The 57671-nt window shown below is 66.8% G+C and carries 44 protein-coding genes and 1 pseudogene (1 of these 45 running past the window's edge); 24 read left to right on the forward strand and 21 right to left on the reverse strand.

Going from position 1 to position 57671, the window contains the following annotated elements; translation table 11 throughout:
* Positions 1 to 78: 78 nt before the first annotated feature.
* The 3 genes from A5724_RS09550 to A5724_RS09560 all read right to left on the reverse strand — a co-directional run bounded on the left by A5724_RS09550 (position 79) and on the right by A5724_RS09560 (position 2930).
* Positions 79 to 1227, reverse strand: coding sequence for an LCP family protein (locus A5724_RS09550; protein ID WP_197518604.1), 1149 nt, complete (start codon positions 1225 to 1227; stop codon positions 79 to 81).
* A 43-nt stretch (positions 1228 to 1270) separates the two neighbouring features.
* A complete protein-coding gene (locus tag A5724_RS09555) occupies positions 1271 to 2038 on the reverse strand; it encodes a CPBP family intramembrane glutamic endopeptidase (protein ID WP_067799896.1) in 768 nt (255 codons plus the stop codon).
* Between the two features lie 130 nt (positions 2039 to 2168).
* The gene (locus A5724_RS09560; protein WP_067799899.1) at positions 2169 to 2930 is read right to left on the reverse strand and encodes a DUF2470 domain-containing protein; all 762 of its coding nucleotides are present in this window, start codon (positions 2928 to 2930) and stop codon (positions 2169 to 2171) included.
* 113 nt (positions 2931 to 3043) lie between these two features.
* On the opposite strand from A5724_RS09560, the gene pheA reads away from it, so the two are divergent.
* Both pheA and A5724_RS09570 read left to right on the forward strand, forming a co-directional pair.
* Complete coding sequence (pheA, locus tag A5724_RS09565) at positions 3044 to 3955, forward strand: prephenate dehydratase (protein WP_067799902.1); 912 nt, start codon at positions 3044 to 3046, stop codon at positions 3953 to 3955.
* Positions 3952 to 4638: a histidine phosphatase family protein gene (locus A5724_RS09570; protein WP_067799904.1), complete on the forward strand. Its 687-nt coding sequence runs from the start codon at positions 3952 to 3954 to the stop codon at positions 4636 to 4638. Before pheA ends, A5724_RS09570 begins: the two co-directional genes overlap by 4 nt.
* Here A5724_RS09570 and A5724_RS09575 read toward each other — a convergent pair.
* From A5724_RS09575 to A5724_RS09585, 3 genes are all read right to left on the reverse strand, one after another.
* Positions 4618 to 4812 carry a hypothetical protein gene (locus tag A5724_RS09575; protein ID WP_067800100.1) on the reverse strand — a complete coding sequence of 65 codons (195 nt, stop codon included), beginning with the start codon at positions 4810 to 4812 and terminating at the stop codon, positions 4618 to 4620. The two genes, A5724_RS09570 and A5724_RS09575, sit on opposite strands and share 21 nt — an antisense overlap.
* Positions 4813 to 4894: 82 nt before the next feature.
* On the reverse strand, positions 4895 to 5245 hold the full coding sequence (locus tag A5724_RS09580; RefSeq protein ID WP_067799907.1) for a metallopeptidase family protein: 351 nt from the start codon (positions 5243 to 5245) through the stop codon (positions 4895 to 4897).
* A gap of 4 nt (positions 5246 to 5249) precedes the next feature.
* On the reverse strand, positions 5250 to 6710 hold the full coding sequence (locus A5724_RS09585) for a septum formation family protein (protein WP_067799910.1): 1461 nt from the start codon (positions 6708 to 6710) through the stop codon (positions 5250 to 5252).
* A 112-nt stretch (positions 6711 to 6822) separates the two neighbouring features.
* Between A5724_RS09585 and serS the strand changes: the two genes are divergently transcribed.
* The 4 genes and pseudogenes from serS to A5724_RS09600 all read left to right on the forward strand — a co-directional run bounded on the left by serS (position 6823) and on the right by A5724_RS09600 (position 9024).
* Positions 6823 to 8088 carry a serine--tRNA ligase gene (gene serS / locus A5724_RS09590; protein WP_067799913.1) on the forward strand — a complete coding sequence of 422 codons (1266 nt, stop codon included), beginning with the start codon at positions 6823 to 6825 and terminating at the stop codon, positions 8086 to 8088.
* Between the two features lie 42 nt (positions 8089 to 8130).
* On the forward strand, positions 8131 to 8259 hold the full coding sequence (locus tag A5724_RS34915) for a hypothetical protein (protein ID WP_255397223.1): 129 nt from the start codon (positions 8131 to 8133) through the stop codon (positions 8257 to 8259).
* Positions 8244 to 8441: pseudogene (locus A5724_RS09595) on the forward strand (glutathione-dependent formaldehyde dehydrogenase); the annotation flags it as partial. The gene A5724_RS34915 and the pseudogene A5724_RS09595, both read left to right, overlap by 16 nt.
* 16 nt (positions 8442 to 8457) lie before the next feature.
* Positions 8458 to 9024 carry a hypothetical protein gene (locus A5724_RS09600; protein ID WP_067799919.1) on the forward strand — a complete coding sequence of 189 codons (567 nt, stop codon included), beginning with the start codon at positions 8458 to 8460 and terminating at the stop codon, positions 9022 to 9024.
* Here A5724_RS09600 and A5724_RS09605 read toward each other — a convergent pair.
* Together A5724_RS09605 and A5724_RS09610 are read right to left on the reverse strand one after the other, a co-directional pair.
* Complete coding sequence (locus A5724_RS09605; RefSeq protein WP_067799922.1) at positions 9021 to 9356, reverse strand: hypothetical protein; 336 nt, start codon at positions 9354 to 9356, stop codon at positions 9021 to 9023. The genes A5724_RS09600 and A5724_RS09605 overlap by 4 nt on opposite strands.
* Positions 9353 to 10909, reverse strand: coding sequence for an MBL fold metallo-hydrolase (locus A5724_RS09610; RefSeq protein ID WP_067799925.1), 1557 nt, complete (start codon positions 10907 to 10909; stop codon positions 9353 to 9355). The genes A5724_RS09605 and A5724_RS09610 overlap by 4 nt, the downstream gene beginning before the upstream one ends.
* 401 nt (positions 10910 to 11310) lie before the next feature.
* On the opposite strand from A5724_RS09610, the gene A5724_RS09615 reads away from it, so the two are divergent.
* Genes A5724_RS09615 through A5724_RS09625 form a run of 3 tightly spaced genes read left to right on the forward strand, consistent with a single transcriptional unit; the run spans position 11311 to position 13666 of the window.
* The gene (locus A5724_RS09615; protein ID WP_067799928.1) at positions 11311 to 12087 is read left to right on the forward strand and encodes a 1-acyl-sn-glycerol-3-phosphate acyltransferase; all 777 of its coding nucleotides are present in this window, start codon (positions 11311 to 11313) and stop codon (positions 12085 to 12087) included.
* Positions 12088 to 12092: 5 nt separating this feature from the next.
* The gene (locus tag A5724_RS09620; protein WP_067799931.1) at positions 12093 to 12857 is read left to right on the forward strand and encodes a 1-acyl-sn-glycerol-3-phosphate acyltransferase; all 765 of its coding nucleotides are present in this window, start codon (positions 12093 to 12095) and stop codon (positions 12855 to 12857) included.
* Positions 12854 to 13666, forward strand: coding sequence for a Cof-type HAD-IIB family hydrolase (locus tag A5724_RS09625; protein ID WP_067799935.1), 813 nt, complete (start codon positions 12854 to 12856; stop codon positions 13664 to 13666). The genes A5724_RS09620 and A5724_RS09625 overlap by 4 nt, the downstream gene beginning before the upstream one ends.
* A 3-nt stretch (positions 13667 to 13669) precedes the next feature.
* Here A5724_RS09625 and A5724_RS09630 read toward each other — a convergent pair whose 3' ends face one another.
* Together A5724_RS09630 and A5724_RS09635 are read right to left on the reverse strand one after the other, a co-directional pair.
* Positions 13670 to 15286 (reverse strand): N-acetylmuramoyl-L-alanine amidase, encoded by a 1617-nt coding sequence (locus tag A5724_RS09630; protein WP_156752209.1) that lies wholly within the window; start codon positions 15284 to 15286, stop codon positions 13670 to 13672.
* 143 nt (positions 15287 to 15429) lie between these two features.
* Complete coding sequence (locus tag A5724_RS09635) at positions 15430 to 16377, reverse strand: hypothetical protein (protein ID WP_067799942.1); 948 nt, start codon at positions 16375 to 16377, stop codon at positions 15430 to 15432.
* A 189-nt stretch (positions 16378 to 16566) separates the two neighbouring features.
* Here A5724_RS09635 and glf point away from each other — a divergent pair, with 189 nt between their 5' ends.
* From glf to A5724_RS09705, 14 genes are all read left to right on the forward strand, one after another.
* Positions 16567 to 17811 carry a UDP-galactopyranose mutase gene (glf, locus tag A5724_RS09640; protein WP_067799945.1) on the forward strand — a complete coding sequence of 415 codons (1245 nt, stop codon included), beginning with the start codon at positions 16567 to 16569 and terminating at the stop codon, positions 17809 to 17811.
* Positions 17808 to 19745 carry a glycosyltransferase gene (locus tag A5724_RS09645; RefSeq protein WP_067799949.1) on the forward strand — a complete coding sequence of 646 codons (1938 nt, stop codon included), beginning with the start codon at positions 17808 to 17810 and terminating at the stop codon, positions 19743 to 19745. Before glf ends, A5724_RS09645 begins: the two co-directional genes overlap by 4 nt.
* Positions 19738 to 20262: a phosphatase PAP2 family protein gene (locus A5724_RS09650; protein ID WP_067799952.1), complete on the forward strand. Its 525-nt coding sequence runs from the start codon at positions 19738 to 19740 to the stop codon at positions 20260 to 20262. Before A5724_RS09645 ends, A5724_RS09650 begins: the two co-directional genes overlap by 8 nt.
* 38 nt (positions 20263 to 20300) lie before the next feature.
* A complete protein-coding gene (locus A5724_RS09655; protein WP_067800105.1) occupies positions 20301 to 21215 on the forward strand; it encodes a decaprenyl-phosphate phosphoribosyltransferase in 915 nt (304 codons plus the stop codon).
* Positions 21216 to 21273: 58 nt separating this feature from the next.
* Positions 21274 to 23232 carry a flagellar motor control protein ZomB gene (gene zomB, locus A5724_RS09660; protein WP_156752210.1) on the forward strand — a complete coding sequence of 653 codons (1959 nt, stop codon included), beginning with the start codon at positions 21274 to 21276 and terminating at the stop codon, positions 23230 to 23232.
* Positions 23233 to 23362: 130 nt separating this feature from the next.
* Complete coding sequence (locus A5724_RS09665) at positions 23363 to 24367, forward strand: alpha/beta hydrolase family protein (RefSeq protein ID WP_082964942.1); 1005 nt, start codon at positions 23363 to 23365, stop codon at positions 24365 to 24367.
* 116 nt (positions 24368 to 24483) lie between these two features.
* Complete coding sequence (locus A5724_RS09670) at positions 24484 to 25536, forward strand: esterase family protein (protein WP_067799961.1); 1053 nt, start codon at positions 24484 to 24486, stop codon at positions 25534 to 25536.
* 136 nt (positions 25537 to 25672) lie between these two features.
* Positions 25673 to 26560 carry an alpha/beta hydrolase-fold protein gene (locus tag A5724_RS09675; RefSeq protein WP_067799964.1) on the forward strand — a complete coding sequence of 296 codons (888 nt, stop codon included), beginning with the start codon at positions 25673 to 25675 and terminating at the stop codon, positions 26558 to 26560.
* Positions 26561 to 26621: 61 nt separating this feature from the next.
* A complete protein-coding gene (locus tag A5724_RS09680; protein ID WP_082964943.1) occupies positions 26622 to 27086 on the forward strand; it encodes a DUF732 domain-containing protein in 465 nt (154 codons plus the stop codon).
* A 9-nt stretch (positions 27087 to 27095) separates the two neighbouring features.
* Complete coding sequence (locus A5724_RS09685; protein WP_067799967.1) at positions 27096 to 28106, forward strand: cutinase family protein; 1011 nt, start codon at positions 27096 to 27098, stop codon at positions 28104 to 28106.
* Positions 28107 to 28348: 242 nt separating this feature from the next.
* Positions 28349 to 30238 carry a long-chain-fatty-acid--AMP ligase FadD32 gene (gene fadD32 / locus A5724_RS09690; protein WP_067799970.1) on the forward strand — a complete coding sequence of 630 codons (1890 nt, stop codon included), beginning with the start codon at positions 28349 to 28351 and terminating at the stop codon, positions 30236 to 30238.
* Between the two features lie 110 nt (positions 30239 to 30348).
* Positions 30349 to 35646, forward strand: coding sequence for a polyketide synthase Pks13 (pks13, locus tag A5724_RS09695; protein WP_067800110.1), 5298 nt, complete (start codon positions 30349 to 30351; stop codon positions 35644 to 35646).
* A gap of 14 nt (positions 35647 to 35660) precedes the next feature.
* On the forward strand, positions 35661 to 37214 hold the full coding sequence (locus A5724_RS09700; RefSeq protein WP_067799973.1) for an acyl-CoA carboxylase subunit beta: 1554 nt from the start codon (positions 35661 to 35663) through the stop codon (positions 37212 to 37214).
* A 375-nt stretch (positions 37215 to 37589) separates the two neighbouring features.
* A complete protein-coding gene (locus A5724_RS09705; RefSeq protein WP_067799975.1) occupies positions 37590 to 38963 on the forward strand; it encodes a serine/threonine-protein kinase in 1374 nt (457 codons plus the stop codon).
* Between the two features lie 4 nt (positions 38964 to 38967).
* Here A5724_RS09705 and A5724_RS09710 read toward each other — a convergent pair whose 3' ends face one another.
* Genes A5724_RS09710 through folE form a run of 3 tightly spaced genes read right to left on the reverse strand, consistent with a single transcriptional unit; the run spans position 38968 to position 41718 of the window.
* The gene (locus tag A5724_RS09710) at positions 38968 to 39720 is read right to left on the reverse strand and encodes a dihydrofolate reductase family protein (RefSeq protein ID WP_082964945.1); all 753 of its coding nucleotides are present in this window, start codon (positions 39718 to 39720) and stop codon (positions 38968 to 38970) included.
* The gene (locus tag A5724_RS09715) at positions 39717 to 41111 is read right to left on the reverse strand and encodes a DHA2 family efflux MFS transporter permease subunit (protein WP_232004762.1); all 1395 of its coding nucleotides are present in this window, start codon (positions 41109 to 41111) and stop codon (positions 39717 to 39719) included. The genes A5724_RS09710 and A5724_RS09715 overlap by 4 nt, the downstream gene beginning before the upstream one ends.
* A 4-nt stretch (positions 41112 to 41115) precedes the next feature.
* The gene (gene folE / locus A5724_RS09720) at positions 41116 to 41718 is read right to left on the reverse strand and encodes a GTP cyclohydrolase I FolE (RefSeq protein WP_067799984.1); all 603 of its coding nucleotides are present in this window, start codon (positions 41716 to 41718) and stop codon (positions 41116 to 41118) included.
* 191 nt (positions 41719 to 41909) lie between these two features.
* Here folE and A5724_RS09725 point away from each other — a divergent pair, with 191 nt between their 5' ends.
* Positions 41910 to 42515, forward strand: coding sequence for a dihydrofolate reductase family protein (locus tag A5724_RS09725; protein ID WP_067799988.1), 606 nt, complete (start codon positions 41910 to 41912; stop codon positions 42513 to 42515).
* A 6-nt stretch (positions 42516 to 42521) separates the two neighbouring features.
* On the opposite strand, the gene A5724_RS09730 is transcribed toward A5724_RS09725, so the two are convergent.
* From A5724_RS09730 to A5724_RS09765, 8 genes are all read right to left on the reverse strand, one after another.
* Complete coding sequence (locus tag A5724_RS09730) at positions 42522 to 43424, reverse strand: MBL fold metallo-hydrolase (protein ID WP_067799991.1); 903 nt, start codon at positions 43422 to 43424, stop codon at positions 42522 to 42524.
* Complete coding sequence (locus A5724_RS09735; RefSeq protein ID WP_067799994.1) at positions 43425 to 46631, reverse strand: arabinosyltransferase domain-containing protein; 3207 nt, start codon at positions 46629 to 46631, stop codon at positions 43425 to 43427.
* Entirely contained in the window at positions 46628 to 49912 is a 3285-nt protein-coding gene (locus A5724_RS09740; RefSeq protein ID WP_067799999.1) for an arabinosyltransferase domain-containing protein, read from the reverse strand. The genes A5724_RS09735 and A5724_RS09740 overlap by 4 nt, the downstream gene beginning before the upstream one ends.
* Before the next feature lie 24 nt (positions 49913 to 49936).
* Positions 49937 to 53206: an arabinosyltransferase domain-containing protein gene (locus tag A5724_RS09745; protein WP_197518603.1), complete on the reverse strand. Its 3270-nt coding sequence runs from the start codon at positions 53204 to 53206 to the stop codon at positions 49937 to 49939.
* Positions 53207 to 53285: 79 nt separating this feature from the next.
* Positions 53286 to 55178, reverse strand: a complete 1893-nt coding sequence (locus A5724_RS09750; protein ID WP_067800005.1) for a galactan 5-O-arabinofuranosyltransferase — start codon at positions 55176 to 55178, stop codon at positions 53286 to 53288.
* Entirely contained in the window at positions 55178 to 55960 is a 783-nt protein-coding gene (locus A5724_RS09755) for a decaprenylphospho-beta-D-erythro-pentofuranosid-2-ulose 2-reductase (RefSeq protein ID WP_067800007.1), read from the reverse strand. The genes A5724_RS09750 and A5724_RS09755 overlap by 1 nt, the downstream gene beginning before the upstream one ends.
* Positions 55961 to 57322 carry an FAD-binding oxidoreductase gene (locus tag A5724_RS09760; protein WP_067800010.1) on the reverse strand — a complete coding sequence of 454 codons (1362 nt, stop codon included), beginning with the start codon at positions 57320 to 57322 and terminating at the stop codon, positions 55961 to 55963.
* A gap of 31 nt (positions 57323 to 57353) precedes the next feature.
* On the reverse strand, positions 57354 to 57671 hold the 3' portion of the coding sequence (locus A5724_RS09765; protein ID WP_067800012.1) for a GtrA family protein. The gene runs 81 nt beyond the window's last position; only the last 318 of its 399 coding nucleotides appear in the window; the start codon falls outside the window, past its right edge; its stop codon occupies positions 57354 to 57356.

Genomic DNA, 57671 nt, shown 5'->3' on the forward strand with positions numbered 1-57671 from the left:
CGACAAGCCACACCCCACTCGGGGGTTCTCCTCACTTCAAGCCGACACGCCTGCTACCAACCTCATGGCCAGGTACAACTAGCCGGGCTCGGCGGCGTCGAGGATGTCTGGGGGGATCGGCGAGTCCGAGTTCAGCGCCGAGAACAGCCTGCCGGCGTTGTCGCTGTCCCAGACCACGACGGAACCCGAGTCGCTGCCGGTGAATTCGCCGATCGGCACGGTCGTCGTCGTGACGTCGCCGCGCAACGCCCACGCCAGCCGGGCCAGATCCCAGATGTGGTCGCCCTCGTTGACGGTCAGCGCGCCGCTGGCCGCATGCGCCATCGGATACCAGAGCAGCGGGTTGAGCAGCACCGCGGGACTGGCCGCGCGATGCAGCAGCGCCGACATGAACTCGCGCTGGTGAATCATCCGGTCCAGGTCGGCCCGTGGTGTGGCCCGGGAGCGGACGAAACCGAGTGCGTAGCGCCCGTCGAGCTTCTGACAACCCGCGGGCAGATCGATACCGGCGAGCGGATCGTTGATCGGTTCGGTGGGGCACATCGTCACGCCGCCTACCGCGTCGACCATCGTCGCGAAACCCTCGAAGCCGATCTCGGCGTAGTGCTCGACGCGGACGCCGGTGGCCTGCTCGACGGTCTGCGTCAACAGGGTGGCGCCACCCTCGGAGAATGCCGCGTTGATCTTGTCCTGGCCGTAGCCGGGGATCGGCACGTAGGAATCGCGCGGAATCGACACCATGGTGGTGGGCGTGCTCGACCCGATGCCGGGGATGTGGACGAGCAGGATCGTGTCGGTGCGGCCGTTGCCCATATCGTCGCCGGTGGTCAGTTCGGCCTGCTCGGCAGGGGTCAGGCCCTGGCGGCTGTCCGAGCCAACCAGCAGCCACGTGGTGCCGCTGCCTGCGGCGGGTCGCTCCCGGTAGTCGGTGAGCGCGGCGATGCGGTGCAGTGAGGTGTCCATCCACCAGCCGCCTGCGACCACCGCCACGAGGAACACGAGCAGCAAGGCCACCACGATCCGGCCCCAATGTCGTTTGCGCCGACGCTTTTTCGGCCTCGGTCGGGGCGGTGGCTGCTGGGCGACCGGGGGCGGCCGGTGTGGTGGCCTCGGCCGCGGTGGCGGCGGAGGAAGTGGTGGTGGAGGGGGTGGCGGCGTGGGACGCCGTTGGGGCGGCGGTCGGTAGTTCGGATCGCGGCGGATCACATGTGGCGGCTCCCGGCGCATCCTGGGGTCGAATGGCGGCCGGTAGTCGTTCACAGCTTCGAACTTACGACAGCCAGCTCAGATGTCCCTGCGCAAGCGCGTATCCGACGTATGCCACCGAGTCGATGATCCCGTGCGCGATGATCAGCGGCCACAGCCTGCCGGTGCGCCGCCACACGTAGGCGAAGACGAGGCCCATCACCACATTGCCAAGGCCCGCGCTGAAACCCTGGTAAAGGTGGTAGGTGCCGCGCAGCAGGCTGGAGGCCAGCATGGCCGCCACGGGGTTGACCCCGAGTTGGCGCAGTCGGATGAGCAGGAACGCGATTATGACGACTTCCTCTGCCCAGCCGTTGGCGAACGCGGTGAGCAGCAGCACCGGAATCCGCCACCAGGTGTCGTTGAGTTCCGCTGGTTCGACGTGCGCGCTGAGGCCAAGCGCCCGCGCGGCCAGATACAGGCCCAGTCCCGGCACGCCGATCAGCGCCGCCAAACCCATGCCGCCGAGTACGTCGGGGCGCCAGCGCAGCTTGTCGATGCCGATCTTCGAGGGACCAAAACCGCTGCGCCACAACAGGTATACCGCAAGCCAACCCCATGCGACGAGCTGGAATGTGACGGCTAGGTTGAGGCCGAGGTCGATCAGGTCGAAGGGGGAGCGGCGTGGGTTGAGCGCCACCCGCTGGCCGGCGAGGCCGAGCAGCACCGCCTCGATCAGTTGAAGGAACGCGGTATAGGCCGACAGCCCGAACGTCACCGCCAGCACGACGGCGATCTCGATGCGCACGCCGCGCCGCTGCGGTTCGGTCAGTTCGTCGGGCGGCCTTGTCACCGGAGATACGGTAGCGGCCACAGGTGTCTAGACGATGGTCGGTTCTGGCCTCGCTGGGTCCCCTGCCCTACGGGCGTGGGCCCACCTCGGCGCCCTTAGGCGCCTGCGATGCGCACTCGGCCGCCACCTCCTAGAGTCGACGGGCGCGCAACCCGTTGAGGAACGGGCAACCCATCAGGATGCGAATGGCCTGGCTGAGACCGGTCACGTCGTCCACCGGTCGGGGGAACGGCAGCCGGACGTCGTGGTCGCCGTCGTCGCCTTCGACCCGCAGTTGCACCCCGTACCGGTCGAGGCCGAGCGGCCGTACCCGGCCGCGGCGCAGCGGCATCGGCAACCTGCTGGCCAACCGGTCGACGACCTCGCGGTGCGCTGACTCCATGTGCTTGAGCCAGCACGACTCCATCGCACAGAACGGATCGGGTTTGGCGTTGAGCAGCGCCCCGACGCCGACCGCCTCGGCGCCGGTGGCATCGGCGACCACCACCGACTCGATCTCGAGCCGCATCAGCGAGTAGTCGGAATTCACCTGCAGCAGAGCAGGACTCGGGTCTTCGGAGGCGATCAGGTCGAGCAGGGCGGCGACTTCACCGTCGGGGACGCCGTGCAGTCGGCCTCGGATCCACACCAGCGATCGCACAGGTTCGCGCAGTGGCAGTGGGGCGTAGTCGGTCATCTCGAGCACCGCCTGCACGCCGGCGGCGCCTGCCGCCACCACCATTGGAGCCACGATGCCGTCGACCGGTGCCGTGATCGCGAACGACCCGTCGTCGAGCAGGTGGTGCACGGGGGAGCAGATGGGCTCGAGACCCTCGACGGCGAGCATCGCGTCGCCGGCCCGCGTACATGCGCTGCGGATTCGTTCCGCCGTCGTGGGTGCTGCTGCTGCCATCGCCCCGCCTTCCGTAGTGAGGTAAGCCTTACTTAACAAGATCGGCGGCGAGGCCGCAAGACCTACCGCCGCGGCGCCAGGGGCGGTCACCGCACACCGGATAGTGTGGAAATGTGCCGCGCATCGCCTATCTCGGACCCGAAGGGACGTTCACCGAGGCGGCGTTGCTGAAGATGGCCGTCGACGGTCTGGTCCCCGGCGGTTCCGGCATCACACCGGACGCGGCCGCGAGCCCGCAGGTCGCGCTGGAGATGGTTCGGTCAGGTGACGCGGACTACGCGTGCGTGCCGATCGAGAACTCCATCGACGGGTCGGTGCTCCCGACACTGGACAACCTCGCCACCGGTGTGCCGGTGCAGATCTTCGCCGAGACGACGTTGGACGTCGCGTTCACCATCGCGGTGCGAGCCGGTGTCACCGAGCCCGTGTCTATCGCCGCGTATCCGGTGGCGCGCGCCCAGGTGCAGCGCTGGGCGGCCGAGCACCTGAGCGAGGCGAAGTTCCAGGCGGCCGACTCCAACGCCGCGGCAGCCGTCGACGTGGTCGAGGGCCGGGCGGACGCTGCCGTCACCACCGCCTTGGCCGCCGACCGTCACGGGCTGACCGCGCTGGCCACCAACGTCGTCGACGAGCCCAACGCGCGCACCCGGTTCGTGTTGGTCGGCAGGCCGGCCCCGCCGCCGCAGCGCACCGGATCCGACCGCACCTCGGTGGTGCTGCGCCTGGACAACGTTCCCGGCGCACTGGTCTCCGCATTGACCGAATTAGCGATCCGCGACATCGACCTCACCCGCATCGAATCCCGGCCCACCCGAAAGGAGTTGGGCACCTACTTCTTCTTCCTCGACTGCGTCGGCCACATCGCCGACGAAGCGGTCGCCGAGGCACTTAAAGCGCTGCACCGTCGTTGTGCAGACGTGAGATTCTTGGGTTCTTGGCCGACAGGGTCGGATGCAGGGGCGGCACCGCCGAAACTCGACGAGGCATCGGAGTGGTTGGCGCAGCTTCGTGAGGGCAAGCCGTGAGCGGTCGGCTGGTCCTTGTCCGGCACGGACAGTCACACGCCAACGTCGACCGTCGGCTCGACACCCGCCCTCCTGGCGCCGAACTGACCGACGTCGGTCGCAATCAGGCGCGCGCGTTCGCCCGCGGCCTGCCGCACACCCCGGCGATGATCGCTCACTCCGTCGCGGTGCGCGCCGCACAGACCGCAGCGGAGATCAGCACCGAACTCGGCCTCGAGCCGTTGGATTTCGAAGGCCTTCACGAAGTGCAGGTCGGTGAACTCGAAGACCGCAACGACGACGAGGCGATAACCGAATTCGAGACGGTGTACCAGCGTTGGCACGAGGGCGAATTGAACGTCCCGATGCCAGGTGGCGAGACGGGCAACGAGGTGCTCGACCGGTATGTCCCCGTGCTCACCCAACTGCGGATGCGCTATCTCGACGACGACGCATGGCACGGCGACATCATTGTGGTCAGTCACGGCGCGGCCATCCGGTTGGTGTCGGCCGTGCTGGCCGGTGTGGAAAGCAGCTTCGCGCTCGACCATCACCTGGCCAACACCGAATCCGTTGTGTTGTCGCCGATTACCGACGGACGCTGGAGCTGTGTGCAGTGGTCGACGCTGACGCCGCCGTTCTACCCGGAACCGGATGTGCACCCGGTGGAGGATGCGCTGTCGTCAGCCGACCCGATGGGCTGAGATCCGGACACCGCACGTGCATCCGACCGCGTCGCAGTCGACGCTGAACGCGTGCATCACCTCGGGGGTGAGGCAGCCGTCCTCCGTGCACTCAGCCCGGTGCCAGGCGTGGTGGATGACGGTGCCGTGACAATGCTCGAGCCCCGCCAGACACTCGCGGCACTCCGTACTCATGTGGGCCAGTGTCTCGCGCGAGCAGACGCAAACGGCCCCAAATCCGCGGCGTGTCGGAGCTTTTTGCGTCTGTGCGCGCACACTAGCCCCAGCCCAGTTCGTGCAGTCGCTCGTCGTCGATGCCGAAATGGTGGGCGATCTCGTGAATCACCGTGATCGCGACCTCGTCGACCACCTGGTGTTCGTCATCGCACACGTCGAGTAGCGCGTCGCGGTAGATGGTGATCGTGTCGGGTAGCGAGCCCGCGTAGTAGGAATCGCGTTCGGTCAAGGCCACACCCTGGTACAGGCCGAGCAGGTCGGGCTCGTCCGGATGGCGGTCTTCGACCAGCACCACGACGTTGTCGATCGCCGCGGCGAGCTCGGGCGGGATCAGATCGAGTGCGTCGGAGACCAGTTCTTCAAACCGCTGCGGGCTCATCCGCACCACCATGCCGCTACGGCGCCGGCGGTGGCGGAAGCAGCGCCGCCGGGTCGCCTGGCGGTGGTGGCGGTGGCGGTGCAGCCTCCGGGGGCGGAGGCGGACCAGGCGGCGCACCCGGAGGCGGAGCGCCTGGAGGCGGAGGAGCATCCGGTGGCGGCGGTCCGTCCAGCGGCGCACCCGGCGGCGGAGGCGGACCGTTGAGGAACGTGTTGCCATCAGGTGGCGGCGCGGCGGCGGACGACGCGGTGCTCGTCGTGGACTGGCTGCCGCTGGAGGACTGCTGGCCCGGCATGTGCTGGGTCTGCTGGCTGCTGTCGTCGCTCTGGCTGGTGCTGTACTGCGACTGCGACTGCGACTGCGACGGTGACGACGTGTCCTGCGGCGGTTCGATCGCGGGGATCGGCGGCAGGTTCAGCCGATCCACCGGGATGTCGGGCGGGGCGACCGGCGGCTGCCCGTTGATCATCAGCGGGCCCTTGGCGCTGTTGAGCAGCGTCGACCACCCGCCGTTGCCCAGCGTCGCGCCGATGCTGCACGACACCTGGTGGCTGCCCGCCGCCCAACTCGGCAGCGAGATGGTGCTGTAGATGAGCGTCAGAGTGGTGCTGCGCAACTGGATCGGCGCCAGGTAGGCGTCGGTCATCCGGGTGCACGCGTCCTTGATGAAGCTGTCCTGGTCGGGTTCCGGCGGCAGCCCCTGGGGGAACTTCTCGGCCAGATTGACCGCTCCGGTGACCTCCATCGCGTGCGGGGCGGCGCAGTCGACCGGGATGTCGGTGGGTTGGTTGGTGCCGGGGTCGATGCCGAGGCAGGTGCCCGCGGGCCACACCTTCGACTGGTCGACGTCGGCGACCTTGCCCTTGAACGCCAACTGCTGGTTGTTCGGCCCTGGCAACTGCAGACCGCACAACATGCGACGCTCACCCTGTTGACGCCACGCCTTGTCGCCCGACCACAGCATGCTGACGGTGAACCGGCTGTTCGGGTCGAAGCGGGCGCCGAGGTAGTTCTTGACGGCCGCCGAGCACTGTTCCTGGCTGATCTGCTGGATCCTGGCCGGCGACGGCGGCGCCGCGTCTGGGCCGTACTCGCTGCCGGGGAACGTGCGCATGTCCACCGACTCGGCGACCTCGAAGCGATGCTCGTCCTTGCAGTCGACGATCTGCGCCGCGTCGGGGGTGCGGTCCGGCCAGTTGAGGCAGTCACCCGCCTTGGCATGGTTGAACGTGTCGTTTCCGTGCGGGCCCAGGGAGATGGTGCTGGCGGTCAGACCGCTGGGGTCACTGGTCGGCAGCGCGGTGATCAGTCCCGCTATGAGCAGACCACCGAGCGCGGTCAACAGCAGCGCACGGCGCGTCGGCGTAGCTTGCAGACTCTGCCACCACGCCATCCGCTCCGACGGCTGTCCGACCTCGCTGTCTTGCGAGTCCACGAGGGTTCCCTCGCGCTCGGGTGCCTCCAACATCCGCTCCATTGTGACAGGCGTGTCAGGGGCTGTGACAAGTGATGCGGATGTAACGTTACGAGGTTGTGGCTGCCCGGGGGTCAGGGCGCCGCGCTCGCCACGCAAAAGTAGGGTTGCGGCCGTGATCGACGTCAAGCTACTGCGCGAAAATCCGGACGTGGTGCGCGCATCTCAGCGGGCCCGCGGCGAAGACCCTGGCCTAGTCGATGCGCTCGTCGAAGCCGACGCCGCCCGCCGGTCGGCGGTGTCGGCCGCGGACACCCTGCGCGCCGAGCAGAAGGCCGTGAGCAAGAAGGTCGGCAAGGCGTCGCCCGCTGAGCGGCCAGCGCTGCTGGAACAGGCCAAGGCGTTCGCCGAGAAGGTGAAGAACGCCGAGGCCGCCCAGGCCGAGGCCGAAAAGGCTTTCACCGCAGCGCATATGACGATCTCCAACGTGATCATCGACGGGGTGCCTGCGGGCGGCGAGGACGACTTCGCGGTGCTCGACATCGTCGGCGAGCCGCGCGCCATCGACAACCCCAAGGATCACCAGGAACTCGGGGAATCGCTCGGCCTGCTCGACATGGAGCGCGGCGCCAAGGTGTCGGGGTCGCGGTTCTACTTCCTGACGGGTGCAGGCGCGCTGCTTCAGCTCGGCCTGCTGCAACTCGCGGTGCGACTGGCCACCGAGAACGGCTTCACGCTGGTCATCCCGCCGGTGCTGGTACGTCCCGAGGTGATGGCGGGCACCGGCTTCCTCGGTGCACATGCCGAGGAGGTCTACCGGCTCGAGGCCGACGACCTCTATCTGGTCGGCACCTCCGAGGTGCCGCTGGCCGGCTACCACGCCGACGAGATCATCGATCTGTCCGACGGGCCGTTGCGCTACGCGGGCTGGTCATCGTGCTTCCGCCGCGAGGCAGGCAGCTACGGCAAGGACACCCGCGGCATCATCCGGGTGCACCAGTTCGACAAGGTCGAGGGCTTCATCTACTGCAAGCCCGAAGACGCGGAGGCCGAGCACCAGCGGCTCCTCGGCTGGCAGCGTCAGATGCTCGCGCAGATCGAGGTGCCGTATCGGGTAATCGACGTCGCCGCAGGCGATTTGGGGTCATCCGCGGCGCGCAAGTTCGACTGCGAGGCGTGGGTCCCCACGCAGGGCACCTACCGCGAGCTGACGTCGACGTCGAACTGCACCACCTTCCAGGCCCGCAGGCTTTCGGTGCGTTACCGCGACGAGAACGGCAAGCCGCAGACCGCGGCCACCCTCAACGGCACTCTGGCCACCACACGGTGGTTGGTCGCGATCCTCGAAAACCATCAGCAACCCGACGGCAGTGTGCGGGTGCCCGACGCGCTCGTGCCGTATGTCGGGACCGAACTGCTCGAGCCGAAGGTTTCGCGCTAGCGGCGCGGGGTATCGCCTCGGGAACCACCGAGGAGGAAACCCATGCGCGCGATGGTGTACCGCGGCCCGTACAAGGTGCGGGTGGAGGAGAAGGCTCCTCCGAAGATCGAGCACCCCAACGATGCGATCGTGCGCGTGCAGCGCGCGGCGATCTGCTCACGCTGCGGATGAACCAATGCCCGGTGAAACGCCAGTGGCCGCGGCTGCTGTCGCACATCCAGAACGGTTATCTCAAGCCGAGTGACATTGTCACGCACCGCATTCCGCTCGAACACATCGCCGACGCCTACCACATCTTCTCGGCCAAACTCGACGGCTGCATCAAGCCGGTCATCGTGCCATCGGCCGCCTGAACATCGGAGCGCACACATGCCGTACACCGCAGAACGCCCGCAACAGCCCGACATCGACGAACTCCGGACCCGCATCCCCGGCTGGGGGGTCGACCTGGATCCCAAGGACCGGCCCGCGGTGCCCAAGATGACCTACGATCCCGAATCCACCGGTGCGCATTGGCATTTCCCCGACCGGCAACCCGAGGGCTCACCGCGTGAGCGGTCCATCGAGCACAAATTCCTGACGCCGGTGTTCGGCACCTCGGCGCCGCTGCGGGGGCTGTCCGGCAAGATCCGCCGGTTCGCGTACCGGCGCTACAGCGAGGGTCGGGCGGCGCACTGGCTGCTGCTCATCGCGGCCGACCGCGTCGACGCGGCCGAAAATCATCTGCGGTCGTTCGCCACGCTGCACCCGGACAATCCCTTCACCGAGACCGGTATTCGCAGTGAATTCACCCACGGCGGCGTGCGCGCACGCGCGGCGAGCAGGCGTGCTGATCGCAACCACACATGGATGGATCCGGTGATCATCGCGGCCCCGTGGCTGCTGCCTGTGCTGCCCGCGGTGTGGGCGGCCAGGAAGTTGAAGCGGCGCGGCTAGTTTTTCAGCAGTTCGTCGAGTCTTGCGAGGAACTCCTTCGGCCGCTGCGGGGTGAAGGCGGGCTTGGGCCGGGCGCCTTCCACGTCGAGCGTCACCAGCGTCGACTTGATCGGCCGCCACACGTCCAACGGCAGCCACCGACGAAAGTCCGAGCTGCCCCAGATGCGGAACCGCTCGGTGAACAAGCCCAGCGGTTCGGCCTTGTAGCCCCGGATCGATCGCAATGGGATTATTTTCGAGGTTCCCGACGGAAAGTGGTAACGCCGCAACGTGATTGCCTCCTGATCCAGTTGGATCAGGCCGTCGTCGTAGTACTGGCGCGGACCACTCACTTACGCTCGCTCCGAAGCTGGTGGCCCTTGGTGGTCAGGCACCGTCCGGTCTCGAGGTTCCATTCCCAGCCGTGCAGATTGCACGTCAGCTTGTCGCCCTCGACCACACCGAACTTCGACAGGTCGGCTTTCAGATGCGGGCACCGCCGCTGAATCTCCCAGCCGCCCAACGTGATTGATGCGGTGTCGTCGTGTGCCTCGGCGAACCAACCGTCGGCGTAGGCGATCCGCTCATCGGTGAGGCACTTGAAAAACGTGTACAGGTACTCGTTGTAGCCACCGACCCGCCAGGCGGAGAACCGGGTGGACAAAAAGATGGTGTTCACCCAGTCCGGTTCGTTGTCGCGCAGCACGGTGCGCACCAACTCCGGCGGTATGCCGAACCCGTAGCGGAATTTCTCGTCGGGAATCGGTTCGCGCACCACCCGTTTCGGAAAGTCGAGCACGACGGTTTCCTGATGGCCTTGACCGTTCAGCCGTAGTTCGACGGGGTATCCGATGCCGTCGCAGATCTGGTCGCTCTGCAGCATGATCGGCTCGAGCACCAAACGCAGCGGCTCCAGTAGCGGTTCCCCGGCGGCGGGCGCCCAGTTTGCCTTCTCCGCGGACAGCACCGGCGCCATCCGTTCGGCGTAGTCCGCGATGTAGTCGGCCTTGCCGGTGGTGAAGATCGTCTCGGGGTCCGGCACCGGATGCGTCAGTGAATTCAGTTGCGAGCCGGCGAAATCCGCCGTCGAACCGGGGATCATCAGCAACCCGCCATCGTGTCCGTGTGACCGCATCTGGCCGAGGAACACCACCTGGTCGGGGAAGATGTTCGCCGGATCGCCGTGGTCGTCGTTGAGGTGGCGCAGGTCAGGATCGAGGAAGCACGGTGGACCTGCCGACGGCACCACCCACGTGGCGCCGACCTGGGCGATGTACTGACGGCAGCGGTCCATCTGGCGCTGGCGCTTCTGGGTGCCGAACGCCTCTTTCGCGCGCGCAGGCATGTCGTAGACCATCGGGTACCAGATCGCGCCGGAGTACTGCAGCATGTGTACGTCGACCTGACCGAAGTCGGCGTGCAGCACGTCGAGGTCGACGGGGCGTGCGTCATTCATGTTGAAGCACACCGTTTCTCCGTCGTCGACCACCAGACCGGAGTCGCCGATTGGGCCGTCGGCGGGCGCACGCAACGCGATGATCATCACGTCGAGATCGCCCTTGGGCCCACTGACACGGTGCTTGACCGAGTCCGTGGTCTCGAAGAAGCGGTGGAAGCCGACCTTCTCGAGTTCCCTCTGCAGATCGGGCACCGGGAAGTCGGGCAGCAGCACGACCGCGTCCTTGTTCACGTGCTCGCGCAGGTTCTTCGGATCGAAGTGATCGCGGTGCAGGTGCGACACGTAGAGGTAGTCGACGTCGCCCAGCGCGTCCCAGTCCAGCCCGCTGTTGTCGGGGAACGGGAACCACGACGCGAAATACGCTGGGTTGACCCACGGGTCGCACAAGATGCTTCCGGCCTTCGTGTCGATCCGGAAACCGGCATGCCCGACGCTCGTGACCTGCACAAATACCCTTTCGCTGCGATGTGTCTGCTCGCGGCGAGTCTAGCCCGCCAGCGGATCCTCCTCGTCCCACGCCAGCCGGTTTCAGGTTATCCGGTCGACGTCCGGCGCGACGCCGTAGGCATCCAGCAGCGCTTCCGCGAACCCGCCAGGCCCGTCGGTCGGGAAGTTCCAGTCCAGCGACAAGGTCGCGATGGCTCGGCTGGCGGGGCGTCGTCAGGCACCGGCGTATAGTGCCGGGTCCAGCGCAGCCGCGGCCCCTCGGCGGCCAGCAGGTGCGCAAGCGCATCGGGGTTACACCTTGACGTACTCTCGTCCGCAGCAACCTGACGCCCTGCCGCGATGTGCTCGACGATCTCCGACATCGGTTCGTCAGGAACGCTCCCACGACTAGGCTGCCTGATGTGGAACCGGTATACGGCACAGTCATCCAGCTCGCCCGCCTGGTGTGGCGCGTGCAGGGACTCAAGTTCACCATTACCGGCGTAGAGAACCTGCCGCGCACCGGCGGCGCCGTTGTCGCGATCAACCACACCAGCTATTTCGACTTCACCTTCGCCGGGCTGCCCGCCTACAAGCAGCACCTCGGCCGCAAGGTCCGTTTCATGGCGAAGAAAGAGGTCTTCGACCACAGGATCACCGGCCCGATCATGCGCAGTCTGCGGCACATCGAGGTGGACCGCGACAGTGGCGCTGCGTCGTTCGACCACGCCTGCCAGGCGCTGAAGGCCGGCGAACTGGTCGGCGTCTACCCGGAAGCCACCATCAGCCGCAGCTTCGAGATCAAGGAGTTCAAGTCGGGTGCGGCGCGCATGGCGATCGCCGCTGACGTGCCCATCGTGCCGCACATCGTCTGGGGCGCCCAGCGCATCTGGACCAAGGACCACCCCAAGAAGATGTGGCGGCCGAAGGTGCCGATCTCGGTGGCGGTGGGCGAGCCGATCATGCCGACGCTGCCCGCCGCGGAGCTCACCGCACTGCTGCACTCCCGGATGCAGCATCTGCTGGAGCGCGTGCAAGACGAATACGGTCCGCACCCCCCCGGCGAGTTCTGGGTGCCCCACCGGCTCGGCGGCGGTGCGCCGACGCTGGCCGAGGCCAACCGGATGGACGCCCAGGAAGCAGCCGAAAAAGCCGCCCGCCGCGCGCAACGGGCCGACCCCACCGGGGCGCCGGGGTAGCGCGTATGGAGCCGGTCTTCCGCACACTGGAGATTGTGGTCAGCACCGCGACCAAGGTCATCGGGACGAAGATCACCTACGAGGGTCTGGAACACATCCCCGAACGCGGCGGTGCCGTGATCGCGATCAACCACACCAGCTATGTGGACTGGTGGCCCGCGGCGCTGGCGGCATACCAGCGGCGCCGCCGAATGCGCTTCATGATCAAGGCCGAGATGCAGGACGTGAAGATCGTCAACTTTTTGATCAAGCACTCCGGCACCATCCCGGTCGACCGCACCGCAGGCGCAGGCGCCTACGGGGTGGCCGTGGAACACCTGCGGGCCGGTGAGATCGTCGGCGTCTACCCAGAAGCCACCATCAGCCGCAGCTTCGAGCTCAAGGAGTTCAAGACCGGCGCGGCCAGGATGGCCAGGGACGCCGACGTGCCGATCATCCCGATGATCGTGTGGGGCGCGCACCGCCGCTGGACCAAAGACCATCCAAAAGACATGCGGCGCAGGAGCAAAATTCCGATCACCGTCGCGGTCGGGCCGCCGTTCGGCGCCGCCGAGACCATCGACGCGACCAGCGCCGCCATTCGCGAGGCGATGACCTCGCTGCTGCACAAGGTGCAGCTCGACTACCCGCATCCCGAGGGCGCGTACTGGGTGCCCCGCAGGCTGGGCGGCTCCGCCCCGACGTTGGAGCGGGCCAAACAGCTCGACGAGGCCGAGTTGGCCGAACGCGCGCGCAAGCGGGCCGAGCGGGAAGCGAAGAGCCACCGGTGACACCTGACCTGATTGCCACCGACGTGGACGGCACGCTGCTCGACGACGACGAGAAGGTCACCGCGCGCACCCGTGACGCCGTCACCGCCGCCGTCGACGCGGGCGCCCAATTCGTGCTGGCCACCGGCAGGCCGCCACGCTGGGTGCGGCCGGTTGTCGATGCGCTCGGCTTCGCGCCAATGGCGGTGTGCGCCAACGGCGCAGTGATCTACGACCCCTCGGCTGACCGGATCGTGACTGCGCGCACGCTGTCGAGCGACGTGCTGGCCGAACTGGCCGAGATCGCCACCCGCGTCATCCCCGGCTCAGGCCTCGCCGTCGAGCGGGTCGGCACCAGCGCCCACGACGCGGCCACCCCGCAGTTCGTCAGCTCTCCGGGGTACGAACACGCCTGGCTCAACCCCGACAACACCGAGGTGTCCATCGAGGACCTGCTCAGCGCGCCCGCGGTCAAGCTGCTGATCCGCAAGGCAGGCGCGCGCAGCTCCGACATGGCCGATGTACTCGCGAAACACATTGGGCTGGAGGGCGATATCACCTACTCCACCAACAACGGGCTGATCGAGATCGTCCCGCTGGGTATCAGCAAGGCCACCGGCGTCGAGGAACTCGCGCGCCCCCTCGGCATCACCGCGGAGGGTGTGGTCGCCTTCGGCGACATGCCCAACGACGTTCCGATGCTGCACTGGGCCGGCCTCGGCGTGGCAATGGGCAACGCCCACCCGCACGCCGTCGCGGCCGCCGACGAGGTCACCGCGCCGAATACCGAAGACGGCCTCGCCCGCATCCTGGAACGGTGGTGGCCCTGACGGTCACGCCGGACTGATCGGACGGAACCGCTCGAGCTGAATCGGCTCGGCCTCGGTCGACGGCGGTGGCAATTCCAGTGGCACACCGTCGATCACCCGGGTGACTGTGCCCTTCTCGCGGTCGAAGTTCAGCGTGCCGTGCTGGAAGTTCTGCACAATCCACTGCGGCTCCTGGATCTCGCCGCTGGTGGGCAGTCCCAGCGCCCCGCGCTCGAAGCCCAGTGAGCCCCACGCCTTGTAGATCGCACCGGTGACAGGTTCGGCGCCGCTCGGCGGGGACCAGTAGATCGCACCGTGATCGAACGTGACGTAACGAGTGTCCGCCTCGCCGGACGCCTCCGGTGAGGTCGGTGCACCGAGCATGCTGTTCATTCCGCCCATCGCGTCCCAGCGCGCGAAAATTGCCCCACCACGCAGGGATTCGGCGAGTTCCTCGGGGCCCGGCGGGGCGTTGAACCGCGCCGCGATGTCACGGACCCGGTCCATCAGCGCGTACGCCGCATTGCCGGGACAATCGGTGTTGCCGACGTCGCGGTGGGTGAAAATGGTCGGCAGTGTCGGCGTCGCACCGGCCGGGAACTTGGTGAAAGACCCTCCCGCGGAAGGCAATACGACGGTGCCGCGGGGATCGATGTGGTCGAGGCTCAGCCGCCAGCCGATCAACCGGGCGGTGTTGCGCAGTTGGATCGGGGTGGGCGGGACGACGTCGAAGTCGCCCAGCATCGCCACGCCCCAGGTGTTGCGGTTGAAGCCGCCGGTGTGCGAGCCCTCGACCGGCTTGTCCATGCCGCCCGCGCGGCCCTCGAAGACCTGGCCGTACTTGTCCACCAGCGCGTTGTAGGCGATGTCGCACCAGCCCAGTGTGCGGGTGTGGTACTCGTAGATCGACCGGACGATGCCAGCCGAATCCTCGGGGGCGTAGTCGTTGCTACCCGCGGTGTGGTGCACGATCGCAGCCCGAATGCCGTTGTCGTACACCGTATTTCCGCACCGCATCCCCTCATCGGCGCCCCACTGCGCGCGGCTGATGATGTGCGGCGGCTGCCCGGGGACGGTGGCGGCCGACGGCAGCGGCAGCGTGTCCACCGGGGCCTGCGGCGGGCTGATCAGCACCGCGTTGATGTTCTGAGCGAACGGCTGCTCGACGTTTGCGGGCACATAGCCCAGCGTCGGCTTCGCAGGCACCGCCTTCAGCGCTGGTGCGGTCGGCGCCGCTCCGGCCGGGCGGGTGACCGAGATCTGCACCGTGGTGGTGCGACCGACGAAGATCGGCTCGGTGCCGCGCGGCGTCGGCGAGTCCGGGCCGACGCCCTGAAGCGTCTCGGCCTCATACCAGGGTCCCCACGACCCATCGGCCTTCTTGGCCCGCACTTTCGCCGTGGTGCCGGTGAGGTCCTCCGCGGTCAGCGCGACCATCGAGAACGGCGTGTCCTGATGCACTTCGCGCACGGTCTCGCCGCCGCCGACCCCGGTCAGCGGTTGCTGGGTCAGTTGCGGCGCCTGGCTCGCCTGCTTGTCGTCGCGGCCGTCAGGCAACCCGTTGATTGCGAACGGCAGCATCACGACTGTCGCCGCTAGTGCGGTGAACAGCAGCGACGGCGCGGGGCGACGGCACGGCACGGACCGATGTTACGTATGTGTCAGTTGTTACCGGTGTTTCGACACGGTGGTTACGTCGACTAATGCACGCCGCAACCTGCAACGGCACCGCAGAGCTCGGGGGCTGGTCTGCGGTGCCGTCTGGTTGCAGGACTATTGCCGAACTACACGCCCGGAATCGGGATGGCTCCCGGACCAGGGACTTCCGGTACGGCCGCTGCGGCAGCCGCCGGAACGGCCGAGGTGGCGGCCGCGGCCGCATCCGCGGCAGGCGCGCCCGCGGGCTTGATGGCCGACATGATGGCCGGCATCAGCACACCCTTGAGCAGGTCGATCGCCTGGCCGGCGCCGAGCTGGTTGGCGGCGCTGGACAGGTCGCCGAGCAGGCCCGGGCTGCCACCGGTGGCAACGGGTGCGGCCAGCGACGGATCACCGAGGATCGGATAGGTGCCCGCCGCCGGATCCAGCCCGACCGGCGCCGAGATCGGCACCTCGCCAGGTGCAGGCAGCGCGCCCGTGTTGGAAATCGGCGACGCCAGTGCGGGATCGGTCGCGCCTGCCGGTGGGGTGGTCAGACCCGGCGTCGCCAGTCCGGGAACTTGCCCTGTCGGACTGGTCAGCGCCGGGTTCGTCAATGCCGGGTTGCTCAGCGCCGGGTCGGTCAGCGCGGGACCCGTCGCGGTCGTCGGCGAGAGGCTGGCGCTCGGCGTGGTCAGGCCCGGCGTGGTCAGCCCCGGGGTGGTCAACCCTGGCGTCGTCAACCCCGGTGTGGTCAGACCGGGTGTGGTCAGCGACGGTGACGTCAGGCCGGGCGTCGTCAGGCTGGGGCTGGTCAAGGTCGTCGGGGTGCTGGCGCCTGAACCGGTGAGCAGACCGGTCGGCATCGGGGGCAGGTTGATCCCGAACTGCGACAGCCCCTGCGAGAGCGCCGACATCAGTTCGTTGGGCAGGTCGGTGATCATCGCGGCCTGGACGAACTGGCGGTGCTGCGTCGGGGGTTTTGTGCTGTCGGACAGGTCGGACACGGCGATCACTGCTGCTGGACTCGCGACTGCCAGGGCGGCGACCGCGCTCATGGCTGTGGAAAGCCTGCGTCGACGTCGGTTCGGCACGGAAGTCTCCTCAATATATGGACTACGTCTGGTACGTGCGCTTGGCTGCCTCGCCAAGAAGTAACGTGATCGACGGTACTGGTGTGACTAGTGGGGTAGAAGTGGCGATGCGGAATTGTGAGCCGATCGCAACCTTGTGCCCTCCGTGGATTCGGGCCGCGCAGCGACGGTCGGATACCCTTGCTGCCGATGACTTCGCCTGATTCCCGGGACCCTTCGCTCCAGCCATCTGGAGCCCAATTCGACCTTTTCGTCGTCGGTTCAGGATTTTTCGGCCTGACCATTGCCGAGCGCGTGGCAACCCAGTTGAACAAACGCGTTCTGGTCGTCGACCGGCGCCCGCACATCGGCGGCAACGCCTACTCCGAACCCGAACCGCAAACCGGCATCGAGGTGCACAAGTACGGGGCACACCTGTTCCACACGTCCAACCAGCGGGTGTGGGACTACGTGCGTCAGTTCACCGACTTCACCGCCTATCAGCACCGGGTGTTCGCGATGCACAACGGGCAGGCCTACCAGTTCCCGATGGGCCTCGGCCTGGTGTCGCAGTTCTTCGGCAAGTACTACTCGCCGGACGCGGCTCGCCGGCTGATCAAGGAGCAGGCGGCCGAGATCAAGACCGAGGACGCGCAGAACTTCGAGGAAAAGGCCATCTCGCTGGTCGGCCGACCGCTGTACGAGGCGTTCCTCAAGCACTACACCGCCAAGCAGTGGCAGACCGACCCGAAGGAACTGCCCGCGTCCACCATCACCCGGCTGCCGGTGCGATACACCTTCGACAACCGCTACTTCAACGACACCTACGAAGGCCTGCCCGCCGAGGGGTACACCGCGTGGCTGAAGAACATGGCCGCCGACGACCGCATCGAGGTGCGACTGAACACCGACTGGTTCGACGTCGGCGACTCGCTGCGCCAAGAGGCGCCGGCGGCCCCAGTTGTTTATACCGGGCCCTTAGACCGCTACTTCGACTACACCGAGGGTCGGTTGGGTTGGCGCACATTGGATTTCGAGGTTGAAGTGCTCGAAACGGGTGACTTCCAGGGCACCCCGGTGATGAACTACAACGACGCCGACGTGCCATATACGCGGATCCACGAGTTCCGCCACTTCCACCCCGAGCGGGCTTACCCGACCGACAAGACGGTGATCATGCGGGAGTTCAGCAGGTTCGCGGGCGACGACGACGAGCCGTACTACCCGATCAACACCGAAACCGACCGCGCGGTGCTAGCCGCCTACCGTGCGCGGGCAAAGGCCGAGACGGCATCATCGAAGGTGTTGTTCGGTGGCCGGTTGGGCACCTACCAATACCTCGACATGCACATGGCCATCGCCAGCGCGCTGAACATGTACGACAACACGCTCGCGCCGCACCTGCGTGACGGCGCGCCACTGACCGACAATGGCACAGAAAGCAACAGCGCATGAGTGACATCCCGTCCGGCGCGCTCGAGGCCGGGGCATCGAAGGCGGTCAGCCTGATCGCCCGCGTCATCCTGCCGCGCCCGGGTGAGCCGTTGGACGTCCGCAAGCTCTATATAGAGGAATCGGACACCAATGCCAGGCGCGCGCACGCGCCAACGCGGACCACCCTGGAAATCGGTGCGGAGTCCGAGGTCTCGTTCGCGACGTATTTCAACGCCTTGCCCGCCAGTTACTGGCGCCGGTGGTCGGTACTGGAGTCGGTGGTGCTGCGTGTCGAGTTGACCGGCAGTGCACGCATCGACGTGTACCGGTCCAAGGCCACCGGAGCGCGGATCACCGTGGGCGGTGCGCCGGTGTCGAGCGGTGACTCCGATGAGCCTGCCGTGGTGGAGTTCGAAGTCGGTCTCGACCCGTTCGAGGACGGCGGCTGGATCTGGTTCGACGTCACCACCAATTCGAAGGTCACCGTGCACAGCGCCGGCTGGTACGCGCCGGTGCCCGCACCGGGCCGAGCCAACGTCGCGGTCGGCATCCCGACGTTCAACCGCCCGGCGGACTGCGTCAACGCGTTAGCGGCATTGACCTCGGATCCGTTGGTAGACAAGGTGATCGGCGCTGTCATCGTATCGGATCAGGGCACCAAGAAGGCAGTCGATCACCCGGGGTTCGCCGACGCGGCCGCCGCGCTGGGCAACCGGCTGTCGATTCACAACCAGCCGAACCTGGGCGGCTCGGGTGGCTACAGCCGGGTGATGTACGAGGCGCTGAAAAACACTGACTGCGAACAGATTCTGTTCATGGACGACGATATCCGGATCGAGCCGGATTCGATCCTGCGCGCGTTGGCGATGAACCGGTTCGCCAAGGTGCCGACGCTGGTCGGCGGACAGATGCTCAACCTGCAGGAGCCCTCGCATCTGCACGTGATGGGCGAGATGGTCGCGCAAGAGAACTTCATGTGGACCAACGCGATCAACACCGAATACGACCACAACTTCGCCAAGTATCCGCTCAACGACGAAGAGGAATACCGAAGCAGGCTGCTGCACCGCCGCATCGACGTCGACTACAACGGCTGGTGGATGTGCATGATCCCGCGGCAGGTGGCAGAAGAACTCGGCCAGCCGCTGCCGCTGTTCATCAAGTGGGACGACGCGGACTACGGCTTGCGCGCCGGTGAGCACGGCTACCCGACGGTCACTCTGCCCGGTGCCGCCATCTGGCACATGGCCTGGAGCGACAAGGACGACGCGATCGACTGGCAGGCGTACTTCCACCTGCGCAACCGGCTGGTGGTCGCCGCCTTGCACTGGGACGGCAACATCCGCGGACTGCTCGCCAGTCATCTCAAGGCGACGTTCAAACATCTTCTGTGCCTTGAGTATTCGACCGTCGCTATCCAGAACAGGGCGATGGACGACTTCCTGGCGGGTCCCGAGCATATCTTCTCGATCCTCGAGTCCGCGCTGCCCGAGATCCGCGCGATGCGCCAGCACTATTCCGATGCGGTGGTCCTGCCGGGCGCCCCCGCCCTGCCACCACCGTCGGACAAGCGGTGGCGCAAGAAGGTGACCATCCCGACCAACCCGCTGGCGATCTCGGTACGACTGGCGCGTGGCGTCATCCACCAACTCAAGCCGCACGACCCCCAACACCATCGCCGCCCGCAGGTCAACGTCGCGACGCAGGACGCCAGGTGGTTCTCGCTGTGCAAGGTCGACGGGGTGACGGTGACCACCGCCGACGGGCGCGGCGTGGTCTACCGGCAACGGGATCGTGCCAAAATGTTTGCGCTGCTTCGGGAGTCGTTGCGCCGCCAGCTCATCCTGGCCCGCAAGTTCAACAAGATGCGCAGGGTCTACCGCGAGGCGCTGCCGGTGCTGTCCAGCAAGCAGAAGTGGGAAACGGTCTTGTTAGAGGCCTCCCCGCATGGCTGAGGGGTTGCGGGGCGAAGAAGCCGCGCTGGTGGCCGTACAGTCGGCGCTCGCCGACCGGCCGGGGGTGCTGGCGGGGGCGCGCGCACTCTCCCACTTCGGCGAGCACAGCCTCGGCTGGCTGGCGATCTCCGCGCTGGGTGCGCTGCTGCAGCCGTCGCGGCGGCGGGCCTGGTTGGCCGCGGGTGCAGGCGCATTTCTCGCCCATGCCGCAGCGGTGCTGATCAAGCGGGTCGTCAAGCGCGAGCGCCCACATCACCCCGCGGTCGCGGTCAACGTCGGCACACCGAGCCGACTGAGCTTTCCCTCGGCGCACGCCACCTCGACGACCGCGGCGTCGATCCTGCTGGCGCGCACCACCGGCTTCCCGCTGCCCGCGGTGTTGGTACCGCCGATGGCATTGTCCCGCTTGGTTCTTGGCGTGCATTACCCCAGCGACGTGCTCACCGGCGTCGCGGTGGGGGCGGTGGTCGCGAAGACCGTGGGAGCCGTCGCCGACCGGGTTGGAGGAGATGGATGAGCATCTCGAGTGAGAGCAGTGCAGAGAGCGCGCAGAAGATGAGTGAAGAACCGGCACCGGTCAAAGGCCCACCGAGCAACGTCGTGACCGGGCTCATCAAGGCGATCCGGCCCCGGCAATGGGTGAAGAACCTGCTCGTCTTGATCGCGCCGGTGGCCGCGTTCGGCAGCGACGTCAAGTTCAGCGTCGAAGCCGTCGCAGTCAACGTGGCGATCGCATTCGTGGCGTTCAGCCTCGCGGCGTCGTGCGTGTACCTGATCAACGATGCCCGCGACGTCGAGGCCGACCGGCAGCATCCGACGAAGCGCTTCCGCCCGATCGCCGCGGGTGTGGTGCCCGAGTGGCTCGCCTACGGCGTCGCAGTGCTGCTCGGCATCGCCGCGCTGGCGGTCTCACTGTTGGCCAGCCCTAACCTGGCCGTGGTGATCGCCATCTACATCGCGATGCAGATGGCCTACTGCTTCGGACTCAAACACCAACCGGTGCTTGACATCTGCATCGTCGCCTCGGCGTATCTGATCCGCGCCATCGCGGGCGGCGCCGCCGCAGCGATCCCGCTGTCGCAGTGGTTCCTGCTCGGCATGACGTTCGCCTCGTTGTTCATGGTGGGCGGCAAGCGCTACGCCGAACTGCAACTCGCCGAGCGGACCGGCGCCAAGATCCGCAAATCGCTGGAGAGCTACACGGCGTCCTATCTGCGCTTCGTGTGGACGCTGTCGGCCACCGCGACCGTCCTCTGCTACGGGTTGTGGGCCTTCGAGCGGGACGGTAACTACGCGTCGTGGTACGCGGTGACGATCATTCCGTTCACGATCGCGATCCTGCGATACGCCGTCGACGTGGACGGCGGGCTAGCAGGCGAACCGGAGGAGATCGCGCTCAAGGACCGTGTGCTCCAACTGCTCGCCGTGGCGTGGATCGGGACCATCGGTGCCGCCCTTTTCCTCAGCTGAACGATACAGAGCCGCAGCCGCGGCTCGGCTGGCCCGCTGGCCGGCGTTCCCGTACGACATGACCACCAGGGTCAGCCTGTGGATCGGCGTGATCGCCGTGTCCGCGCTCTACGGGTGGGGCGCATGGCAGCGGCGCTGGATCGCAGACGACGGGCTGATCGTGCTGCGCACCGTGCGAAACCTGTTGGCTGGCAACGGCCCGGTGTTCAACGCGGGCGAGCGCGTCGAGGCAAACACCTCGACCATCTGGACCTACCTGATCACGCTGTTCAGCTGGGTCGGCGGCGAAGTGCAACTGGAGTACGTGGCGCTGTTCCTCGCGCTGGTGCTCAGCGTCGCGGGCGTGGCGCTGTTGATGCTTGGCGCGGGCCGGTTGTACGCGCCTGGGCTGCGCGGCCGACGCGCGCTGCTGCTGCCCGCGGGTGCGCTGGTGTACATCGCGGTGCCGCCAGCACGGGACTTCGCCACCTCGGGGCTCGAAAACGGTTTGGTACTGGCCTATCTGGGTCTGCTGTGGTGGATGATGGTGGCCTGGTCGCAGGCTCTGCGTGCCTATCCCGGCGCGCAGCAACCGCCGCCACGCCGCGGTGCACCGCAGCCGACGACCAATGCGGTAAGCGGATTATTCGACGGCACATTGGCTTTCGTCGCCGGATTGAGCGTGCTGGTGCGCCCCGAACTGGCGCTGATCGGCGCGCTGGCGTTGATCATGATGCTCGTCGCGGCCCGCGGTTGGCGCCGTCGACTGCTGATCGTTGTCGTCGGCGGGCTCCTGCCGGTCGGCTATCAGATCTTCCGGATGGGCTATTACGGCCTGCTCTATCCCAGCACCGCGATCGCCAAGGACGCGACGGGGTCCAAATGGGCGCAGGGCTTTGTGTACCTGACCAACTTCAACCGGCCCTATCTGCTGTGGGCACCCGCCATCCTGCTCGTCGGCCTCGGCCTGGTCACCCTGGCGACCAGGGGCAGGCCGTGGTGGATCCGCCGGGGCACGCCGCCCGGCTACAGCTGGTTGGCCCGCAGGGTGCAAAGCCCCTCGGCGGTAGTCATTTTCATCCTCGTCAGTGGGCTCCTGCAGGGCATCTACTGGATCCGCCAGGGCGGTGACTTCATGCACGGCAGGGTGCTGCTCACCCCGATCTTCTGCCTGCTGGCACCGGTGGCGGTGATTCCGATGGCATTGCCCGACGGCGCCCAAATGCCGCGTGGCCCAGCCTATTTGTTCGCCGGCGCGACCGGTGTGCTGTGGCTGGCCGTCGCCGTGTGGTCGCTGTGGGCGGCCAACTCCCCTGGACTGGGCGCCGACGCCACCCGGGTCACCTACACCGGCATCGTCGACGAGCGACGGTTCTACTCCCAGGCCACCGGCAACCCACACCCGTTGACCGCCGCCGACTATCTGGACTATCCACGGATGCGGGCCGTTCTCACCGCGCTGGACAACACCCCCGACGGCGCGCTGCTGCTGCCGTCGGGCAACTATGACCAGTGGGACGTGGTGCCCGCCGTCCCGCCGCCGCCCGACATGCCTCCCGAGCTCCGCAAGAAGTACAAGGGCCCGCACACAGTGTTTTTCACCAACCTCGGCATGCTCGGCATGAACGTGGGGTTGGACGTGCGGGTGATCGACCAGATCGGTTTGGCAAATCCGTTGGCGGCACACACGGCGCGCCTGCTCGACGGTCGCATCGGGCACGACAAGAACTTGTTCCCGGACTGGGCGGTGGCTGAAGGGCCGTTCCTGCCGATGCCGCCGTTCATCCCGTCCTACCTCGACCAGGACTGGATCGCGCAGGCCAAGGCTGCCTTGAAATGCCCGGCCACCGACTCGATGCTCACCGCGATTCGCGGTCCGATGAGCTTGCGCCGGTTCGTATCGAATTTGCTGCACGCTGCGGAGTTCAGCAGCTACCGGATCGACCGGGTGCCGCTTTACGAGCTGAAACGCTGCGGGCTGCCTGTGCCTCCACCGTCCGCGCCGCCGTACACCGGCATGCCGGCCACCGGTCCGTGAGCTGTCGCCGATTTGTTAGCTGGCGGGGTTTTCTGGGAGTTTGGTAACACCGCAGCCGTATTGGCGCGATAGCTACTTCGAGACCGCCGGCCATACGGCGTGCACACCTGAACGGACGGTAGACCAGCAGATGCGCAGGCAATCGGTGAACAGCGCTGTGCCGAATCGGCTTCGGCGCATGCTGGTCGTCGCCGCCGCGGTGCTGATGCTTCCCGCGCTCGGCGCGGCGCCGGTCGCCAACGCGTTCTCCCGTGAAGGCCTGCCCGTCGAGTACCTCGACGTGTACTCGACGGCGATGGGCCGCAACGTCCGGGTTCAGTTCCAGCCCGCGTCGGAAGCCGCACCCGCCCCTGCCGCGGCGAGCAAGGCCGTCTATCTGCTCGACGGCATGCGGGCACGCGACGACTACAACGGTTGGGATATCGAAACGCCCGCCTTCGAGTGGTTCAACAACTCCGGTGTCGCCACGGTGATGCCGGTCGGCGGGCAGTCCAGCTTCTACACGGACTGGTATTCGCCGTCGAGCTTCAACAACCAGACCTTCACCTACAAGTGGGAGACGTTCCTCACCAGCGAACTCCCCGCGTGGCTGGCGACCAACAAGCAGATCTCGATGACAGGCAATGGCGTTGTCGGACTGTCGATGTCGGGAAGTGCGGCGCTGATCCTCTCGGCGTATCACCCGTCACAGTTCTCGTACGCCGCATCGTTGTCGGGCTTTTTGAATCCGTCCGCGCTGTTGATGCAGCAAGCCATTCGCGTCGCGATGCTCGACGCAGGCGGCTACAACGTCGACAACATGTGGGGCGCCCCATGGGATTCCGCCTGGAAGCGCAACGACCCCATCAAGCAGGTGTCGCGCATCGTCGCGAATGGAACTCGGCTGTGGATCTACTGCGCACCTGGTGGGAACACTCCGGTGAATCCCAATCCAGATCCGAATCAACAGTTCAACGCCGACAGCCTTGAAGGCATGGCGATCAAGAGCAACAAGGACTTTCAAGAGGCCTACGCGAAGGCCGGCGGCAACAACGCGACCTTTGTGTTTCCGGCGGCTGGCAACCATGCCTGGGCATATTGGGCGCAGCAATTGACGGCGCTGAAACCAGACCTGATCGCGACCCTCAACGGCTGAGGAGCGACCAGGGACGATACACGCTGAGAAGAGGAATCACGCGCAGGTGTGGTTGACTACACGAGCACGCCGCGGGTTCGGCTGTGCGGCTTACGACAGATGGGATAGGTAGAAGCATGAAGTTCGTTGGGAAGATGCGCGGCGCCTGGGTGCGTCGGCTCACGATTGCGGCCGTGGCCGCTGCCGTGTTGCCCGGCCTCGTGGGGTTCGTCGGCGGCTCGGCGACTGCGGGGGCTTTCTCTCGTCCGGGTCTGCCGGTCGAGTACCTCATGGTTCCGTCAGCGGGGATGGGACGCGACATCAAGGTTCAGTTCCAGAGCGGCGGGCCGAACACACCGGCCGTGTACCTGCTTGACGGCCTGCGTGCGCAAGACGACTTCAACGGTTGGGACATCAACACGGCGGCGTTTGAGTGGTACCTCAACTCCGGCCTGTCGGTTGTCATGCCGGTCGGTGGTCAGTCCAGCTTCTACAGCGACTGGTACTCACCGGCGTGCAGCAAGAAGACCGGAACATGCCAGACCTATAAGTGGGAGACGTTCCTTACGCAGGAGCTGCCCGCATACCTGGCTTCTCAGAAGCAGGTCAAGCCGACCGGCAGCGCCGTGGTTGGTCTTTCGATGGCCGGTTCGGCAGCGCTGACCCTGGCGATCTACCACCCGGAGCAGTTCCCGTATGCGGCCTCGCTGTCGGGCTTCCTGAACCTGTCCGAGGGCTGGTGGCCGATGCTGGTCAACATCTCGATGGGTGACGCAGGCGGCTACAAGGCCGACGACATGTGGGGTAAGACCGAGGACGCGAACAGCGCCTGGAAGCGCAACGACCCGATGGTCAACATGTCGAAGCTGGTCGCGAACAACACCCGGATCTGGGTCTACTGCGGTAACGGCACTCCTTCGGACCTGAGTGCGGGTCTGTCGGCAGGCAACCTGTTCAACGCCAAGTTCCTGGAGGGCTTCACGCTCCGCACGAACAAGACGTTCCAGGAGAACTACATCGCCGCGGGCGGCAAGAACGGCGTGTTCAACTTCCCGTCCAATGGTGTGCACGACTGGCCGTACTGGGGTTCGCAGCTGCAGCAGATGAAGCCTGACATCCAGCGGGTGCTCGGCGCGACGCCGCAGGAAGTTCCCACGGCGCAGCCGACCGCCAACACCTCCGGCGGCTAATCGCTGACGACAACACGATCGACGGCGGCGACTCTTTCAAGGGTCGCCGCCGTCATCGTTTCCGAAGCGCCCCGCAACGGTGGTGTGGTTCACTACCTCCGGCGGGGACCAAGCGGATGCGACGTGAGGTGGGTTTATGCGTGGGTTGATACGAGGGTTCTTGACCGTGGCGCTGGCCGCAGGACTGTGGTCGCTCGGCACGTCGGTGGCGCCGGTCGCCAAGGCCGACGTCGAAATGCTGATGGTGCCGTCGGCCGCGATGGGCCGCGATATCCCCGTCGCATTCCAGGGCGGCGGCCCGCACATGGTGGTGCTGCTCGACGCGTTCAACGCGGCACCCGACGTGAGCAACTGGGTCACAGCGGGCAACGCGATGAACACGCTCGCCGGTAAAGGCATCTCGGTGGCCGCACCCGCGGGTGGAGCGTGGAGCCTCTACACCAACTGGGAGCAGGACGGCAGCAGGCAGTGGGAGACGTTCCTGGCCGACGAGCTGCCCAACTGGATGGCCGCCAACAAGGGCCTGGCGCCGAGCGGACACGGCATCGTCGGGGCCGCGCAGGGCGGCACCGGAGCGGTGACCATCGCCACCTTCCATCCCGATCGCTACCGCTTCGCAGGCTCGCTGTCCGGATTTCTGAACCCGTCCAACACCTACACCAACGGAGCGATCACCGCCGGACTGGCGCAGTACGGCGGGGTCGACACCCGCAACATGTGGGGCTTGCCGCAGCTGGGCCGGTGGAAGTGGCATGACCCCGATGTGCACGTGCAGTTGCTCGCGGACAACAACACGCGGCTGTGGATCTTCAGTCCGTCGACGCTCGGATGCGCCGATCCGGCCGCGATGATCGGCTACTGCGATCAGGCCCAGGGCAGCAACCGTTCGTTCTACCAGCACTACCGCTCGGTCGGCGGGCACAACGGGCACTTCGATTTCCCCGACGGCCCGCAACACGACTGGGGTACCTGGGCGGGTCAGCTTGGCGCGATGTCAGGGGAACTCGTCGCCACGATCAGGTAGCCGCGACCAGCCACGGCCTCGGTCACCGGGTTCCCGCTCCACTAGCCGGTACCTTGGAGGAGTGCAGCAGCCCGAACGACGCCCGACCGGCTTGGCAAACCTGTCCCGGTGGTCGGCAACCTCGTTTCTGGTCGCATCGTCCGCGGCCCTGCTGACCGGGTGCTCCGTCGCCGACGACGTGATGGCCAGCGTCGGACTGTCGACCTCAGAGAGTGCGCCGGCGCCGTCTCAGCCGAACAGCGACGGCAACGCGATGGTCGTGACCGAACAGCAGCGCGCGTATCTCGATGCGCTCAACGCTGCCGGGGTCAGACCGTCGAGCGATTTGATGGCGCTGCGCATCGGGTCATACGTGTGCCAGGCGCGTGCCGCCAAACAGAGTGATCAAGCTGTCTGGGACGTTGTGGTGCCGCTGGTGCGCGGCGACGTGCGGACCGCGCATCTGAGTTCGTCGGCGCCTGCGGCGGGTGACGTGGACGCGGCGACGGCTGATTACATTCGGATCGCAACCGACAAACTCTGCTAGCAGGAGCACATGTCCAAGACCAATCGGCGGAAACGCCACCGTATCCTCGCGCTTGTCGCAGCCGGGGCGATGGCCCTCGTCGTCGTGTTGATCGTCGCGATCGTGATCGTGGTGCTGCGCAAGCCGGAAACCCCGACGACCGCGCTGCCGCCGGGCGCGGTGCCGCCCACCGCGGTCCCGCCCACCGCCAAGAAGCCGCGCCCGGATTTCCAGTCCGCCGACTGCCCGGACGTCGAGATGATCTCCATCCCGGGCACCTGGGAGTCCTCGCCGCAGTTGGACCCGCACAACCCGGTTCAGTTCCCGGCGGCGCTTCTGCTCAACGTGACCAACCCGCTTCGCGCGCAGTTCGGCAACGATCGGCTGGAGATCTTCACCGTCCCGTACACCGCGCAGTTCCACAATCCGCTGTCGGCCGACAAGCAGATGTCGTACAACGACAGCCGGGCGGAGGGCACCCGCAACGCGGTCGACGAGATGAAGCGGATGAACGATCAGTGCCCGTTGACCAGTTACGTGCTCGTCGGCTTCTCGCAGGGCGCGGTGATCGCCGGTGACATCGCCAGCGACATCGGCAACGGACGCGGACCGGTCGACGAGGATCTGGTGCTCGGTGTCACGGTGATCGCCGACGGCCGCCGCCAGGACAACATCGGTCAGGACATCGGCCCCAACCCTGACGGTCAGGGTGCGGAGATCACGCTGCAGGAAGTCCCGACGCTGTCGGCGATGGGGCTGACGATGACGGGCCCGCGGCCCGGCGGATTCGGCTCGCTCAACGACCGCACCAACGAGATTTGCGCGCGTGGCGACCTGATCTGCGCGGCGCCGGAGTCGGCGTTCAACGTCACCCAACTCCCACGCACACTCGAGGTGCTGGCAGGCAACGGCGGACAACCGATCCACGCGATGTACGCCACGCCGCAGTTCTGGAATCTAGACGGTGCCTCGGCTACACAGTGGACACTGGGATGGGCGCAGAACGTGATCGATAACGCTCCGCACCCAAAACATGGCTGACATGTGACCCAAGCGATTTGGCGAGTGCCAACAGGTCGCCTAACATTAAGAAAAAACTAAGAGCGGTGCGCGGAAGTCGGGCTGAATACGCAGGTCAGAGCCTATAAACGCGGACAACGCCTACTCCCGGTACGATTTCCGGGGTTTGGGTTCGCGCGGTTCGCCTCGAGTGACTGCGGCGTCCCGCCGACAAGAGCTGAAGTGGCTACGCGATGTGCGTGTGGCTTTGACAGGAGAGTGCGATGGCGTTCCACAACCCGTTTCTCAAGAACGGACAAATTGTGTTTCCCGACAACGGGAACCTGGTCCGTCACGTCGAGAAGTGGGCGAAGGTGCGCGGCGACAAGCTCGCCTACCGCTTCCTTGATTTCTCCACCGAACGCGACGGCGTCGCGCGGGACTTGAACTGGGCAGACTTCGGTGCGCGCAACCGCGCCATCGGCGCCCGGCTGCAGCAGGTCACCCAGCCCGGTGACCGCGTCGCGATCCTGTGCCCGCAGAACCTCCACTACCTCGTCGCGTTCTTCGGCACTCTCTATTCGGGTCGCATCGCCGTGCCGCTGTTCGATCCGTCGGAGCCCGGCCACGTCGGCCGCCTGCACGCGGTGCTCGACGACTGCCATCCCTCTGCGATCCTGACCACCACCGAAGCGGCCGAGGGCGTGCGCAAGTTCTTCCGGACCCGCCCCGCCAAGGAGCGCCCGCGCGTCATCGCCGTCGATGCGGTGCCCAACGACGTCGGTACGACGTGGGAGTCCGTCGACATCGCCAGGGACACCATCGCCTATCTGCAGTACACCTCCGGCTCAACCCGCATCCCGACCGGTGTGCAGATCACCTACCTGAACCTCGCGACCAACGTGGTGCAGGTGATCGAGGCGCTCGAGGGTGAAGAAGGCGACCGCGGTGTGTCCTGGCTGCCGTTCTTCCACGACATGGGTCTGATCACCGTGCTGCTGTCACCGATGATCGGCCATTACGTGACGTTCATGACGCCGGCCGCGTTCGTGCGTCGGCCCGGCCGGTGGATCCGCGAGCTTGCCCGCAGGGAGGGCGACACCGGCGGCACCATCTCGGTCGCGCCGAACTTCGCGTTCGACCACGCCGCGGCGCGCGGGGTGCCCAAGGACGGCGAGCCGCCGATGGACCTGTCGAACGTCAAGTGCATCCTCAACGGCAGTGAGCCGATCTCGGCGGCCACGGTGCGCCGGTTCAACGAAGCCTTCGGCCCCTTCGGTTTTCAGCCGAAGGCGATCAAGCCGTCCTACGGCCTCGCCGAGGCGACGCTGTTCGTGTCGACCACTCCGATGAACGCCGAACCGACGATCATCAGCGTCGACCGCGACGAACTCAACGAGGGCCGTTTCGTGCCGGTGCCCGACGATTCGCCGAAGGCCGTCGCGCAGGCGGGCGCGGGCAAGATCGGCATCGCCGAGTGGGCGGTGATCGTCGACAACGACACCGCCACCGAACTGCCCGACGGTCAGATCGGCGAGGTCTGGATCAGCGGCCAGAACATGGGTACCGGCTACTGGGGTAAAGAGGTCGCGACCGCTGAGACTTTTCATAACATCCTCAAATCGCGCACCAACCCGTCGCACGCCGAGGGCGCAGCAGACGACGCGACGTGGGTGCGCACCGGCGACCTTGGCGCCTACCACGACGGCGAGCTCTACATCACGGGCCGCACAAAGGATCTGGTGATCATCGACGGCCGCAACCACTACCCGCAGGACCTCGAATACTCCGCGCAGGAGGCATCGAAGGCGCTTCGCACCGGGTTCGTCGCCGCGTTCTCGGTGCCTGCGAACCAGTTGCCCGACGAGGTGTTCGAGAACGCGCACGCGGGTCTCAAGCGTGATCCGGACGACACCTCCGAGCAGTTGGTGATCGTCGGGGAGAGGGCGCCCGGCGCACACAAGCTCGACATGGGCCCGATCGCCGACGACATCCGCGCTGCGATCGCGGTGCGCCACGGCGTCACCGTGCGTGACGTGCTGCTGACCGCCGCGGGTGCGATTCCGCGCACGTCGAGCGGCAAGATCGGCCGACGTGCCTGCCGCGCCGCCTATCTCGACGGCAGCCTGCGCAGCGGGCGCGTGGCCAACGCGTTCCCCGACGAGACCGACTAGAACCTTCGAAAATGGCTGACACACAAGACGATTCGCAACACCCCGACCTGCCGTCCGGCGACGAAGTGCAGTTGGCGCCCGAAAAGTCGCTCAACCCGCCACGCACCGACATGACGGTCGCCGAGATGCGCGAATGGCTGCGCAACTGGGTCGCCAACGCCACGGGCCAATCGCCCGACAACATCAACGAATCCGCGCCGCTGGTCGAGCTCGGTCTGTCGTCACGTGACGCCGTCGCGATGGCCAGTGACATCGAGGATCTGACTGGTGTGACGCTGACCGCCACGGTCGCGTTCCGGCATCCCACCATCGAATCGTTGGCCACCGTCATCATCGAGGGCGAGCCCGAGGTCGAAGACACTGGGGTCGAAGAGGATTGGTCGCGGGAGGTTGATGAGGGCATCGCCAACATAGCCATTGTGGGCATCGCCACCCGCTTCCCCGGCGACATGCACACCCCCGAACAGACGTGGCAGGCGCTGCTCGAGGGCCGCGACGCGATCACCGATCTGCCGGAGGGCCGCTGGGAGGAGTTCCTCTCCGAGCCGCGGATCGCCGAGCGGGTCGCGAAGGCCCGCACCCGTGGCGGCTATCTGTCCGACATCAAGGGTTTCGACGCCGAGTTCTTCACGCTGTCCAAGATGGAGGCCGACAACCTCGATCCGCAGCAGCGGATGGCGCTCGAATTGACCTGGGAGGCCTTGGAAAACGCCCGCATCCCGGCGTCCAGCCTGCGCGGCGAGCGGGTCGGGGTCTACATCGGGTCGTCGAATACCGACTACCAGTTCCTGGCGGTATCCGATCCGACGGTCGCCCACCCGTATGCGATCACCGGGACCACCAGTTCGATCATCGCCAACCGGGTGTCCTACTTCTTCGACTTCCGCGGACCGTCGATGGCCATCGACACCGCATGTTCGTCGTCGCTGGTCGCCGCGCATCAGGGCGTGGCCGCACTGCGTGCGGGCGAGGCCGATGTGGCGGTCGTCGGCGGCGTGAACGCGTTGATCACCCCGCTGGTGACCATCGGTTTCGATGAGGTCGGCGGCGTGCTGGCCTCCGACGGCCGGATCAAGTCGTTCTCGCAGGACGCCGACGGCTACGCGCGCTCCGAGGGCGGCGGCATGCTGGTGCTCAAGCGATTGTCCGACGCCAGGCGCGATGGCGACGAGATCATCGCTGTCATTGCGGGCAGCGCGGTCAACCATGACGGCCGGTCCAACGGCATGCTCGCGCCGAATCCCGACGCGCAGGCCGAGGTGCTGCGCAAGGCGTACAAGGACGCTGGCGTCAATCCGCGCGACGTCGACTACATCGAGGCGCACGGCACCGGCACCATTCTCGGCGACCCGATCGAGGCCGACGCGCTGGGCCGCGTCGTCGGCAAGGGCCGTCCTGCGGACAAGCCCGCGCTGCTCGGCGCGGTGAAATCCAATGTGGGCCACCTTGAATCGGCCGCGGGCGCTGCCAGCCTGGCCAAGATGGCGCTGGCGCTGCGGAACGACAAGATCCCGCCGTCGATCAACTACACGGGTCCCAACCCCTACATCGACTTCGACGCCGTGCACCTGAAGGTCGCCGACACCGTGACCGACTGGCCGCGCTACAGTGGTCACGCGATCACTGGCGTGTCCGGGTTCGGGTTCGGCGGCGCCAACGCGCACATGGTGCTGCGCGAGGTGCTTCCTTCGGATCTCGTTGAGCCGGAGCCAGAACCGGAATCAGAGCCCGAGAAGCCGAAGGCTGCCGAGGCCGACGCCGTATACATCGGCGGGGTCCGGATGGACGAGTACGGCGAGTTCGTCGATGAGGACTCAGACGACGAGCCCAGCCACGCCGCGGTTACCGACGACGAGGCGGAGCTGCCGGGCCTGACCGACGAGGCGCTGCGGTTGCTCGAGACCGCACGTGAAGAGTTGGAGTCCGGCGAACAGCCGACTCCTGTTGTGCCGCTGGCGGTTTCAGGGTTCCTGACGTCGCGCAAGAAGGCCACCGCCGCCGAGTTGGCCGACTGGATGGACAGCCCAGAGGGCCGCGCATCGTCGCTGGAGTCGATCGGCCGCTCACTGTCGCGGCGCAACCACGGCCGCTCGCGCGCCGTGGTGCTGGCGCACGATCACGACGAGGCGATCAAGGGCCTGCGGGCGCTGGCCGAGGGCAAACCGAACGCAGGCGTGTTCACCGCCGACGGTCCGGTGAGCAACGGCCCGGTGTGGGTGCTGGCCGGCTTCGGCGCCCAGCACCGCAAGATGGGTAAGAACCTCTACCTGCGCGACGAGACGTTCGCCGAGTGGATCAACAAGGTCGACGCGCTGATCCAGGACGAACTGGGCTACTCCATCGTCGAACTGATCCTCGACGATTCGCAGGACTACGGCATCGAGACCACGCAGACGGTGATCTTCGCGATCCAGATCGCGCTCGGCGAACTGCTCAAGGCCCACGGCGCGAAACCCGCTGCGGTGATTGGTCAGTCGCTCGGCGAGGCGGCCGCGGCGTACTTCTCCGGCGGCCTGTCGCTGGCCGACGCCACCCGCACGATCTGCTCACGCGCCCACCTGATGGGTGAAGGCGAAGCCATGCTGTTCGGCGAGTACATCCGGTTGATGGCGCTCGTCGAGTACTCAGTCGACGAAATCGAAACGGTGTTCGCCGATTTCGACGGCCTCGAGGTGTGCGTGTACGCCGCGCCGACCCAGACGGTCATCGGCGGCCCGCCGGAGCAGGTCGACGCGATCATCGCGCGCGCGGAGTCCGAGGGCAGGTTCGCCCGCAAGTTCCAGACCAAGGGCGCCAGCCACACCTCTCAGATGGATCCGCTGCTCGGTGAACTCGCGGCCGAGTTGCAGGGCATCGCGGCGCAACCGTTGACCACCGGCTACTTCTCGACCGTGCACGAAGGCCGCTACATCCGGCCGGGCGGTGAGCCGATCCACGACGTCGAGTACTGGAAGAAGGGGCTGCGGCACAGCGTCCACTTCACTCAGGGCATCCGCAACGCGGTCGACAACGGGCACACCACGTTCCTCGAGCTGGCACCGAATCCGGTGGCGCTGATGCAGGTGGGCCTGACCACGGCGGCGGCGGGTCTGCACGACGGGCAGTTGATCGCGACGCTGGCCCGCAAGCAGGACGAGGTCGACTCGATGACGGCGGCCATGGCTCAGCTGTACGTGCACGGCCACGATCTGGACTTCCGCACCTTGTTCTCCCCGGCCGTCGACCCGCGGACTGACTACGCCAACATCCCGCCCACCCGGTTCAAGCGCAAGCCGCACTGGCTGGACGCGAAGTTCACCGGCGACAGTTCGGTGATGATGCCGGGCAACCATGTCGCGACGCCCGACGGCAAGCATGTCTGGGAGTTCGCACCCAAGGGTGAGCCGGACCTCGCTGCGTTGGTGAAAGCCGCTGCGGCGCAGGTTCTTCCTGGCGCCAAGCTGACCGCGTTCGAGCAGCGGGCGGTCCCCGGCGACGGTGCACGCCTGGTCACCACGCTGACCCGTCATCCCGGCGGTGCAACCGTGCAGGTTCACGCGCGCATCGACGAGTCGTTCACGTTGGTGTACGACGCGATCGTGAGCCGCGATGGTGCGGCCGCGGCGCTACCGTCGGCGGTTGGCGTTGGCCGGGTGGTCGATCAGGCCCTGGCGGAAGACACCGCTGAGGCTGATGTCGCCGCCGAAGCGGCTCCAGAGATCCTGCAGGACAACCTGACCCAGGGCGCGAATCTCGGTGCAGGCTTCGCCAAGTGGTCGGCGGACACCGGTGAGACGGTGCACGACCGGTTGGCCACGATCGTCGGCGGTGCAATGGGTTACGAGCCAGAGGACCTGCCGTGGGAGGTGCCGCTGATCGAGCTCGGCCTCGACTCGCTGATGGCGGTGCGCATCAAGAATCGCGTCGAGTACGACTTCGATCTGCCGCCGATTCAGCTGACCGCTGTGCGGGACGCGAACCTGTATGCGGTGGAGAAGCTGATCGAGTACGCGATCGAGCACCGCGACGAGGTGGACCAGCTCGCGGAGCACCAGAAAGCGATGACCCCGGAAGAGATCGCCGCCGAACAAGCGCAATTGATGGGCGGCGCCACGACGGTCGCCGAGCTGGAGGAGACGCTCACCAGCGCCGGGACGGCCACTGCGAGTGACATCCCGCCGCCCCCAACCGATCCCACCGGCCCAGCCGTGCCGAAGTCGGATGTCGCGGCCAGTGCCGCTCCGCCACCGCCGACGAACCCCGCCGGTCCCGACCAGCCCAGTGCGGCGTCGATCGCGGCGAACGTGCTGACGCAGGAAGCGGTCATCGAGGCGCTCGGCGCCGGCGTGCCGCCTCGCGAGGCGGCCGAGCGCGTCACGTTCGCGACGTGGGCGATCGTCACCGGCAAGTCGCCGGGTGGCATCTTCAATCCGCTGCCCGAACTCGACGACGCGACGTACGAGAAGATGGCGCAACGGCTTTCGGAACGGGCCGAGGGCACCATCACCGTCGACGACGTGAAGAACTCGCCGACCATCGAGGCGTTGGCCACCATCGTGCGTGAGCATCTGGAAGCCGGCCAGATCGACGGATTCGTCCGTACCCTGCGTGCGCCGCGAGAGGGGAGGAAACGGACCCCGGTGTTCGTGTTCCATCCGGCGGGCGGTTCGACGGTGGTGTACGAGCCGCTGCTCAAGCGGCTGCCCGCCGACACCCCCATGTACGGCTTCGAGCGGGTCGAGGGATCGATCGAGGAGCGGGCAGGGCAGTACCTGCCGAAGCTGCTCGAACTCGGTGGCGACGGGCCGTTCGTCCTGGTCGGCTGGTCACTGGGCGGTGCGCTCGCCTACGCCTGCGCCATCGGGCTGAAGCGCGCGGGCGCCGACGTCCGTTTCGTCGGGCTCATCGACATGGTCCGCCCTGGCGAGGAGATCCCGAAGACCAAGGAGGAGACCCGCGCCCGCTGGGACCGCTACGCGCGGTTCGCCGAACGCACCTTCAACGTCGAGGTGCCGCCGATCCCGTACGAGCAGCTCGAGGAACTCGACGACGAGGCACAGGTGCAGTTCGTGCTGGACGCGGTCAAGCAGAGCGGCGTGCAGATCCCCGGCGGGGTCATCGAGCACCAGCGCACGTCGTATCTGGACAACCGGCTGCTGGAGACCGTCGAGATCCAGCCGTACAACGGGCACGTCACCCTCTACATGGCCGACCGCTACCACGACGACGCGATCTTCTTCGAGCCGCGCTACGCCATCCGGCAACCCGACGGCGGCTGGGGCGAGTACGTCTCCGACCTCGAGATCGTGCACATCGGGGGCGAGCACATCCAGGCCATCGACGAGCCGTACATTGCGAAGGTCGGCGCACACATGAGCGAGGCGATCAGTCGAATCGAACGCGTCGCGTTCGACGCGATGAAGGACTAGGAGAAGCAGGCGAAGTGACCAACCGAACCACCGCGGCTCTGCTGGCCGAACTCCGTGAAAAGCTCGAGCTGGCCAAGGAACCCGGCGGTGAGAAGGCCGTCGCCAAGCGGGAGAAGAAGGGCATCCCCAGTGCCCGCGCCCGCATCAACGCCCTCGTCGATCCCGGCAGCTTCCTGGAGATCGGTGCGCTGGCCAAGACGCCGGGCGATCCCAACGCACTGTTCGGTGACGGCGTGGTGACCGGCCACGGCACCATCGACGGCAGGCCGGTCGGCGTGTTCAGTCACGACCAGACGGTGTTCCAGGGTTCGGTCGGTGAGATGTTCGGCCGCAAGGTCGCCAAGCTGATGGAGTGGGTGGCCATGGTCGGCTGCCCGATCATCGGCATCAACGACTCGGCGGGTGCCCGTATCCAAGACGCCGTGACCTCGCTGGCGTGGTACGCCGAGCTGGGTCGCCGCCATGAGATGTTGCGCGGCCTGGTGCCCGAGATCTCGCTGATCTTCGGGAAATGCGCTGGCGGAGCAGTCTATTCACCGATCCAAACCGACCTGCTGGTAGCGGTGCGCGACCAGGGCTACATGTTCATCACCGGCCCTGACGTCATCAAGGACGTCACCGGCGAGGACGTCACCTTCGACGAACTCGGCGGTGCCGACGTCCAGGCCCAGCGCGGCAACATCCACAAGGTGGTCGAGTCGGAGGCCGAGGCCTACCAGTATGTGCGCGACTACCTGAGCTTCCTGCCTGCCAATCACTTCGACGATCCGCCGATCATCAATCCCGGGCTGGAACCGGAGTTGACCCCGCACGACTACGAACTCGACTCGATCGTGCCGGACAGCGACAACATGGCCTACGACATGCACGAGATCCTGTTGCGGATCTTCGACGACGGTGACGTTTTCGAAATCGCCGACCAGCGAAGCCCTTCCATGATCACCGCGTTCGCGCGTGTCGACGGCCACCCGGTCGGCGTGATCGCCAACCAGCCGATGCACATGTCCGGCGCGGTCGGCAACGAGGCGTCCGACAAGGCCGCCGGCTTCATCCGGTTCTGTGATTCGTTCAACTTGCCGCTGGTGTTCGTCGTCGACACCCCGGGTGCGATGCCCGGTGTCGAGGAGGAAAAGGGCGGCATCATCAAGCGCGGCGGACGGTTCTTCAATGCCATCGTGGAAGCCGACGTGCCCAAGGTGACGATCATCATTCGCAAGGCCTACGGCGGCGGCTACGCGGTGATGGGTTCCAAGCAGTTGTCTGCCGATCTGAACTTCGCGTGGCCGACGGCGCGTATCGCGGTGATCGGCGCCGAGGGCGCCGCGCAGCTTCTGGTGAAGCGGTTCCCGGATCCGACAGCGCCTGAGGTGCAGAAGATTCGCGACGATTTCATCGAGGGCTACAACCTCAACATGGCGACCCCGTGGATCGCCGCGGAGCGCGGCTACATCGACGGCGTGATCCAGCCGCATGAGACCCGGTTGTTGCTTCGCAAGTCGCTGCGGTTGTTGCGGGACAAGCAGAACCTGGGCAAAGTCCAACGCAAGCACGGCCTCACGCCGCTTTAAGCGCCGACCGGCTCCGCGCGTCGGTTCTCATCGGTTGTCCGCGTGACCCTTGACTGTGCCGGAGCGCTCCGGATGCCGTTCGAGTAGGCGCGGACGCAGATGCTGCTGGTCAGCTGCGGCGCGCCTTCGAAGGCATGGGCGCGGCCCGCTGGGCCGAGAACGTTGCTGGGGTGGGGGGAGGTTCCGTCCTGTTCAGGCCTGCCCGCCGACGGTGTGGACGCCTCATTTGCGATGGTGTCGCTTGGGGCACGGGCAGACCATGTCGGTGCCTACCGACGACGTCATCTTCGCCATCTTCAGCGCGACGGCCTTCGCAAGCGCCTGACCTCATCAAGACGCACAACCGACTGGAGCGCCACCTATTAAGATTCGCCCATGCCGCTAACGGACGGCCAGGTGATCGCCGGTTACACGATTCTGCGATCGCTCGGTGCTGGCGGGATGGGCGAGGTGTATCTGGCCCAGCATCCGCGGTTGCCGCGCCGCGACGCGCTGAAGGTTCTGTCGGCCACGGTCTGTTCCGAAAGCGAGTACCGCGAGCGGTTCAACCGCGAAGCCGATGTTGCCGCCACGCTGTGGCATCCGCACATCGTCGAGGTGCACGACCGCGGCGACGTCGACGGCCAGCTGTGGATCTCGATGGACTACGTCGAGGGCACCGATGCCGGGCGGCTGCTCGCCGAGCAGTTCCCGAACGGTATGCCCGCCGACGAGGTGGTGCGCATCGTCACCGCTGTCGCCGACGCGCTCGACTACGCCCACCAGAAAGGCCTGCTGCACCGCGATGTGAAACCGGCCAACATCCTGATGGCAAATCATGACACTGACAGCGAGCGGATCATGTTGGCCGACTTCGGGATTGCCCGCTGGATCGGCGAACCGAGCGTGCTGACCGGAACGAACATGACGGTGGGCACCGTGTCGTACTCCGCACCCGAGCAACTCAAGGGCGAGGAGATCGACGGACGCGCCGACCAGTACGCGCTGGCCGCCACCGCATTCCAGTTGCTCACCGGCACACCACCTTTCCAGCACTCGAACCCAGCCGTGGTGATCAGCAAGCACCTGACGGCCGCGCCGCCGCAGATCGGCACCCGACGGCCGGAGTTGTCCAGCCTGGGACCGGTGTTCGACAAGGCGCTGTCGAAGTCACCGAAGGACCGCTACGACCGGTGCATCGACTTCGCCCGCGCGCTCGCCCACCACATCGGTAGCGAGGACCGACAGCGCATCGCCGACGAGACCCAGTTGGCGATTCCGGCGACGGGCCCCAGGCACGCCAGAGCACAGACCGACTCCCGCCACCGCATCCTGATCGGCGTCGCTGCCGCGCTTGTCGTGATCGCGGTCGCGGCAATCGGTTTCGTACTGTTCGACCACACGCGTGACCGCAGCTCAGAAGCCCGACCGCAGCCGACGTCGGCGCGGCAGGCACCTGCGCCGCCGGCCGACGTCACGCTGCCGGTGGTGGTGGTCGGCACCAACTGCGCGACGTTGGGCGCGGCCGGCATCACCGAAAGTGGCGCGCCGGCCTACTGTGCACACCTGCCGACCACGAACGGAACCATCTGGTCGCTCTATCCTGGCGAGATCTCCAGTCCGACCGCCACGGCGGGCCCGAATGACGAGGTGTACCCGTCGGAGACTGAGGGGCCGGTACTGGTTTGCATGGAGCAGACCGGCAAGTCGCGCCTCGAGTGCCACGACCAGATCGTGGAAGGCAACGCGACGGCCAACCCGACGTCATGACGTCTCAGCGGCGAACCCATCGCACAATGACGGTGCCGTCGGCGCCGAGCAGCACCGTTTTGCGCTGCATGTGAATCTCGACGTGGTCGGCCGCGGTGGCGACGCGGCGAGCGGGCCCGGCGACCATCATGGGGCTGGTGGTCAGGCACAGTTCGTCGATTTCGTTGTCGGCCACCAATTGTGAGAAGAAGGTGGGCCCGCCCTCGACGAGTACGCGGTTCAATCCGAGCTCGCTGAGCCCGTTGCGGACCGCAGCAGAACCGATCTGACCCGGTGGCATCTTCCTGACGATCGCCCCGGATGCCTCGAGTTCAAGGCGGGTGGACTCGTCGGCGCTCGCGGAGACGAACACGATGGGCGGTGTCGGATTGTCCAGCAACTGCTGCGAGATGACACCACGGCTGGACACCACCGCCACCTGCACTTCTGGCGAAAGGCCACGCGACGAACGCCAGGCTTTGGCCTCGGCGCTGAGTTGAATGTCGGTGTAGGGCTTGGCCTTCGCGGTGGTGGCGCCGACCAGTATCACGTCCGCGACCTCCCGTAGTCGGGTAAAGACCCGCCGATCGGTCGGCGTGCCCAACTTCCGGCCCGCACCGTCGAGTGTCACCGCGCCGTCGATGCTGGCGATGAAGTTCGCTCGAAGGAGAGGACGGTCGAGATCCTGCGGATAGGCCAGCAATTCGCGTAGCTCGTCATCGGTGAGTGTCTCCGCTTCGTGCGAAGTCGAACGTGACATCCCGGCAAAAGCGGTCATAGTGCGGCGCTCACATTCCTTGGTTGGGGTACCACCGTGCGCGGTGCGGGTGTCCGGTGGCCGACGAGAAAAAGTGCGGTCATCGCGCCGAGCACCGCTACGGCGGCGGGCAGGAGCATCGATCCTCGGAGCGACGTCGAAACCATCAACGGCGCGATGCAGGCGCTGCCGAGCACAGCCCCGACTTGGCGGACGGTGTTGTAGACAGCCGACCCCGCGCCTGCAAGATCAACAGGTACGGCCCGAGATGCGCTGACGGCCAACGGTTCCCACACCATCGCACCCGCCGCGCCCAGCAGCGTCAGCGGCAGCATCAACCGCCAGACCGGCGTACTCGGGGTCATCTCCGCCGCAAGCCAGAACGTGGCGATCGCCAGGATCGCGAAGCCGAACCCGACTACGGGGCGAGGCTGGACCCGGTCGACGAGTTGTCCGACCGGACGTGCCAGCACGCCGGTGGCTACGGCCATCGGTGTAGTGACAAGCGCCGCGCGCAGCGGTGACAGCCCCGTCGTGTCCTGCAGGTAGAACATCAGCGGAATACCGCATGCCATCGCCGCGAAGCTCATCATCGCGATGCCGGCGCTTGATATCCCGAAGTCGCGGTGCCGGAACAGGGTCAACGGGATCAGCGGTTCACGTTTCTGGACTGACTGCCAGACGACGAACGCGACCAGCACCGCAAGACCGCCGCCGACGACACCCCAGATCCACACCGCCCGCCCGTGGTCCTGGCCTTCCTGTAAACCGAACACCAGCAGGCATATCCCGGTGCAGGACAGCACAACGCCGAGCATGTCCAGCCGGTAGCGCCGACCAGGCAGCGCTGGGACCAGCCACAAGGCCAGGCCGAGTCCGGCGAGGCCAATCGGGACGTTGATGTAGAAGATCCACCGCCAGCCAAGGACATCCACCAGGAGGCCGCCCACCAACGGGCCGACGAACATGCCGATTCCGGCGGTGGCGCCCCACACACTCATCGCGACACCGCGCCGTTCCGGCGGGAAGGTGCGGGTGATCGCCGACAATGTCTGCGGCGTGATCAGCGCTGCGCCGACGCCCTGCGCGACGCGTCCTGCGATCAGCATTTCAATCGATCCGGCCATCCCACACCACACCGACGACGCTGTGAACAGCGCGAGGCCCACCAGGTAGACGCTCTTCGGCCCGAACCGGTCGCCGACGCGTCCGCCCACGAGCATCAGCGCCGCGAACGCCAGGAGATAAGCACTGGTCACCCAGACGACCGCGTCGTAGGTGGCGCTGAAGTGTTGTTTGACGACCGGGTTGGCCACCGTGACGACGGTCGAGTCGACGACGATGAGAAAGAAGCCGACCATCATCGCCCACATGGCCCGCAGCGGGTGACTGCCCATCGGTGATGCGGTCACGGGATCACTCCCGCAGCAGATGCAGCGCCTCAGCGCGTGACGCCGCGTCGGTGGCGAACTGGCCGCGCACCGCAGACGTGGTGGTGACCGCTCCTGGCTTTCGGACACCGCGCATCGCCATGCAGAGGTGTTCGGCCTCGATGACGACTATGACTCCGCGGGCATTCATTTTGCGCATAAAAGCGTCAGCGATTTGCCCGGTGAGTCTTTCCTGCACCTGCGGACGCCTGGCATACAAGTCGACTAATCGCGCAATCTTCGACAGACCTGTCACTCGCCCGTCTTCGCCAGGAAGATAGCCGACATGTGCGACTCCGTGGAATGAAACCAGGTGATGTTCGCATGTGGAGTACATCGGGATTTGCTTGACTAGCACGAGCTCGCCATGTTGCTCGTCGAACACCGTGCTCAGGACGTCTTCCGGATCGGTGTACAGGCCTGCGAACGTCTCGCGGTAGGCGCGCGCCACCCGGGCCGGGGTGTCCTTCAAGCCATCGCGGTGCGGATCCTCCCCGAGGGCGACCAGCAGGTCGAAAATGGCGGCCTCAACGCCTGCCTGATCGAAAGTGCGAGCCGACTTCAATTTCGCGTGAGGTGTTTGTGACACTTCCCTTGACTGCAGCACAATTACCCCTTCGCAACACCAGGGAACGCAGCAGATAATCGTTTGCTGCGCGAAACATTTACGAATAGCCGTATTAACTAGTAGCAGAGCGTTTACGGCTGCGTCATAGTTTTCAATAACTCCGCCCCAGGACGGCGCGACGAGTTTCGCACGCGCGGCATGTCTGCAACTGCATGAGGAAAATCACCGCAGGCATGTTCATTGCCCTCGACGGCGTCGTCGAAGCGCCGGATCAGTGGCACTTCCCGTATTTCAACGACGAGATGGGCGCGGCGGTGGGCGGCCAACTGGGGGCGGCGGACACCATACTGCTCGGCCGCGAGACATACGACAGTTTCGCGGGGGCGTGGCCGGCTCGGGAGGCCGACGGCAGTCAGGACGCGGAGTTCGCGAAGAAGCTGGGCGACACCCGCAAGATCGTGGTGTCGCGGCAAGACCTGAAGTTCACCTGGCGCAACTCCGAACAGCTCGAGGGCGATCTCGTCGAAGCGAGCACGGCGCTCAAGAACGAACCCGGCGGCGATATCGCGATCAGCGGGTCGGTCTCCGTGGTCCGTCAACTGCTGGCCGCCGGGTTGCTCGACGAACTGCATCTGCTGGTGCATCCGATCGTCGTCGGCAAGGGCATGCGGCTGTTCGACGACGGCCAATCGATCCCGTTGCAGTTGATGTCCTCTCAGACGTTTGACACGGGCGTGCTGTACCTCGTGTACGGCCCCGCTGAAGCGTCGGCCGCCGCAGGCTACGACGAGGCGAAAGCACACTTGCCGCAGAGGTGAGCGGCCCTAGATCTCCGGTAACTCCAGCCAGTCGTCGATCATGAACGCATCCCCGCGAGCCACCACCGTGGCACCGCCGTGGCCCGGATAGTGCGCGGGAATCACCGAAGCCCGCCGTCGGGACGCCTCGGTCAGCACCCGCTTCCGCGTCACCGCCGCCTCCGCGAAATTCTCGTCGAACGCGCACGGATCCGTGGGCCGGTGCAATTGGATCGGGCAGTGCGTCAGGTCGCCGACGAACACCGCGGGCTTACCGGCGTCCAGCCAGAGCACCGACGAACCCGGCGTGTGTCCCGGTGCGGGCCGCAACCGCAGCGACGACGACACCTCTAGATCATCGGCCCACAACTCGATCTGCTCCTGCACCGGTGAGACGCTGTCCTCGAACGCAATTCGCCAACCTGCCTGCCGGGCCGCGTCCGCTTCGGTACGCGGCGCAAGCCAGTTGCCGGCGTTGTCAGGGTGAAAGAAGCGATAGTCGGCCTCGGGCATCAAGTACCGCGCATTCGGGAACGTCGGCACCCACGCATCGCCGCGTCTGGTCGTGTTCCAGCCGACGTGATCGGAGTGGATGTGCGTGTTCACCACGACGTCCACGGCGTCGGGTTCGACACCCGCAACGCCCAGCGCGGCAAGAAAATTCGTGTCGAGGTGGTCCAGCGGCGGCATCGCGGGCCTTGCCTTTCCGTTGCCTGCGCCGGTGTCCACCAGCACGATCAGCCCGTCCACCTGCACCACCCAGGTCTGCAGTGCGATACGCCACCCGGCGTCGGTCCAGAACGTCGGCGTGAACTCCTGTGCCCACCCGTCGCGTGGCGTGGCCGGGAACAGTTCCAACGGCAATCCGTCGACCTGCCACTCGACCACGCGGGTCAGCGCCGCGTTGCCGAGCCGGATCCGGTCGGCCACTTACGGTCCGATGCGGATCTTGCCCGGCGACCACAGCCCACTGCGGGTCTCGGTGCCGAAGTCGATCTGCGCGGGCTGGGCGTCGCGGGCATCGGGCGTCATCTCGAACCTGCGCAGTGAACCCCAGTCGCGGCCCCAGTCATTGGACAGGTACGTCGCCATCACGCGTGCCCGCAACAGCAGGTCGGTGATACCGAGCAGGCCGCCATTGAGACCGTCCTCCCAGGTGTCGGTGTCCTTGCGCTTGGCGTTGTAGTCCGGTGTGATGCGGAACTTCGGAATCTCGGTGACCCCGTTGGCGTGCAGCATCGGCTGTTGGCACGGGAAGGCAAGGCCGACCGCCCAGTCCATCAACACCGGTTGTGTCGAGCCGACGTACTCCTGCACCGACCGCAACTCCGGCGCCCGCGGCGGCGTGATCGCCACCCAGTCGCCCTGCGTCAGCGACAAGTCCTCGGCAACCACCCGCACCGCGACGGCGTCCGCCGGAATCTGGGCACGCGGGAATCGCAGATTGCGCCATGACGGAATCGGCCCGAGGTCGTACGGCACCAACCTGCCCGCGGGCACAGGAGCACCGTCGGGTCCCGGCCGGGCGTACTCCAATTCGACCTTCTGGCCCTCGGTTCGACCGTTGAACACGCTGTCGCCGGTGATGGTGCCCGCCGCGGTGATCACCACGAGCGGATGCGCGGCGTCGCGTGGCGGCAGCTGATACCAGGCCGAGGTCAACCGGCTCTGCTGCTGCGGCCCCTCGACGTAGGTGCCCGCCACCGGAACCCGCGCCGGGTCGAGGCCGTACGGCAGTGGCACCGTCGACCCGTTGACTCCCGGCGTCTTCAGAGCGGTGGGCTGATCCCAGTCGTAGTCGGTGCCCGGCATCGGCAGGTTCATCCGAATGGTCTCGGCGACAATCTTTTCCGGCACTCCGTCAGGTGTGAAGCCCACCGGCTTGTCGCCGCCGAGCGGGCCAAGCGGGCCGTAGTTGCCGGCTAGCGGTTTCAAGAACCCGTCGTTGGGATCGGGCTCGACGAGCACGTCGTCGGCCAAACCGCAGCCGCCGGTGAAGGCGCGCAGATTGGCCCACGCGTTCGAGTAGGTCGGGTACTGGCGCACGATCCCCGCGGTCATCGAACCGACGAACACCAGCACCATGAAGCCGGCCGCGACCGGGATGGGTGCGGCGGTCAGTGTGCGCGCGATGCGGCCCTCGCCGTGGTCGCGGGCCACGAAGTGCAGCCACGCGGCGTAGATCGCGGTGGCGGCGAACAGCAGGAAGAAGATGAAACTGGCTGTCAGGCCTGCGATCTTGGGAGTCGCGTTGTTGAACGGCACGCCGTAGCTGGACACGTACCACCAGCCGTTGGTGGTGGCGAAACACAGCGCGAGGGTGAAGAACACCGCGGCAAGGAACGCCATCCGGTTACGTGACCACCGCATCACGGCGGGCGAGACCAGCACGGTGGCCACTGCGGCCATCGCGGCACCCACCGCGGCGAACAGACCGAAGTGGTGCACCCACTTGGTCGGGGTGAACATCAGGAAGAACATCGTGCCGAAGATGATGCCGATCAACCGCCACACCGGACCGCGCGCCACCCCGGGAACGCGCTTGCGTCGCAACAGGATGAACATCGCGGCGAACAGCGACAGCGCGGTGAAGAAGAAGCCGAATCGCCGCGACAGCGAACCGTCCACCGTCGGCAGGAACAGGTAGTAGTAGCGCAGGTTCTCCGTGTACCACGCCTGGCTCGGGCCGATCGCGGTGCGAATCCTGGTGGCCTCCAACACCGTCGCCAGCGTTTGGTCGGCGAACACCACGGTGAGGATTACGGTGCCTGCGGCCAGCAGGGGTGCGACGAGTGGCCAGGTGCCGACGGTCCGATGCCTCTTCACCAGGATCCGCAGGATCGGCCTGCCGCCCGCCAGCAGCGCAGCAACCGCGATCAGCCCGGTCGGCTGGATGCCCAACGTGAACGCAGCCGTCAGGATCGCCAGTGCCGCAGGCGTCATCCGGCTGGAGATGATCGCGCGTTCGATCAGCACGTAGGTGATCAGTGCGCCGGTCGCGATCTGCCCCTCGGGGCGCAGGCCGTTGTTGAACGGCATCCAGGCGCCGAGCAGCACCAGACCGGCGGCCCACACCGCGGGCTTGCTGGCCGCCACCGCGGGCCCGAGTCGGGGCAGCACCTCGCGCGACAGCAACAGCCAGCACACGATTCCGCAGACCAGGTCGGGCAGCCGGATCCAGATGCTGGCATCGCTGACACCGGTCATCACCGCCAGCAGGTTGTAGTACCAGCCGAACGGGTCCTCGGGACTGCCGAACCAGCGGAAGTAGTTCGACATGTAGCCGGCATGCCCTGCGACGCGGGCCATCTGCAGGATGTAGCCGTCGTCCGACGAGTTGGCGCCGATCACGTGCCAGACCACGAAGCCGCCGATCACCACGACGTCGGTGGCGGAGAAGGTGCGCCAGCGCTGCGGGATCCAGCGCTGCATCCGGCGGCCGTCGAGTCGGTCCAGCCGCCACAACGCGACCAGCGCGATCACCGTCGACACGATCGCCAGCAGCATCGCGGTCAGCTTCAAAGCCGTTGGCTTGGTGGAGAATCGGGTGTCGATCGCGGCCGACGCGGTCAATCCGGGCGGTGCCGGTCCGGTCAGGTCGCTGAAGATGCCGACGATAGACGGGCGCAGATTCGGATCGGGGAAACCGGACCGCTGATCGGAGCCTGTCTTCGGATCGGTGAGCCCGACAAACGTGGCGAACGTGCCCGCCTCCGACGAGGTGATCTCGATGCGCTGACAGCCTGCTGCCCTATCCCGCGGCACGCTGGCGATCACCACGTTGCGGTCGGTGATGTCGACTCGCTGCCGGTTGACGTTGACGAACAGCGACTGCAACGCGGCCTGTTTACCGTCCTTCGGCGCGGTGCTCAGCACCGTCCCGCCCGCGGGCGGCATCGTGCGGATCACCTCACACGGCACCGTGACGGTCATGGTCACCGGCACCTGCGAAATCAGCGGCGCGGTCACGTTGTTGAGCTGACCGTCTTGCGGCCAGTTCAGCGTCGCGGTGGTCTGCACGACCGGCAGCAGCGGCGTCGCGACCGAGAGGATGAAGCCGATCAGGCCCGCGATCGTCGCCGTCCAGCGGGCGATCTTCACGTCGCTCGTCATGGCCCTAGTCGTGGCCCCGCTCATGGCAAGGCCCTGATCGGTCCGCCTCGGCTCCAGCCGTAGACCCGCTTCGTCCCCTGGTCGATCGCCGCGTTGGGGGCCTGCGACTCCGGTACGACGCGGTTGTAGCGCTCGATCCAGCCCCAGTCGCGGTACCAGTCGTTGCGCAGATACGTCGGCACGGTCGTGGTGCCGAGCAGCGACTGAATGAACAGGAACGGGCCGCCGCCTTCAGCGGACTGCCACTGCTTCGACGACACCACCACTTGCTTGAAGTTCGGCAGGATGCGGTACTCCGGAAGTTCGGCAACGCCAAGGTGTTCGGAGAACGGGCGCTGGCATGGGAAGTTCGCCGCTGTGGCGATGTCCATCAACACGGGGGTATCCGAACCGAGCAGTTGTTGCGCGGTCTCGAGCACCGGCACCCGCGGCGGCGTGAACGCGAACCACTGATCGGTGGACAGGTTCGGATCGTCGGCGACGATGCGCGCGACGTTGGCCTCCGGCGGTGCAAAGGCGAGCGGGAAACGCAGGTTGCGCCAAGCGTTTTGGGGGAAGATGTCGATCGGCTGGACCTGGCCGAGCGCCTGATAGCTGCCGTCAGGCCGGTGCACTCCCCACTCGAGCTTGAGCGACTGGCCGTAGTTGAAGGAGCCGTCCTCCTCGTAGTACCAGATCGCGCCCGCGGCGGCGACCGTCACCAACGGCCGGTCTGAGGTGCGTGGCGGCAACTGGTACCACGCCGAAGTCACCTTCGCCGCAACGGAGTTCTCGTTGTAGCTGCCCATCACCGGCGTGCGCTTGGGGTCCAGCCCGAACGGCAGGAAGACGTTCGAGCCGTTGATGCCGACAGGCCCGTAGCCGCCGCCGGTGCCCGCCGCGTACCCGATGCCGACATTGGGCTCGTTCGGCGAACCGGGGGAGTTCACGGTGCCGGGATTCGCGGTGACCGGTTCGGCGGGTTCCAGCGTGTCGCTGACGCCGTCGGGTGTGAAGCCCACCGGGTTCTCACCCCCGAGCGGGCCGTACCGACCAAACTTCTGCCCCGGAACAGGTTGCAGCAGACCGGCGTTCGTATCCGGTTCGACGAGCACGTCGTCGGCCATCGCGCAACTGGTGTTGGACAGCCCCGACAGCAGCGCGCCGATGTTGGCCTTGGCGGTGGTGTAGGTCGGGTAGCGCTGCGCGGCGCCCTTGGCCATCGAGCCGACTTCGAGCACCACCATGATGATCGCCACGACGAGCAGCGGGGTGGACGCCAACACGCGGTTGCGGCGGGTGTCGGCGACCTGGGTGTGCCCGGTGTAGTCCATCCGGAAGTGCAGCCAGCCCGCCAGCAGGCCGGTGACGATCGCCAGACCCAGGAAGATGCCCGTCACCGGGATCCCGACGATCACCGGTTGTTTGTCGAACCACGGCACTCCGTAGTTGCCGACGTAGAACCAGCCGTTGATACCCGATGTGGCCCAAGCCAATACGAACAGCAGCGCAGTGACGTACAGCGCCAGGTTGCGTCGGCTGTGCAAGCCGACCCGCGCGAACGCGAACGCCGCCACCCCGCCAAGCGCGCCTGCCAGACCCGCGAACGCGCCGAACTGCACCGCCCACTTCGTCGGCGTGAACGTCAGCAGCAGCAGCCCGACGGCCGTCGCACCCACCAGCCGCCACACCGGTCCGGTGGCCATGCCGGGAACGCCGCGGCGGCGCAGCAGCACCGCGAGCATGCCGAACAGGCACACCAGCATCACCAGCACGGCGAAGCGACGGGTCAGCGACGAGTCGGCGCTGTCCTCGACGGTCAGGAAGTAGTAGCGCAGGAATTCCTGGTACCAGGGGATGGTCGGCCCGACCTTGTATTTGATGCGGGCGGATTCGGCGACGGTGGCCAGCGTCTGGTCGCGGAACACCACCACGAAGATCAGCGACAGCGCCGCCGCCAGTGGCGCCAACTGGGCCACCAACCCGTCCACCACGCGCCTGCTGCGCACCACCCTCGCGACGGCACGCGCACCGACCAACAGCGGCGCCACCGCGATCAGACCCTGGGGTGCCAGCGTCACGCTGAAGACCGCGACGACGATCGCGACGGCGGCGGGCCACAACCGTCGGGTGGCGATCGCGTTCTCGATCAGCGCCCACGCCGCGATCGCGCCGAACGCGATCAGCGGTTCGGGCCGAAGGCCGTTGTTGAACGGCAGCCAAGCCGCCAGGAACGTCGCGCCAGCCGTCCACACCGCGACACGGTTACGTGCCAGGCGGCCGCCGAGCCTCGGCAGCACACAGCGGCTGATGATCAGCCAGGTGCCGATGGCGGCCAGCGTCGCGGGTACCCGCATCCACACGCCCGCCGTGCTGACCGCAGCCATCTGCGCGAGCACCGACTGGTACCAGTCGAACGGCGCCTCGGTCGTGCCGAAGAAGCGGTAGTAGTTCGCGGCGTATCCGGCGTCGTCGGAGACCCGCGCGATGGTCAGGTTGTAGCCGTCGTCGGACGAAATGGCGCCGATCAGATGCCAGAGCACCAATGTGCCGACCACGCCGATGTCGAGCAGCCACGTCGAAAGGCCCACCCGCCAGAACCGTCGCCAGGCCCCCCGCACGCGGCGCCCCGCTCGCCGGTCGAGCAGCGCCAGCGCCACGATCGACGCCACCACGCAGAGCACGCCGAACACCATCACACCGAGCTTCAGCGCCGACGGCGACGTGATGAACCGGGTGTCGATGTCGATGCGGGCCGACAACCCGGGCTCAGCGGCGACCTTGAGGTCGGTGAAGACGCCGGTCACCTGTGGCTTCTTCTCTGGGGCAAGCGTGCCTGCGGCGCCGGGAATGCCGACGAACTCCGCGCCGACGCTGGCCGGGTTGGCCCAGGCGTGCACCTTGCTGCACGCGCCGGAGGCGACCGCGGCCCTCGGTGCCACCGCCGCGACCGAGTCACGGAACGCGACGACGACGGAGTTGGCGTTGGCGGTGATGAACAGGCCGTTGCGGCGCGCCTCGATGCCTGCCGCCGGGTTGGTGGACAGGACCACACCGCCGCCGGCGGGCAGGGTCGCGATCATCCGGCAGGGAATCGAGATGTCGAGAGCCTGGGGCGCGCCGGACACCAGCGGCGCGGTGATGTCGCTGACCAGCCCGTCCGGGCCGGTTCCTGATGTCGCCGCCTGAGCGGCTCCGGGAACCTGCGGCCACGCGATCGTCGCAGTGGTCTGGTTCACCGGCAGCAGCGGCGTGAGCCCGCACAGTACGACGCCCGCGATGCCCGCGATGACGGCGATCAGCCGGGCGAGGCGGTGGGCAGGCACGAGGCTCGATGGTAGGCGACGGACTTAATGACGCAGCGGCGCCGGGCTCCAGAGTCCGCTACGAGTTGCCGAACCGAGATCCAGCCGGGCCGGTTGCGCGTTCGGGTAGTACGGCGTGAGCTGCTGCAGCGCGCCCCAGTCGCGGAACCAGTCGTCCTTTAAATAGGTCGGGACGGTGGTGGGCCGCAGCAGCAGTTCGGTGATGCCGAGCGGTCCGCCGCCGAGGTTGTCCATCACCGGCGAGTTGGCCTCCGCGCCGAACCGATCCGGCAGGATGCGCCACTTGGGCACCTCGATGACGCCGTATTGGTGATCGAACGGCCGCTGGCAGGGAAACGCCATGCCGACGAGCCAGTCGAGCAGTACCGGATCCTGCGAGCCGACCACGTCCTGCAGGGTGCGCAGGTGCGGGATGCGCGGCGGCGTGACGGCGATCCAGTGCAGCGGGTTGAGGTCGTCGTCGGTGGCCACCAACCGAATCTGGGTGGCGTCGCGCGGGATGGCGGCCAGCGGTGCCCGCAGGTTGCGCCACGCAGGCGCGGAGCCGACGTCGGCGAAGCCGACGGATCCCGCGGGCTGACCCTTGCTGTCGGCCCACTGCACCACGATCTCACCGGGATCGAATCGACCAGCGGCCGATACGACCAGCAGCGGGCCCGCCTCGTCGCGGGGCGGCAGCCGGTACCACGCCGAACGCAGCGCGGCGGGCTGCTGGGTGCCCGCGCGCCAACTGCCCATCACCGGCGTGCGCGCCGGATCGAGGTTGTACGGCAGCCGGGCCTTCGAGCCGTTCACCCCGGCCGCGGCGGTGGTGCCGCCCTCGGTGCCTGCCTCGTTGGCGGTCGTGGCTCCGGTCTCGGTGTCCGCGAAGTTCGACGTGCCCGGCGACTCCATCACCGGGTCGGCGGACACGTCGGCAGGAATTCCGTTGGGGCCGAAGCCCTGTGCGGTGACCGCGCCGAGCGCCTCACCCACCGGCGTGCCGATCGGCGTCAGCCTTCCGGCGTTGGGGTCCTGTTCGACCAGCACGTCGTTGGCCAGCCCGCAGGTCTTGCCGGTGAGCGCCTCGAGGTTGGACCGGCCGACGCTCCACGCCGGGTACTGCTCCGTCACCCCCAATGTCAGGGTCAGCACCTCGAAAATCACCAGCACCCAGGTGGCGATCGCCAACGGCGACTGCACTATTCGCTGCCAGCGGTGGGTGGTGGGCGGCGAGTTGTCGCGGCCCGAGAAGTGGAACCACGCGGCCACCAGAAGCGCGAGCACCGAAAGGCCGAGCAGGAAGGTAGTGAAGCCGAAGTGCCACTCGGGGAACTGATTCGACCACGGCACACCGAAGTTGGAGACGTACCACCACCCGTTGACCGTCGCGAACGACAAAGCCATCACGAACAGCACCGCCGCGGCGAACATCGCCCGGTTGCGCCGCGACTTCATCGCCGCCGCGGTGACCGCCACCGCTGCCAGCGCACCGACCGATCCGGCCAAGCCTGCGAACACACCGAAGTGATGTGTCCACTTGGTGGGGGTGAACATCATCGCAAGGAACGAGATGATCGTGATGCCGACGATGCGCCGACTCGGCCCCAGCGCAGTGCCGGGAATCCTGCCCTTGCGCAACGACATTGCCACCGCGACAGCCAGCGCCAGCAGCAGCGTCAGCACCGCGAACCGGCGCGCGACCGACCCGTCGGGACTGGTGGTGAACAAGCGCTCGTAGCGGATGTGTTCGTCGAACCAACTCAGGCTGGGCCCGACGGCGGATTTGAACGTGCTGGCCTGGATCTCGCCGATCAGGGTCTGGTCGCGGAAGATCAGGATGATCGTCACGGTGCAGGCAGCCAGGATCGGCGCGAGCAGCGCCAGGTAGCCGAAGCGCGAGGTATGCCGCGCCACAATCGTTTTCAGCGGGCCGACCGCCACCAGCAGGGCGCCGACGGCGGCGATGCCCGTCGGCCCTGAGAACAGGGTCAGCGCACCGATGATGATCGCGATCGCCACCGGCAGCATCCGGTTGGTGGCCACCCCGCGCTCGACGGAGCACCAGGTGAGCAGGATGCCAAGGGCGATAATGGGTTCCGGCCGCAGCCCATTGTTCAGCGGCAGCCAGAATGCCAGGAACATGCCTGCCGCGGTCCATGCCGCGGCACGGCTGGACTTGACCGCGGCGCCCAGCCTGGGGATGACTTCCCTGCTGATCAGCCACCAGCACGCCAGCGCCATCACCAGTGTGGGCAGTCGCACCCACGCGCTGTTGGTGCTGACGTGTGCCCACAGCGCGAGCAGATCGTAGTACCAGCCGAACGGCGCTTCCGGCGTGCCGAACCATCGGTAGTAGTTGGCCATGTAGCCGGCGTGCTCGGACACCCTGGCCATGGTCAGGATGTAGCCGTCGTCAGATGTGTTGGCGCCGACGAAGTGCCACCACACCAGGACGGCTGCCACCAACCCGTCCAACACGGAGATGGACCACCAGCGCGGCGGCAGGAAATGCTTGATCCGTCTGCCGTCGGCGATGTCGAGGACGTGCAGCGCGCCGAGGGCGACGACCGTCATAGCGACGCCGATGATCATCGCCAGCATCTTCAGCAGCGTCGGGGAACTGCTGTACCGCGAATCGATCGTCGCCGAGAAACTCAGGCCGGGCGGCGCCGGACCGGCCAGGTCGGTGAACACCCCGACGATCTGCGGCCGGAAGTCGTACCCGCCGCGCTCGCCGCGCAACGGCTTGCCTGCGTCCTCGTCGGCGTCGGGGCCCTTCACCAGGCCGACGAACTCGCCGGCGACCTTGTCGGCGTGGGCGGTGAAGGTGAGGCGTTGACATTCGGGGCTGAGCACCTGGCTCAGCGGCGCGCTGACGACCGGGGTGTTGCGGACGATGACGAGCAGGTCGTTGTTGACGCGCTCGATCAGCAGCCCGCGGTCGACGGCTTTCGGTGCCTGCTTCGGCACCGTCGACAGCAGCACGGTTTTGCCGGGACCGGTCAGCCCCGCCGCGGTGCTGCACGGCACGGAGATGGTCAGGTCGGTGGCGACGTATCCGATCAGCGGCGCGTTGACGCTTTGCAGCACACCGTTCTGCGGCCAGTTCAGCTGCGCGGTGGTCTGGGTGACCGGCAGCAAGGGCGTCGCGATTGCCAGCGCGGCACCGAGCAGCCCGGCCACGATGGCGAGCAGCCGCGCGGTGCGATGATTGCCCGCGACGGTCACGGGGCTTGATGGTAATTGGCCTGCATGTGGGGGCGCTTCTTCCGGTGGGCAGGAGCGCAGCGACCCGGGTTTCGTTTGGGCCATCAGCGCCCTACGCTTCCGCGAGACTGCGCTTTCTGACGGAAAGTGCGAGTGGGCGGCTCAACAACCGTAGGTTCGACGCTCATTTGCCCGGTTCCGTTCTGATCGCCAACACGAAGGGCCCGACGGTGGAGACGTCGAAGCGCGGGTCGTCGAACAGCTTCTTGTCGAGCGTGACGTGGTAGCGGCGGACGTTCGGTTGATTCGGGTAGACGTCCGACGCCAGCCGCAGGGTGTAGGTGTCGTTTGCGCCGCGACGCATCAGGAACACAGTGGGCGGCTTCCACGGCAGCTTGTCCAGCGCGGCGATGAACTGGTCGGCGGTGCTCAGCGTGGCCCAGCTCTCGATCGCCGCCGCGCGCTGGTCGAACTGCGCAAGCGGGTTGGCGTAGTGCGACGTCAGCCCCTGGAAGCCGTAATACGGGTAGTACGACAGGAAGCTGTAATCGGCTGTCAGCACCACGATCTCGTCGCGTGGCAGCCCGGTGGTCCGCAGGATCTTGTCGTCGATCTCGCGGTAGTACTGTTCGGCGCCTGGCGGCCGACGGTCGGCGCGTTGGCCGTAGCCGTCGGTGTCGGTGTAGGCGACGACGATGTCGGAGCGCAGCACGTCGGGAATGTCCTGGCTGAATGTCAGCGCGCCGATGGCGCCGAGGGTGGCCGCGGCCGCGAGGACTCGGCGCGAGTTCTCCGGCCTGACCCTGGCGGCCAGCGCGCGCGTGATGTCGATGAACCCGAATGCGCCCGCCGCGGTCAGCAGGATCGTCAGTGTGGGCTGCAGCCGGAACGACAACAACGTGGTGCCCAGCAAGGTGGTCAGCATCGACAATAGCGACCAGGCGTAGACCGCTAGCACCGCGATGGCCAGCGCACCGGCGCGCGTCGACGTGCGGGCGTAGACCACCAGCCACAGCGTGCCCACCATGCACAGCGCGCCGAGCAAGGTGAAGTGCAGCATCGGGAATTCCAGCTGCGCACCGGCCGACGGCAGATAGTGCTGCGCGGTGCCCGAATCCGCGGGGTGGCCGTTGATCGCGGCGATCAGATACGGCCCCCACCCGAGAAGCGAGATGGCTCCGGCGATCACGGCGATCACCGCACCCCTGATCAAGGGGTCCAGCCGTTTACGGGCAGCCGCCAACAGCACTCCCATGATCGCCAGCGTGAACGCGGCGTAGACGAACAGCAGCGTGTAGAGCAGTGCGGCGACACCGAGGAAGACCCCCGTGCCGATGACGGCCGCCCATCCGCCGTTGCGTGTCGCGCCGCGCAGGCCCGACCACGCGAGCACGAACACCGGCGGCAGCAGCACCGCGATGATGGCGGCGTACGGTTCGGTCGGCGAGTAGGCCAGCGCCGCCGCAGCCGTCGCCGTCGAAACGATCAACGCGTACTCGAAGCGAACCATGCTGGCCCACAACACAAGAGCCAGCACCACGGCGATCGTGATCGAGATGATCGCCCACGGCTTGAACATCTCCCACGCGGGCGTACCGGTCAGCGCCGCCAGCCTGCCGCCGACCCAGAACCAGCCCGGTGGATAGAACGGCGGCAGACCGTAATAGGTCATGTCGTGCGGACCGGCTGTGTCGGTGAGCCTGGTCAGATACTCCGTGCGGAACTGCTGGTCGACCGAGATGCCGAACAGGTAGAGCTTGGTGGCGCCAAGCGGCATCGCCAGCGTGACCACTGCGAACGCGGCAGTGAACACCAGCGCCGCGACCTTCGCCACCAGTTGGCGCCCTCGACGCCAAAGCCAGCCGCTGGCGAATATACCTGCCAGGCAACCGAACTGGCCCACCGTTGTCAGCGCGTGCAGTTGGTTCGACGAGTTGTACGCGGGCCACTCCACCCGCGATATCGCCGCAAGCGAGACCACCGCAACCACCACCGCCACGACGACCGCCACCGCCATCTGGCCGGCTACTGCCCAATGTCGCCGCCGGCGCGGCTCTCCGGCCAGCGCGTCGCGCATCAGATGGGGAGCTTGCGGAAGATGGGCCGCGGAATGTGTCGCAACACCATCATCACGTACCTGAACGCCCCCGGCGCCCATACCAGTTCCTTGCCCTTGGCCGATGCCGTGACCGCCAACTCGGCGACGTACTCCTTGTCGACGGTGAACGGCGCTTCCTTAGTGCCCGTCGCCTTCCAATGCGCGATGGTTGTGCTGGTGCGCACCTGTCCGGGCCTGATCACCAGCACCCGAACCCCGAACTCCCGCAGCGCTTCCCCGAGGCCCAGATAGAAGCCGTCGAGGCCGGCCTTGGTGGACCCGTAGACGAAGTTGGATCGCCGCACTCGCTCACCGGCGGCGGAACTCATCGCGATGATCTGGCCGAAGCCCTGCGCCTTCATCTTCTCGCCGAGCAACACGCCGACGGAAACCGCTGCGGTGTAGTTGATCTCGGCGATCTGCACGGCCTTGCGCTGGTCCTGCCACAGCTCCTCGGCGTTGCCGAGCAGGCCGAACGCCACGATCGCCACGTCGACGTCGCCCCGTGCGAACGCGGCGTCGACGACCTTGGGATGGCTTTCGGTGTCGATGCCGTCGAAGTCGAGCCACTCGACCGACTTGGCGCCTGCCTGTTGCATCGCCGCGATCGCCTTGTCCTTGCCGGGGTGATCCGGCAGATCTGCCAGCACGATGCGGGCGCGCGCGTTGCGCAGATAGCGCTCGCAGATGGCCAGTCCGATCTCGGACGTGCCGCCGAGCAGCAGAATGGTCTGGGGGTTACCCACGGCGTCGAGAACCATCTAGAGCAACTCCAAGCGTCGGGCCATGTCGGAGGCGAACACGCCGTTGGGATCCACCTTGCGGCGCACGGCGATCCACTCGTCGATTCGCGGATACATGGCGTGGAAGGTCTCGGCCGTGGTCCGGTTGTCCTTGGCGGTGTACAGCTTGCCGCCGAACTCCAGCACGCGACGGTCGAGTTCGTTGAGGAACTCGTTCAGGCCGGGCTTGATCTGGAAGTCGACGCAGACGTTCCAGCCCGGAATCGGGAAGCTCAGCGGCGCCTGATTGCCGGGTCCGAACAGCTTGAACACGTTGAGGAACGAGTAGTGGCCGGACTTCTGGATGTCGTACATGATGCCCTTGAACGCGTCGACGGCTTCGGTCGGCACCACAAACTGGTACTGGCCGAAACCCGCTGAGCCGTAAGCACGATTCCACTCGCCGACCATGTCCAGCGGATGATAGAACTGCGTCAAGTTCTGGGCCTTGCCGCGATAGGTCTTGCCCATCCGGTACCAGACCTCGGTCATGGCGCCGAAGATCACCTTGTTGCCCAGTCCGCTGGGAAACACGTCAGGTGTCGTGAAGTACTGCGGCGCATCGAATTTCAGCGGGTCCTTCTGCAGCTTCTTCGGCAATTGGTCTACCGTCGCCAGCGACCCGCGGGAGATCACCGCGCGGCCGAGCTTCGGCGGCGGGCTGATCGCGTCGAACCAACCCGACGAATAGGTGTAGTTGTCCTCGGTGCCGTCGCTGTGGAACGCGATGGTCTCGTCGAGGCCGGACGTCACGTCGCCGTCGGCGATGAAGTATGCCGTCTCGGTCGGCGTCATCGCGATGGTCGCCCGCAGGATGATGCCCGTCAGGCCGTTGCCGCCCACGGTCGCCCAGAACAGTTCAGACTCCGGGCCGTCGGGGGTGAGTTTCCGGATCTCACCGTCGGCGGTGAGCAGATCCATCGAGCGGACGTGGTTGCCGAAGCTGCCCGCGCTGTGGTGGTTCTTGCCGTGGATGTCGCAGGCGATCGCGCCGCCGACGGTGACCTGCCGGGTGCCGGGCAGCACCGGGACCCACAGCCCGAGCGGCAGGGCGGCCCGCATCAGTTGGTCGAGATTGACGCCCGCGTCGACATCAACCAGATGGGTGTCACTGTCCATGGTGTGGATGCGGTTCAGCGCGGTCATGTCGACGACGAGGCCGCCGCCGTTCTGCGCGTTGTCCCCGTAGGAGCGCCCCAGCCCACGCGCGATCACGCCGCGGTTGTCGGCGTGCGACACGGCCTTGGCGATCACCTCGGGGTCCGGCGTCGACAGCACCTGCGCGACGCTCGGCGCGGTGCGAGCCCAGCCGGTGAGCCGCCGGGTAGTGGTCTCAAACATCGTGACGAGGGTACCGCCTGGCGGCGGGGGCTCAGCGCAGCCGAAAAATGACCGCCCGTTGGACGATGAAGTTGATCACGGTCGCCGTGCCCTGGGCGATGACGAACGCCACCGGCACCGCCCATGCCGTGTAGTTCAACAGATGCAGGCAGAAATGGTTCAGTCCGACCTGTACCGCGAAGGTCACGCCGTAGAGCACCATGACTGCGATGAACCGGGCGGTGCTCGGCTCGGCCTGGAACGTCCAGCGCCGGTTGATCAGGTACGCGGTGATGGTGCCGAAGACGAAGCTGATGGCCTTGGCCAGGTCGACCTGAAGGCCCACTGCCTTGTAGAGCAGTACGTAGAG

The sequence above is a fragment of the Mycobacterium sp. ACS1612 genome (assembly GCF_001667505.1).
Lineage (GTDB): Bacteria > Actinomycetota > Actinomycetes > Mycobacteriales > Mycobacteriaceae > Mycobacterium.

Excerpts from the sequence above, each read along its gene's own strand:
- A5724_RS09600 (WP_067799919.1), top strand. The coding sequence starts at position 8,458 with ATGCCGTACACCGCAGAACGCCCGCAACAGCCCGACATCGACGAACTC.
- pks13 (WP_067800110.1), top strand. The coding sequence starts at position 30,349 with ATGACGGTCGCCGAGATGCGCGAATGGCTGCGCAACTGGGTCGCCAAC.
- A5724_RS09665 (WP_082964942.1), top strand. The coding sequence starts at position 23,363 with ATGCGCAGGCAATCGGTGAACAGCGCTGTGCCGAATCGGCTTCGGCGC.
- A5724_RS09560 (WP_067799899.1), bottom strand. The coding sequence starts at position 2,930 with ATGGCAGCAGCAGCACCCACGACGGCGGAACGAATCCGCAGCGCATGT.
- A5724_RS34915 (WP_255397223.1), top strand. The coding sequence starts at position 8,131 with ATGCGCGCGATGGTGTACCGCGGCCCGTACAAGGTGCGGGTGGAGGAG.
- A5724_RS09755 (WP_067800007.1), bottom strand. The coding sequence starts at position 55,960 with ATGGTTCTCGACGCCGTGGGTAACCCCCAGACCATTCTGCTGCTCGGC.
- A5724_RS09620 (WP_067799931.1), top strand. The coding sequence starts at position 12,093 with ATGGAGCCGGTCTTCCGCACACTGGAGATTGTGGTCAGCACCGCGACC.
- A5724_RS09655 (WP_067800105.1), top strand. The coding sequence starts at position 20,301 with ATGAGTGAAGAACCGGCACCGGTCAAAGGCCCACCGAGCAACGTCGTG.
- A5724_RS09670 (WP_067799961.1), top strand. The coding sequence starts at position 24,484 with ATGAAGTTCGTTGGGAAGATGCGCGGCGCCTGGGTGCGTCGGCTCACG.
- zomB (WP_156752210.1), top strand. The coding sequence starts at position 21,274 with ATGACCACCAGGGTCAGCCTGTGGATCGGCGTGATCGCCGTGTCCGCG.
- A5724_RS09585 (WP_067799910.1), bottom strand. The coding sequence starts at position 6,710 with ATGGAGCGGATGTTGGAGGCACCCGAGCGCGAGGGAACCCTCGTGGAC.
- A5724_RS09760 (WP_067800010.1), bottom strand. The coding sequence starts at position 57,322 with ATGTTTGAGACCACTACCCGGCGGCTCACCGGCTGGGCTCGCACCGCG.
- A5724_RS09705 (WP_067799975.1), top strand. The coding sequence starts at position 37,590 with ATGCCGCTAACGGACGGCCAGGTGATCGCCGGTTACACGATTCTGCGA.
- A5724_RS09685 (WP_067799967.1), top strand. The coding sequence starts at position 27,096 with ATGTCCAAGACCAATCGGCGGAAACGCCACCGTATCCTCGCGCTTGTC.
- A5724_RS09645 (WP_067799949.1), top strand. The coding sequence starts at position 17,808 with ATGAGTGACATCCCGTCCGGCGCGCTCGAGGCCGGGGCATCGAAGGCG.
- A5724_RS09550 (WP_197518604.1), bottom strand. The coding sequence starts at position 1,227 with ATGCGCCGGGAGCCGCCACATGTGATCCGCCGCGATCCGAACTACCGA.
- A5724_RS09580 (WP_067799907.1), bottom strand. The coding sequence starts at position 5,245 with ATGGTGGTGCGGATGAGCCCGCAGCGGTTTGAAGAACTGGTCTCCGAC.
- A5724_RS09735 (WP_067799994.1), bottom strand. The coding sequence starts at position 46,631 with ATGAGCGGGGCCACGACTAGGGCCATGACGAGCGACGTGAAGATCGCC.
- A5724_RS09750 (WP_067800005.1), bottom strand. The coding sequence starts at position 55,178 with ATGCGCGACGCGCTGGCCGGAGAGCCGCGCCGGCGGCGACATTGGGCA.
- A5724_RS09745 (WP_197518603.1), bottom strand. The coding sequence starts at position 53,206 with ATGGCCCAAACGAAACCCGGGTCGCTGCGCTCCTGCCCACCGGAAGAA.
- glf (WP_067799945.1), top strand. The coding sequence starts at position 16,567 with ATGACTTCGCCTGATTCCCGGGACCCTTCGCTCCAGCCATCTGGAGCC.
- A5724_RS09675 (WP_067799964.1), top strand. The coding sequence starts at position 25,673 with ATGCGTGGGTTGATACGAGGGTTCTTGACCGTGGCGCTGGCCGCAGGA.
- A5724_RS09710 (WP_082964945.1), bottom strand. The coding sequence starts at position 39,720 with ATGACCGCTTTTGCCGGGATGTCACGTTCGACTTCGCACGAAGCGGAG.
- A5724_RS09575 (WP_067800100.1), bottom strand. The coding sequence starts at position 4,812 with ATGAGTACGGAGTGCCGCGAGTGTCTGGCGGGGCTCGAGCATTGTCAC.
- fadD32 (WP_067799970.1), top strand. The coding sequence starts at position 28,349 with ATGGCGTTCCACAACCCGTTTCTCAAGAACGGACAAATTGTGTTTCCC.
- A5724_RS09725 (WP_067799988.1), top strand. The coding sequence starts at position 41,910 with ATGAGGAAAATCACCGCAGGCATGTTCATTGCCCTCGACGGCGTCGTC.
- A5724_RS09650 (WP_067799952.1), top strand. The coding sequence starts at position 19,738 with ATGGCTGAGGGGTTGCGGGGCGAAGAAGCCGCGCTGGTGGCCGTACAG.